Consider the following 55,461-nt stretch of genomic DNA (forward strand, 5'->3'; position numbering starts at 1 on the left):
AAGCACCTGACGAACCCGTTCAAGCCGTCGTGGGGCGAGCCGTACGTCGAGCAGGTCGTGCGGATGATGAGCGCGATCGAGGCGGCGAGGGACGCGGCGCGCGGGCACGAGGCGGTGGCGGTCAGCCACCAGCTGCCGATCTGGATCGTACGGAGCTTCGCGGAGCGGCGCCGGCTGTGGCACGACCCGCGGCGGCGGCAGTGCACGCTCGCTTCGCTGACGTCGTTCACGTACCAGGACGACAAGCTGGTGTCGGTGGGCTACAGCGAGCCGGCGCGGGACCTGGTCCCCGCGCATCTCCTCGCGGGGGCGAAGCCGGTGAAGGGCAAGTCGAAGGCCTTCGGGGCGTAGCCCCGCACCCTTCCGGGGGCGTGAGCCGGTCCGCGGCCGCGGGTGCCGCTGCGCGGGCCGTCTCCCCTACCCGCCCTTCGCCCGTTCCCCGGGCTGCGCCCGGACCCCTTCTGGGGGCTCCGCCCCCAGACCCCCGCGCCTCAAACGCCGGCGGGGCTATCTATAGCCCCGCCGGCGTTTGAGGCGACGGGCGCGCAGCGCCCGTACCGGGGTCAGGGGCGCAGCCCCTGGGAACGGTGGAAGGGCGGGTAGGGGACCTCGCCCCGCAGGGCAGCCGTGCCCGCACGGCCAGGGCAGCGGCAAGCCGTCACGGTTTGACCGGTTTCGTAAAGGTTCCGCATCGCGGGCCGTGTCGACCCCCAGGGTCTGTCGATACGTCCGTTTATATGACGTTTCATGAGCGATGCGCGCGCCCTCACCCGAAGGGAACTCCTCGGCCTCGGACTCGCAGCCACCGCAGCCGCCGCAGGCGGCATCGCGGGCTGCGGCCCCGACGCCCCCGCCGGCAAGGCGACCGGCGGTGGGCCGATAGCCGCCGTCAAGGCCATCGGGGACGGATCCACCGCCGACACCGGCCCCCAGCCGCACCAGCCGCCCCGCCCCGTGCCCCTCCAGCCCGGCGAGACGCCGCCGCAGTTCGTCGTCTTCAGCTGGGACGGCGCCGGCGAGATCGGCAACGGCCTCTTCCCGCGGTTCCTCCGGCTCGCCAAGGACCACGGCGCGGCCATGACCTTCTTCCTCTCCGGCCTCTACCTCCTCCCCGAGTCGAAGAAGGACCTCTACTGGCCCCCGAACAACCCCGTCGGCGCCTCCGACATCGGCTACCTCAAGGACGAGAACGTCCGCAGCACCCTGCGCCACGTCCGCCAGGCCTGGCTCGACGGCCACGAGATCGGCACCCACTTCAACGGCCACTTCTGCTCCGGCGCCGGTTCCGTCGCCCACTGGACCCCCGACGACTGGCGCAGCGAGATCGAGCAGGCGACGGCGTTCGTCACCGGCTGGCGGACCAACACCGGCTTCACCGACCTCGAACCGCTCCCCTTCGACTACCGCAAGGAGCTCACCGGCGCCCGCACGCCCTGCCTGCTCGGGCAGGACGCGCTGCTGCCCACCGCCCGTGCGCTCGGCTGGCGCTACGACTCCAGCTCGCCCGGCGGGCTCCAGCGCTGGCCGGTGAAGAAGGAAGGGGTCTGGGACCTGCCGCTGCAGTCGCTGCCCTTCCCCGGGCACTCCTTCGAGGTGCTGTCGATGGACTACAACATCCTCGCCAACCAGTCGCGGAACACCACCAGGGGCGTGGCGGCCAACTATCCGGTCTGGCGCGCCCAGGCCACCGCCACCTACCTCGGCGGCTTCCGGCGGGCCTACGAGACCAACCGCGCGCCCCTCTTCATCGGCAACCACTTCGAGGAGTGGAACGGCGGCATCTACATGGACGCCGTCGAGGAGGCGCTCAAAACCATGGCGGACAAAAGGGATGTACGCCTCGTATCCTTCCGGCAGTTCACCGACTGGCTGGACGTCCAGGACCCGAAAGTGCTGGCCGGACTGCGGACGCTGGGTCCCGGCCAGGCCCCGTCCGGCGGTTGGAGAAACCTTTCCGCCACTCCCTGACAGCCCCTGACCAGCGCTTTGACAGGTGGTCGGCAGGCCGTCGGGGGGTGCGGAAGATCCGCAAATCGGTCATGCGAAACTTTTCACATGAGCCTTAGCCGCGCGCGTTCACCTCGAACCAGCCGCCGCTCGACCAGCGGCCGCGCCGTCCTGCTGACCGCGATCACCCTCGCGAGCGCCCTGACCCTGTCCGCGTGCGGAGATTCGGGCAGCGGCGGCAAGCCGGCCGGTGCCGCCGGCGGCAACTACGTGACCGGCCCCAGCGGCATCTCCACCGTCGCCAAGGCCGACCGCGTCGACGCCCCCAAGCTCGACGGGGAGACCGTCGAGGGCAAGACGCTCGACACCACCACCCTCAAGGGCAAGGTCGTGGTCCTCAACGTCTGGGGCTCCTGGTGCCCGCCCTGCCGCGCCGAGGCCCCGTACTTCGCGAAGGTCTCCAAGGACATGGCCGACGGCGGCAAGGACGTCGCGTTCGTCGGCATCAACACCCGCGACAACAGCAAGCAGAACGCCGCCGCCTTCGAGCAGAACTTCGGGATCACCTACCCGAGCCTCTACGACCCCGACGGCAAGCTGATGCTCCGCTTCCCCAAGGGCACGCTCAACGCGCAGTCCATCCCCTCGACGATCGTCCTCGACAAGCAGGGCAAGATCGCCGCCCGCACCCTCGTCGCGGTCAACGAGGAGCAGCTGCGCTCGATGATCGACCCGCTCCTCGCGGAGCAGTGACCTGGTGACCCCGTACCTCCTGCTGGCCGCCGAGGCGACCGGCGTGAACACCACGGTCCTGAACGGGGGGCTGCTGGCCGCCCTGCCGATCGCCCTGTTCGGCGGTCTGGTCTCCTTCTTCTCCCCCTGCGTGCTGCCGCTCGTTCCCGGCTACCTCTCCTACGTCACCGGGGTGGGCGGGGCCGACCTGGCGGAGGCCCGGCGCGGCCGGATGGCGGCCGGGGCCTCGCTCTTCGTGCTGGGCTTCACCGCCGTCTTCGTGTCCACCGGCGCGCTCTTCGGGTACTTCGGCCAGACCCTGCAGGCCCACCAGCAGGTGATCTCCCAGGTCCTCGGAGCGCTGGTCATCGTTCTCGGCCTGTTCTTCATGGGCCTGATCCCCGGCCTGACGATGCGGGAGTTCCGCTTCCACAAGAAGCCCGCAGCCGGGCTCCTGGGCGCTCCCGTGCTCGGCGTCCTCTTCGGCATCGGCTGGACCCCCTGCATGGGGCCGACCTTCGCCGCCGTGAACACCCTCGCCTTCGAGCAGGCGAGCGCCGGGCGGGGCGCCCTGCTCACCACGGTCTTCTGCCTGGGCCTCGGCGTACCGTTCATCCTCGCCGCGATCGCCTTCCGCAAGGCGCTCGGCGCTTTCGGCTGGGTGAAGAAGCACTATGCATGGGTGATGCGCATCGGCGGAGGCATGCTGGTCCTCACCGGAATCCTGCTTGTCACAGGAATGTGGGACAGCATCGTCACCGAGATGCAGAGCTGGACCGAGACGTTCACGGTGGGGATCTGAGGACTACACGGACATGAGTACGACCGACAAGGCGCCCGTCGAGGCGCCCAACGAGGCCGGGGTCGAGGCCGAGGCCGAGACCGACGCCGCCGCCGGAGCGCAGCTCTCCACGGCCCCCGTCGAGGAGAGCGCGGCCGCGCCCGTCGGCATCGGGGTGGTCGGCTGGGCCCGCTGGTTCTGGCGCCAGCTCACCTCCATGCGCGTGGCGCTGATCCTGCTCTTCCTGCTCTCCCTCGGCTCCATCCCGGGCTCCCTCGTCCCCCAGACGCAGGTGGACCCGATGAAGGTCGCCGAGTGGAAGGACAAGCACGAGTTCTGGGTGCCCGTCGCCGAGAAGCTCCAGCTCTTCGACGTCTACAGCTCGGTGTGGTTCTCCGCGATCTACATCCTGCTGTTCGTGTCGCTGATCGGCTGCATCGTCCCGCGCACCTGGCAGTTCGTCGGCCAGCTCACCGGCCGCCCGCCGGGCGCGCCGCGCCACCTGAAGCGGCTGCCGGCGTACGCGACGTGGCGTACGGAGGCCTCCCCGGAGGAGGTCCTCGCCGAGGGCGGGACGCTGCTGCGGAAGCGGGGTTTCCGTACGGAGTCCGGCGGCGACGCCGTCGCCGCCGAGAAGGGCTACCTCCGCGAGGCCGGAAACCTGGCCTTCCACATCGCCCTGATCGTGATGCTGGTGGCCTTCGCGTGGGGCCAGCTCTTCAAGTCCGAGGGCGGCAAGCTCGTCCTGCGCGGCAAGGGCTTCGCGAACACGCTCACCCAGTACGACGACTTCAAGTCCGGCAGCCTCTTCTCCTCCGACAACCTGCCGCCGTTCTCGTTCACCCTGGACAAGTTCGACGCCAGCTACGAGAAGACCGGCCCCCAGAAGGGCACCCCGCGCGACTTCAAGGCGTACGTCACCTACAGCGAGGGCGCGCACGGGGAGCCGAAGAAGGCCGAGATCGAGGTCAACGAGCCGCTGGAGATCGACGGCTCGAAGATCTTCCTGCTGGGCCACGGCTACGCGCCGGTCATCTCCGTGACCGACCCCACCGGCAAGGTGATCTACAAGGACGCCGTGCCGATGCTGCCCTTCGACTCCAACCTGAGCTCCTCGGGCGCGGTCAAGGTCCCGGACGGCTACCGCAACAAGAACGGCGACAAGGAACAGCTCGGCTTCAACGCCATGTTCGTGCCGACGTTCGCGGGCGAGGGCAAGGGCACGATGCTCTCGCAGTTCCCGGCCCTGGACTTCCCCGTCCTCGCCCTCAGCGCCTACCACGGCAGCCTGGGCGTCGACGCGGGCCTGCCGCAGAACGTGTACCAGCTGAACACCTCCAAGATGCAGGAGTTCAAGAACCCCGAGGGGCAGCTCTTCAAGCAGCGCCTGCTGCCGGGCGAGACGATGACCCTGCCGGACGGCGCGGGCACCGTGAAGTTCGAGGGCATCGAGCGCTGGGCCACCTTCTCGGTCACCCAGCAGCCCGCCAACGGGCTGGCCCTGGGCGGCGCGGTCATCGCCATCGGCGGTCTCGCCGCGTCCCTGTTCATCCAGCGCCGCCGGATCTGGGTCCGTGCGGTCCGGGGCAAGGACGGCGTGACGGTCGTGGAGCTGGCGGGTCTGGGCCGCAGCGAGTCGGCGAAGCTGCCGGAGGAGCTGTCCGTGCTCTGCGCCGCCCTGTACGAGCGGGCGCCGAGCCCGGCCGAAGCAGTAACCACAGAGGAAGAAGGGGAGCGCGCATGACGACGCTGCTCGCGGCGGCGACGAACGAGAGCCTCGCCGATCTCAGCAACAAGCTGGTGTACGCGTCGATGGCGGTCTACACGCTCGCCTTCCTCGCGCACATCACCGAGTGGGTCTTCGGCAGCCGCAGCAAGGTGGGCCGTACGGCCGCCGCGCTGACGGCGTCGAAGGCGACGGCCGGCGCGGCCCCCGCCGTCCAGGTCCGCCAGAAGGGCGGGGGTACGGCCGTCCTCGACAAGCCGGAGGTCGTCACCCGCTCCGCGTCGGGCACCCGGGACGTCCCGGACGGCCCGGGCGCGGCCGGCGGCACCGACCAGGGCGACCTGTACGGGCGGATCGCGGTCTCGCTGACCGTGCTCGGCTTCCTCATCGAGGCGGGCGGCGTGGTCTCCCGCGCGATGTCGGTGGAGCGGGCCCCCTGGGGCAACATGTACGAGTTCTCGGTGACCTTCTCCACGGTCGCGGTCGGCGCGTACCTGGCGCTGCTGGCGCTGAAGAAGAACGTCCGCTGGCTCGGCCTGATCCTGGTCACGACGGTCCTGCTGGACCTCGGCATCGCCACCACCTGGCTCTACACCGAGAGCGACCAGCTGGTCCCGGCCCTGCACTCGTACTGGCTGTGGATCCACGTCTCCACCGCCATCTTCTGCGGCGCGGTCTTCTACATCGGCGCGGCCGGCGCGGTGCTCTACCTGTTCCGCGACAGCTACGAGAGCCACCTGGAGGCGGGCCGGACCGTCGGGAAGTTCCGCAGCTCGGTGCTGGAGCGGCTGCCCTCGGCGGCCTCGCTCGACAAGTTCTCGTACCGGATCAACGCGGCGGTCTTCCCGCTGTGGACCTTCACCATCGTCGCGGGCGCCATCTGGGCGGGCGACGCGTGGGGCCGCTACTGGGGCTGGGACCCCAAGGAGGTCTGGTCCTTCGTGACCTGGGTGGCGTACGCCTGCTACCTGCACGCGCGGGCCACGGCCGGCTGGAAGGGCCGCAAGGCCGCCTACCTGGCGCTCTTCGCCTTCGCCTGCTGGATCTGGAACTACTACGGCGTGAACATCCTGCTCAGCGGCAAGCACTCGTACGCGGGCGTCTGACCCGGGGGAGTGGGACGCTGGTGGTATGTCTCCCGTGAGCCATGCCACCAGCGAGCCGCGCGGCCCCGGCCGCTGGACGATCCGCTTCGAGATGCACCTGCCGTACGCGTACGAGGCCCTGTGGCCCGCCCTGACCACGTCGGAAGGGCTGCTCGGCTGGCTGGCGGCGGCGGACGTGCTGGAACGCCGGCTGGGCGGGGCCGTCACCCTGCGCTGGCCCAACACCGGCACCACCGTGTCCGGGCAGGTCACCGCCTGGGACATCGAGCGGGTCGCCGAGTACACGGTCTCCGAGCACGGGCGGATCCGCTTCCACCTGGAGGCGGTCGGCACCGACTCGACGGTGGTCCGCTTCCTGAACGAGCGCGGCGGCTCCGAGGAGGAGCGCCTGGACTGCCTGGCCGGCTGGCACGACCACTTCGAGCGGCTGGAGGCCTTCATGGCCGGGCATCCGACGGACTGGGCGGCCTGGACCGACGCCCGCTGGGCGGAGCTGCGCGCCTCCTACTCGTCCTTCTCCAGGACGTAGGCGCCGCGCGCGGGGCCGGTCCCGAGGAGGAAACCGAAGTACAGCTCCAGCGCCCCGCGCTCGTCGCGGCGCAGCTCGAAGGTCCACGCGTACCGCTGCGGCGGCCCCGCGGCGGGGGCCGTGCCGGAGCGGACGGCGGTGGCGGTCGGGGCGGGCAGCCGCAGCCGCAGGTGCTGGCCGAGGGTGCGGCCGGCGGGCTGTTCGGCGGTGAGCCGCCAGGATCCGGGGCCCGAGAGCCGCCAGCCGGCGGCGTAGTCGCGTTCCTGGCCGTCGAGGAGGGTGACGTCGGCGCTGCCGTCGGCCCGGAAGACCACTTCGGTGCCGTCCACGCAGCGCCAGGTGCCGACGATCTCGGAGATGTCGGCGTCGTACACGGCGGGGACGGGGCGCGCGGTCTGGCGCTGCGGGTCCCAGCCGCCCGTCATGGCGAGCAGGGCGCAGGTGAGCACCCCGTACGCGAGCAGGTTGCGCAGGACCGTGTCGATGATCCGGATCCCGGGCCGGGTGCGCGGCGGTGGCATGGCCTGATTCTGCCAGCGGGGTTGAACGCGTTCAATGATCTTTCCGGCCGCTTTTGATCACGTCGGCGGGGTCACCAGACCGGGCGCAGCGGCGGCAGCCCCTCGCCCCCGTGCAGGGCGCGGATGACGCGCGCCAGCTCCCCGCGCAGGGCGCCGAGGTCGGCCCGCCCGGCCAGCTCGGCCTCCAGCCCGTGCAGTACGCGTCCGGCGGTGGCCAGGTGCTGTTCGGCGGCCGGGGTCAGGACGACGAGCTTGCGGCGCCCGCCCTCCGGGTGCGGCTCGCGCCGGACGTAGCCGCGCTTCTCCAGGTCGTCGACGATCTGCCCGGCGGCCTGCTTGGTCACCCCTAGCCGCTCGGCCAGCTCGCTGGCGGTGGCGCCGGGGCCCTTGAGGGCCTGGAAGGCCATGCCGTGCAGGGGGCGCAGGTCCGCGTAGCCCTCGTCGGCGAGGCGCCGGGTGAACTCGCCGAGCATCAGCTGGAAGCCGATCCCGAGGAGGAACGTCAGCTCGACGCCGGAAGTCTCTTCGTTGGAAGTCACGCGGACATGGTGGCATGCGGGGCATGCGAGTAAAGACTCTTGACTCGCATGAGTAAAGAGCCTTTACTTACCTCTGTCGCCGCGTGTTCCGCGGCGGCCCCGCGCACTCCACGGAACGGAAGAGGACCCCGCCTTGCACGTCATCAGCGCTTCCCCCGAGAACGTCACCGCCACCCCCAACGCCACCATGACCGGCCTCGCCGCCCCCAGCCGCGGCAGCTCCGAGCTCTCCACCTGGCACGTCGGCATGCCCGCCGGGGCCACCGGCCCCGACCACGCCGTCAGCCGCGAACAGGTCTGGCTGCTCACCGCCGGCTCACTGGAGGTCACCTGCGGCGGCCGCACCGAGAAGGTGTCCGCCGGACGGACCCTCGTCCTGCCGCCCGGCGTCCCGCGCCGGATCCACGCCCCCGAGGACTTCGAGGCGTACGTCGTCATGCGCGCCGACGGGGTCGTCTCGGTACCCGGTACCGAGGGCACCAGGGTCCTGCCCTGGGCCCGGTGACGCCTGCCCCTACTCCTTGTCCTTGTCCTTCTTCCCGTCCTCGTCCCTGTTCTTCTCCTGCTCCTCGCGCAGGGACTTCAGGAACTCCGGGTTGTCGTCGGGCGCCACCCACTGCTGCCGGCGCGCCCGGCCACCGCCACCGCCGCCGCCGACCGCGGAGCGCTTGCGGCCCGCGAAGAGCCACACCACCGGGCCGACGATCGAGAACAGCAGGATGATCAGCACCCAGACCGTCTTCGGCAGGTGCTTGACCTCCTCCTCCGGGGTGTTCAGGCAGTCGATGAAGGCGTAGATGGTCAGCGCCAGGATCAGCAGGAACGGCAGATAGCGCAGCACGGTGTGGGACCGACTCCCGGGAAGTGACGGCGGACCCGCGCGGGGCCCCGGTGACGGTTCCAGGGTATGGGGTGACGGATACTGGGCTCCATGGCTTACGACGATCTCCGCTCGCTGCTCCGGGCTCTGGAGCGGGAGGGCGACCTCAAGCGCATCAAGGCCGAAGTCGACCCGTACCTGGAGGTCGGGGAGATCGTCGACAGAGTGAACAAGGCCGGCGGCCCGGCCCTGCTCTTCGAGAACGTCAAAGGCTCGGCGATGCCGCTGGCCATGAACGTCTTCGGCACCGACCGCCGCCTCCTGAAGGCCCTCGGCCTCAAGTCGTACGGCGAGATCAGCGAGAAGATCGGCGGCCTCCTCAAGCCCGAGCTGCCCCAGGGCTTCATCGGCGTCCGCGAGGCCTTCGGCAAGCTCGGCTCGATGGTCCACGTACCGCCGAAGAAGGTGAAGGGCGAGTCCGCGCCCGTCCAGGAGGTCGTCCTCACCGGCGACGACGTCGACCTCGACCAGCTCCCGGCCCTCTTCACCTGGCCCAAGGACGGCGGCTCCTTCTTCAACCTGGGCCTCACCCACACCAAGCACCCCGAGACCGGGGTCCGCAACCTCGGCCTCTACCGGCTCCAGCGCCACGACAAGCGCACCATCGGCATGCACTGGCAGATCCACAAGGACAGCCGCAACCACTACGCCGTCGCCGCCGCGCGCGGCGAGCGGCTGCCGGTCGCGATCGCCTTCGGCTGCCCGCCCGCCGTCACCTACGCCTCCACCGCGCCGCTGCCGGGCGACATCGACGAGTACCTGTTCGCCGGGTTCGTCGCGGGCAAGCGGATCGAGATGGTCGACTGCAAGACGGTCCCGCTCCAGGTCCCGGCCAACGCCGAGGTCGTCGTCGAGGGCTGGCTGGAGCCCGGGGAGATGCTCCCCGAGGGCCCCTTCGGCGACCACACCGGCTTCTACACCCCGCAGGAGCCCTTCCCCGCGCTGAAGATCGACTGCGTGACGATGCGGAAGCGCCCGCTGCTCCAGTCGATCGTGGTCGGGCGGCCGCCGACGGAGGACGGCCCGCTGGGCCGCGCGACGGAGCGGTTCTTCCTCCCGCTCCTCAAGATCATCGTGCCGGACATCGTGGACTACCACCTGCCCGAGTCGGGCGGCTTCCACAACTGCGCGATCGTCTCGATCGACAAGAAGTACCCCAAGCACGCCCAGAAGGTCATGCACGCCATCTGGGGCGCCCACATGATGTCGCTGACCAAGCTGATCATCGTGGTCGACAAGGACTGCGACGTCCACGACCTCCACGAGGTCTCCTGGCGGGCGCTCGGCAACACCGACTACTCCCGCGACCTGACCGTGGTCGAGGGGCCGGTGGACCACCTGGACCACGCCTCCTACCAGCAGTTCTGGGGAGGCAAGGCGGGCATCGACGCGACCAAGAAGCTGCCGGAGGAGGGCTACACCCGCGACGGCGGCTGGCCCGACATGGTCGAGTCCGACCCGGCGACGGCGGCCCTGGTGGACCGCCGCTGGAAGGAGTACGGGCTGTGAGCCCCTTCGGCATGGGCGGCCCCGCCCTCTTCATCGGCGACGAGACCACGTACGTGGCCCTCGTGCGCCCGGAACTCGACCCGGCCGACCCGGAGGTCCGCGAGGCCGCCCAGGAGGCGGGCGTCAGCCCCGAGGAGTTCGTCGGACCCGGCGGCGTCTGGGCGCTGATGTGGGACGACGAGGACGGCGGCGGCGGCTTCGAGCTGCCCGGTCTGCGCGACGCGGACGCCGACGACTTCGCCGAGCGCCTGCTCGCCGAGCTGTCCTTCGCCGAGACCGAGCCGTTCACCGTCGAGGCCGGCCCCGTGCTGAGCCTGGAGGGCCGCCCGGCCTGCGACGACTGCGGCTTCCTGGCCCGGATCACCCCGCCGGAGGGCGAGGAGGTCCCCCCGCTCACCCTGGACATCACCCCGGAGGCCGTGGACAGCCTCCGCGCCGACCTCGAAGAGTTCCGCAGGAGCCTGGCATGACCACCGCCGACGGCGTCATCGGCTCCGGACCGACCCCGCAGGCACCCGGCAGGGTGAAGGCCTTCCTGCGGCTCGTGATGATCGAGCACTCGGTCTTCGCGCTGCCCTTCGCGTACATCGCCGCGCTGACGGCCATGTTCCGGCTCGACGGGCGGATGCACTGGACCGAGCTGCTGCTCGTCACCGTCTGCATGGTGGGCCTGCGCACCTTCGCGATGGCCGCCAACCGGATCATCGACCGCGAGATCGACGCCCGCAACCCGCGCACCGCCGGGCGCGAGCTCGTCACGGGCGCGGTCTCGGTGCGGTCCGCCTGGACCGGCGCGGGGATCGCACTGGCCGTCTTCCTCGGTGCGGCCGCCCTGCTGAACCCGCTGTGCCTGGCGCTGGCTCCGGTCGCCGTCATCCCGATGGTGGTCTACCCGTACGGCAAGCGCTTCACGAACTTCCCGCAGGCCATCCTGGGCCTCGCGCAGGCCATGGGGCCGGTCGGCGCCTGGCTCGCGATCACCGGCGAGTGGTCGTGGGAGGCGGTGGTCCTCGGACTCGCCATCGGCGTCTGGATCGGCGGCTTCGACCTCATCTACGCCTGCCAGGACGTGGACTCCGACCGCGCGGACGGCGTCAAGTCGGTCCCGGCCCGCTTCGGCGTCCCGGCCGCCCTGTGGGGCGCCCGCGGCTGCCACGCGGTCACCACGGCCCTGCTGGCCTGGTACGCGGTCCTCACCGACGGCGGCGCCTTCCTCTGGCTGGGCCTGCTGATCGTCGCGGCGGCGTTCCTCTACGAGCACACCATCGTCAAGCCGAACGACCTGTCCCGCCTGAACCGGGCGTTCTTCACGGTCAACGGGTTCATCGGCATCGCCCTGTTCGTGTGCGCGCTCGCCGACCTGGTGGTGCGGGGGCTCGCGCTCTAGACGGAGGCGCGGGCCGGACGGCGGTAGTACAGGGCCGTCGCGATGCCGGCCGCGAGGCCGCAGAGGTGGCCCTGCCAGCTGATGGCGGGGTCCAGGGGGAGCAGGCCGACGAACATGCCGCCGCCGTAGTAGGCGGCGACGGCGATGCCCACCACGATGCCCAGCAGCTTGCGCTCGACGAAGCCACGCACCAGCAGGTAGCCGAAGAGGCCGTAGACCAGGCCCGAGGCGCCAGCCGTGACGCTGTGCGCCGGGGAGATCAGCCAGACGCCGAGGCCGTCGGCGACGATGACCAGCGCGCAGACCGCCAGGAAGCGGCGGATGCCCGAGAGGGCGACGGCGAAGCCGAGGACCAGCAGCGGGAGGCTGTTGGACCACACGTGGCCGAAGCCGTAGTGGAGGAAGGGCGCGAGGGGTATCCCGGTGAGGCCGTCCGCCTCGCGCGCGGCGATCCCGTACCGGTCCAGCGCGTGCCCGGTGGCGTAGTCGACCGCCTCGACCGCCCACAGCAGTGCCACCCAGCCCAGCATCAGCTGCGCGGCGGCCTTGGCGCGGTCCGTTCGGCTCCAGGCCGGCTCGGCCGTCGTCGTCGTGCTCATGGTGTTCCCCCTCGTGCCGTCCCACCCCCTGGGACGTGCGGACACCTTACAGAGTGCCTCCGCGCCGTGGCCGGATAGTCTCGGAGGTATGACTGACGGCAAGCGCACCCCGTGGGTGGTCGGGGTTTCCGGGGCGTCCGGGACGCCGTACGCGGCGGCGGTGGTTCGGGGGCTGCTGGCGGCGGGGGAGAGTGTCGACCTGGTGGTCAGCCGGGCCTCGCGGCTCACCCTGCTGGACGAGACGGGCATTTCCTTCCGGGACGCGCACTGGCGCGCGGACCTGGAGGAGTGGCTGGGCCGCGGCGCGGACGGCAAGCCGGGGACCTTCGCGGGGTTCGACCTCGACGGGGTGCGGTACTGGGGTGCCGGGGACCTGGCGGCCGGCCCGAGTTCGGGCTCGTACGCGGTGAAGGGGATGCTGATCGTCCCGGCCTCCACCGCCTGTGTGGCGGGTGTGGCCCTCGGGCTGTCGAAGGACCTGCTCCAGCGCGTCGCGAGCGTGACGCTCAAGGAACGGCGCCGACTGGTGGTCGCGGTGCGGGAGACCCCGCTGAACGGACAGACGCTGAAGCATCTGGTGGCGCTGGACGAGGCGGGCGCAGTGGTGCTGCCCGCCTCTCCGGCGTTCTACGCGGGCGCGACGCACATCCAGGATCTGGTGGACTTCGTCGCGGGGCGGGTGCTCGACGCGGCAGGTGTGCCGCACGGGCTGTACCGCCGTTGGGAGGGGGAGCTTGGCAGCGCCCGCCCCCGTGAGTGATGGCGCTAGCGCTTCTTGGGGCTGCCCGGACGACGGGTCTTGTCGACGCGGTGGGCGGCGGCGGGCTGGTCGGTGCGGGATCGGTTGGCCAGCTCCTGGAGCTGTCGCATGTGCGCGTAGGCCGCCTCGATCGTGTACACGGTTTAACCACTCCTGAAGATCGTCTTTGATCTGTTGAAAGATTCACAGGGTGTTGACCCTGCGTGCCTTTGATTCTATACCTAAACTTGCAGGATCGCCGAATAATGGAAGGCTCCACGTAATGGACACGGTGGACAGGCAGCTCATCCAGGCGCTTCGGGAGAACGGCCGCGCCTCGTACGCGGAGCTGGGCCGTCTCGTGGGCCTCTCCGGCCCCAGCGTCACCGACCGCATCAACCGGCTGGAGACGGCCGGCGTGATCACCGGCTACCGCGCGACGGTGGCCGCCGCCGAGCTCGGCCTCGGCGTCACCGCCCTGATCGGCATCTCCCTCTCCGACGCCGCGGACCACGAGGACGTGGCCCGCCGGCTGCGCGACTTCCAGGAGATCGAGGACTGCTGGTTCATCGCAGGCGACGACTCCTACATGCTCAAGGTGCGCGCCGGCGACGTCGACGGCCTGGAGCGGATCATCCGCAAGCTCTCCGGAACCAAGGGCGTCTCGCGCACCCGCACCACGATCGTGCTCTCCACCAAGTGGGAGAACCGGGTCGGCGAGCTGCCCGAGGACGCCTGAGAGTACGGTTGGTGGCGGTTGTACACAGGTCTGGACAGGGACAGGTAGAGGAGACACCGGCATGGACGCGGGGCTCAAGCGTGAGCTGGAGGAGAAGGCCCGCTCCGGCGAGCGGCTGACGCGTGAGGACGGCATCGCCCTCTACGAGTCGGACGACCTGGCCTGGTTGGGCGGTCTCGCCCACGAGGTGCGCACGCGCAAGAACGGCGACGTCGTGCACTTCAATGTCAACCGCCACCTCAACATGACGAACGTGTGCACCGCCTCCTGCGCGTACTGCTCGTTCCAGCGCAAGCCGGGCGAGAAGGACGCGTACACGATGCGCATCGAGGAGGCCGTCCGCCTGGCCAAGGCCATGGAGAACGAGAACCTCACCGAACTGCACATCGTCAACGGCCTGCACCCCACCCTCCCGTGGCGGTACTACCCGCGCTCGCTGTCCGCCCTCAAGGAGGCGCTGCCGAACGTCTCGCTGAAGGCGTTCACGGCCACCGAGATCCACCACTTCGAGACGATCTCCGGCCTCACGGCCTCCGAGATCCTCGACGAGCTGATCGAGGCCGGCCTCGAATCGCTCACCGGCGGCGGCGCGGAGATCTTCGACTGGGAGGTCCGCCAGCACATCGTCGACCACGACACCCACTGGGAGGACTGGTCGCGCATCCACCGCCTGGCGCACGAGAAGGGCCTCAAGACCCCGGCGACGATGCTCTACGGGCACATCGAGGAGCCGCGCCACCGGGTGGACCACGTACTGCGGCTGCGCGAGCTCCAGGACGAGACCGGCGGCTTCCAGGTCTTCATCCCGCTGCGCTACCAGCACGACTTCGTGGACATGAAGGACGGCAAGGTCCGCAACAGGCTCCAGGCGCGCACGACGATGGCCACGGGCGCCGAGGCGCTGAAGACCTTCGCGGTCTCCCGCCTGCTCTTCGACAACGTGCCGCACGTCAAGGTCTTCTGGGTGATGCACGGCGTGCAGACCGCCCAGCTCGCGCTCCAGCACGGCGCGGACGACATGGACGGCTCGGTGGTCGAGTACAAGATCACGCACGACGCGGACAACTACGGCACCCCGAACAAGCTGGGCCGTGACGACCTCCTGGAGCTCATCCGCGAGGCCGGCTTCCGCCCGGTCGAGCGCAACACGCGCTACGAGGTCATCCGCGAGTACCCGGGCCCGGACGCCTCGCTGCGCGAGACCCCGCAGGCGATGCGCGTCTGACGCGCACCCGTCGCCGTACCCCTCGCCGCACCCGGAGGAGCCCCGGACCGTCCCCGACGGTCCGGGGCTTTTCCGTGCCCCCGCCCGGAAACCCGTTGCCCGCCGAATCGGTAATAGATACTCTCCCTCTATGACCCTTACCTTCACCTTCGATCCGGTCGTCGACCCCGCCCTGCGCGACGGCATCGCACAGCTGTGGACCGAGGTCACCAACGCCGGCGGCGCGGTCGGCTTCGTCCCGCCCGTCACCGTCGAGGACATCCGCCCCGCCCTGGTCAAGCACCTCGTCGCGCTGGCCGAGGGCCGCCACCGGCTGCTCGTCGGGCACGACGCGCAGGGCGCCGTCCGGGCCGTCGCCTTCCTCGCCTTCGAGGCGCACCCGTTGCGGAAGCACTGGGTCTGGGCGTACACGGTCATGGTCGGCCCCGCCCTCCAGGGCCGCGGCGCCGGACGGGAGCTGATGGCCGCCCTCGCCGACGCGGCGCGCTCGCTGGAGGGCATCGAGGCCATCCGCCTGGAGTGCCGCGGCGGCGTCGGCCTGGAGCACTTCTACGCGGCCTGCGGCTACAAGGAGGTCGGCCGCGTGCCCGGCGCCATCCGCGTGGCCCCCGGCGACGACCGCGACGACATCACCATGCTGCTGCCCCTGCACTGACCCCCGCCGGGCCGTGGCGGAGCCCCGGCGTGCTTCACTGGACGGGCACGTGCCGACGCAAGAAGAGAGGGAGGGGTCACCGTGGCCCTCAAGCCGAGCGCGACGATCCGCTACACCGCGATGCGCCTGGGCATCTTCGTCGGGTGCCTGGTGCTCGTCGCCGTCCTGGTCAACCTGGGCTGGGTGCCCGCCGGGCTGGGCGACGCGAACTTCGCCTGGATCGCGCTCCTCGCGCTGGTGCTCTCCGCCCCGCTCTCCTTCGTCCTGCTGCGCAAGCAGCGCGACGAGATGTCCGAGCAGATCTCCGGCCGCGTCGCGGGTGCGAAGGAGCGGCTCGCCGCGAACCGCAGCCAGGAGGACGCGGCCGACGACGCCGCCCGCGCCTGAGTCCTTCCTCACAGCGGCCCCGCGGCCGCCGCGCGCACCGATACGCCCCAGCGCCGGGAACACCCCCCGCCACGCTGGGGCTTCGTCGTTCCCGGGGCCCCGCGGGGTCTGCGCGTCCACCCCCGCGCGATCCGTGCTCAAAGCATCTCTTTGAGATTCTCAAAGCCGAAGTGTTAGCGTGTTCAACATGTTGACCGCAGCAGCGCACCCGATGAGCCCGAGCGTCCCGCTCGTGGCGCGCCTGCACGTCGACTTCTGCCGCCGCGTGTCCGCGGCCTGTTGCTGTCGCCGCTGAAGCTGAAGCCCAGCCGCCCCAGCAGCGGTCCCCGGCCGGCCCGGCCCCTTTCCGGCTGCCGCCGTACCGCACCCCTTGCAGAAACCTTCCGCCGTACGTCCGCGCGTCCCCCGGAGAATGCCGTGTCCGCGTCCCCCCAGGCCCAGGCTCCCGCCAAGGCCTCCTTCAAGTTCCCGTTCTGGGCCCAGATCGTCACCGGTCTCGTGCTCGGCGTCCTCTTCGGCTGGATAGCCCGCAGCCAGGACGTCAGCTGGCTGAAGACCACCCTGGAGCAGGTCGGCGACATCTTCATCCAGCTCCTCAAGCTGGCCGTCGCCCCGCTCGTCTTCTTCGCCATCCTGGTGTCCATCACCAACCTCCGGAAGGTGAACAACGCCGCCCGGCTCGCCTCCCGCACCCTGCTCTGGTTCATGATCACCTCGCTGATCGCGGTGGGCATCGGCCTCGCGATCGGCCTGCTGACCGACCCGGGCGCCGGCACCGGCCTCACCCCGGCCGACGGCAAGGAGCCCAAGCGGCACGGCTCCTGGATCGACTTCCTGACCGGCATCGTGCCGAAGGACATCGTCACCCCGTTCACCGAGCTGAACGTCCTCCAGATCGTCTTCCTCGCCGCCGTCGCCGGCATCGCCGCCCTCCAGCTCGGCGCCAAGGCCCAGCCCGTCCTGAACCTCGCCGAGTCCGTCCTGGAGCTCCTCCAGAAGGCCCTGTGGTGGGTCATCCGCCTCGCCCCGGTCGGCACCGTCGGCCTCATCGGCACCGCCATCGCCAGCTACGGCTGGGACCTCATCGGCAAGTACGCCACCTTCACCGCCGACGTCTACATCGGCTCGGCGCTCGTCATGTTCGGCGTCTACCCGCTGCTGCTGTGGACCGTCGCCAAGGTCAACCCGGTCCAGTTCTTCAAGGGCGCCTGGCCCGCGATCCAGCTGGCCTTCGTCTCCCGCTCCTCGGTCGGCACCATGCCGGTCACCCAGAAGGTCACCGAGCGCCTCGGCGTCCCGAAGGAGTACGCCTCCTTCGCCGTCCCGTTCGGCGCCACCACCAAGATGGACGGCTGCGCCGCGATCTACCCGGCGCTCGCCGCGATCTTCATCGCGAACATCTTCGACGTGCAGCTCGGCATCAAGGAGTACCTGCTCATCGCGTTCGTCTCGGTGGTCGGCTCCGCCGCCACGGCCGGCCTGACCGGCGCGACCGTGATGCTCACCCTGACCCTCTCCACCCTGGGCCTGCCGCTCGCGGGCGTCGGCCTGCTGATGGCGATCGACCCGATCCTCGACATGATGAGGACGGCCACAAATGTCGCCGGCCAGGCGGTCGTACCGGTCATCGTCTCCGCCCGTGAGGGGATCCTCGACAAGGAGGCCTACGCCGCCGCCTCGTCCTCCCCGCTGGACGAGAAGCCCGCCGACACCACCGCCACGCCGGTCCCCGTCGCCGCCTGACCACCGCCTCACGGCACGCGCCGCAGCCCCCGCCCGGGATCCGGGCGGGGGCTGCGGCGTATGCCGTGGCAGTCAACAGGCCTGGCCGACGGCCCCCTTGACGCACGCCGTGCCCGGGGAGAAGCCTCGTCCGCAAGTACCCGCAACCGGCTGACAGGGGAGATCGCCATGGATCTACAGTTCGTCGGGATGGATCCCAACACCGGCGAGGCCGACACCTTCGCCGCCTTTCTGCGCGGGGAGTGGAGCGAGGAAGCCCAACGGGCGGAGCGGTCCAACTGGCTGAACATGGTCTCGGCCGCCACCGCCCGGGGCGTCGTCATGCGCCGCGCCCGCATCGTCTGCGAGCCGGTGAGCGACTACATCCGCTACGAGCACGCCGGCACCCGGATGAACGTCGACGCGGGGGAACAGGTCCGCTGGCTTCCCCGCCGCCGCGCCTTCGACATCGCCCTGCCCGGTACGGACTTCTGGCTGTTCGACGGCCGCCTGGCCCAGCTGCACAACTGGACCGGTACCGGCGACTGGCACCCTGACGAGCCGAAGGTGCGGACCGAGGACCCCGCTGTGGTGAAGCTGTGCGCGTCGGCCTTCGAGACGGTGTGGGAGCGCGGGATCCCCCACGACCAGTACACCGTCTGACCCCACACCCGTGCCCGCGTCCCCCTCTTCCAGCGCACAAGCGGCCCGTGAAGCCCTCGCCGTGCGCCTGTCCCACCTGCGCAGGGACGCGGGTCTCACCGGGCGGGAACTGTCCGCCCGGTGCGACTGGCACCCTGCGAAGACCACCCGCATTCAGAAGGGCGAGGTGGCACCGTCCGATTCGGACATCCGGGCCTGGTGCGCCGCCTGCGGCGCCGAGGACCAGGTGGCCGATCTGATCGCCACCTCCCGCGCCGTCGACTCCATGTACCAGGAGTGGCGCCGCCTCCACCGCAACGGCCTGCGCCGCTCCCAGGAGAACGCCTACGCGGCCAACGCCCAGGCGTCCCTCCAGCGCGTCTACGTCTCCAACGTCGTGCCCGGGTTCCTCCAGACCGCCGCCTACGCCACCGCGCTGCTGAGCAGCATCACGCGCTTCCAGGGCACCCCCGACGACGTGACCGAAGCCGTCGCCGCCCGCGTCGCCCGCTCCCGCTTCCTCTACGAGGGCAATCACCGGTACGCGGTCCTGATCGAGGAATCGGTGTTGCGCTTCCGGATCGGCGACGCAGGCGCGATGGCCGGCCAACTCCGCCACCTGCTCACCGTGATGCCCCTTGCCTCGGTCTCCCTCGGGATCATCCCCTTCACCGCCGAGCGCACCGTGTGGCCGCTGGAGGCGTTCTACCTGTACGACGACCGCCGGGTGGCCGTGGAGACCCTCACCGCCAGGATCGGCGTCACCCAGCCCCGCGAACTCGCCGACTACGCGAAGGCGTTCGAAGGGCTGTCGAAGATGGCGGTCTACGGCGACAACGCCCGCGCCCTGATCACGGCCGCGCTCGACGCCCTGGCGTGAATTTCCGCAATTAGCCGCAACTCCGTTGGGGCCGTCCAGGCCGCCTCTCTACGTTGGACGGGGCTGACGCCAGACTTCCGCCCGCAGCCACGCACCACTCGACCACCCACGAGAGGAGCACCAGCATGACCACCGCAACGATCGAGCTCGGCAGGTTCCTGACCATCACCGGCCGGCGCTTCCGCGACGGCGAGTCCGCGCCCGAGATGTTCAGCCCGGCCGTGGACGCCGCCTGGCACGAGATCCTCGGTACCCCCGAGTACGAGGCACTGTGCCTGGAGACCGCCGGCCGGCCGATCCGGCACGTGGAGAACAACGGCGCCGGCCCGATCGCCTGGGTCGCCACCTACGAGGCCGTCTACGGGCCCCTGCCCGAGGTCTGGTTCACCGACGCCGACGGCACCGTGGACGAGACGGCCGTGGCCCGCTACCGGGAGACCGGCAAGGTCGTGGCCGAATGGGACTGCGGCCCCGCCGGCGGTGACGACGACTTCACCTCCGACGACATCACCCCCGAGGGCCCGGAGACCGGCCGCCCGTGACCACATCCCGTACCAGGGCGACGCCCCGGCCCTCGGCCGGGGCGCTTCGCCTCATCGAGGCCTCCACCCCCCGGCCCACGTCCGTGGACATCACCGCGTACGTGCAACAGATGACGGACCACTGCCCCTACCTGGCACCCTCGCTCCGGCGGGACTGCACCACCTGGACCGTTTACCGGGCCGACGGGGACGCCGATGCGGTGGAGGCCCAGCTGTTCCACGCCGGGGGCCGGGCCGCCGAGCGCCTGCGGTCCCTTGTGCGCGGCCCGTACGGCGGCCTGCGGTGCGACAACGTGGTGATCCTCGGCCAGGTCCCGGGCGTGCGGCACCGGGAGCTGATGGCGTGGCCGCACTGGGCGTTGAAGAACCTCTACGGACCCGTCGGGATCATGTTCGGCAAGTTCTACGCGGGCGAGGAAGAGACCGCGGGGGACGGCGGCCGGATCCCCGCCGCCCCGTTCTCGTTCATCCCCGTACGCGCCGCCGTACGCCGCCGTGATCCCCACTTCCTCGCCGCGACCCCGGACCTGGCCGCCGCGCTGGCCGTGGCCGACGACGACGGCCGCGACGTCTTCGAGGACATCCCCCACGACTGGAAGGAGATCCGGACATGGACCGAACGCTTCCTCCCCCCGGCGAAGCCGTCGAACTCCTCGTCGAGCGGCTCGGCGGTCCCCTCGCCACGCGACTCCTGAGCGACCGGCGCGGCTCCAGGGCCTGGAAGGTGACCGGCCCGGGCGGCGAGGCCGCCGTAAAGGCCGACAACCCGCACGATGCCGCCGCCCGCGACAAGACGGCCGAGGTGGCCCAGGAAGACGATCATCTGGTCCGCCTCACCGCAGCCGGGGCGCTGGAGCCCGGCTACCGGATCGCTGCCGGTGCGTGGGGCGGCGGCCGGTGGCTCGCGGTCCGCTGGGCCGACGGCAAGCCGCTGTGGCACGCGCTCGCCGCAGCGCGCTCCCCGGAAGGCGACCAGCCGGCCGTACGCCGCCACCTCCTCGATGCGGCCCGCACCTGGGCGGAGCAGCTCGGCCGGATGCACGCCGCCGGCTGGGCGCACGCCGACGTCCAGCCCACGAACACGCTCGTCACCGCCGACGGCCACGCTGCCGTCATCGACTACGCGCTGGCCTGCGGCCCCCAGGACAGGCCCCGCCTGCCCTACCGGGGTGCCCTCACCCACACCACGGCCCCCGAGGTCGCCGCCGCGCTTCTCACCACCCCCGACACCGCGCACGTCCAGGTCGAACCCCCCGCCGACGTGTGGGGGCTGGGCGCCTCCCTGTTCTGGTGCTGGACCGGACACCGCCCCGTCGCCTACGGCGACGACACGGACCGGCTGGAGAAGCTGGAGGCCATCGCCAAGGGCATCACCACCGACCTGGCCGACGTCCGGCCCTGGCTGTTCCCCGCCTTCGAGAGCACGATCACGGCGTGCCTGGCCCCCGATCCGGCCGACCGCCCCACCGCCCGGGACCTGGCCGCGCACCTCACGACCGCAGGCACGGTTTCGTGACCACCCTGCGGGCTCTCACCCCCGCCGACGCCTCCGGGATCCGCCGGATCTACAGCGGGGCCGCCGTCACGTACCTGATGCGGCCCGAGATGACCGCATCGGAAGCCGAGGCGTATGTGGCGCGGGTGATCGAGTGGAGCCGTGCGGCACCGGTGGCCCAGTACGTCCTCGGCGTGGACGTCGCCGGCGACCTGGTCGGTGTCGTCAAGCTCGGACGCAGGCCCGCCGGGCACGGGAGGGTGAGCTACGTTCTGCGCGAGGACGTGTGGGGGCGCGGGTACGCGACCGCCGCCGTGGAGCGGCTCGCCGCGTACGCCTTTACCGCCGCCGCCCTGGAATCCCTCGGTGCGAAGCACCACCCCGACAACCCCGCCTCGGGCAGGGTTCTCACGAAGGCCGGGTTCACGTGCCTCGGGGCCGACGGCGGGTTCGTCCACTACTGGCTCGACCGCGACGGCCGCCGGGAATCCTCAGGGCAGCACCGGGAAGGCCCCGGCGTCAGTCCAGGCAGAACTCGTTGTCCTCGGGGTCGGTCATCACGATGATGCCCTCGTCGATGCCGTCCGGGTCGAGGCGGTACAGGCGCTTGGCGCCCAGGGCCTCCAGTCTGGTGGCCTCCAGCTCCAGGGCGTCCATCCGTTCCGCGCCCTTCAGGCCGGGCGCCGAGCGGACGTCCAGGTGCAGGCGGTTCTTGGCGACCTTGCCCTCCGGCACCCGCTGGAAGAAGATCCGCGGGCCCTTGCCGTCCGGGTCGCTGATCGCCGAGCGGCTGTTGTGCTGCTCGGGCGGTACGCCCCAGGCCGTCAGCGCGGCCGGCCAGTCGGCGAAGCCCTCCGGCGGCGGCTGCACGCGGTAGCCCAGGACCTCGGCCCAGAAGGCCGCCAGCGCGGCGGGGTCGGCGCAGTCGTACGTCACCTGGATTTCCTTGGCCATGCCCAACGTATAGCGCAGCCCCGGACTTGCCACAAGATCATTGTCGTGGTGCAGACTCTCCAACCTGAGCCGTTCCACGGGGGATTGGGAGTACGTAATGCGTGTGGTGCTGTCCGCCTACGATTCGCGCGGAGGCGTCGAGCCGCTCGTCGGGCTCGCGGTGCGGTTGCGGGAGCTGGGGGCCGAGGTGCTGGTGTGCGCGCCGCCGGACGAGGAGTTCGCCGGGCGCCTCGCCGGGGTCGGCGTGGAGATGGTCCCGACCGGCGCTTCGGTGCGCGACCTGGTGACCGGGAAGGTGCCGCCGTCGCCGGGCGGGATCCCGAAGCGGGCGGCCGAGCTGGTCGCCGCGTTCTACGAGAGCGTCACGCGGGCGGCGGAGGCCGGCGGCTGCGACGTGCTGCTCGCGACCGGCCTGGTGCCGGCCGTGGCCGGGGTGAAAGCGGCCGCCGAGAAGCTGGGCGTCCCGTACGTGTACGCCAGCTACCAGCCCGTCAGCCTGCCCTCCCCGCACCACCCGCCGATCCCGCGCCCGGGCAGGCCGCTGCCGCCGGAGGTCACCGACAACGAGGTGCTGTGGGAGCGGGACGCCCGCGACGCGCAGGACGTCTTCGGGGACGCCGTCAACGCCTTCCGGGAGTCGGTCGGGCTGCCGGCCGTGGACGACGTCCGCGACGACGTCTTCACCGACCGGCCGTGGCTGGCCACCGACCCGGTCCTCGCCCCGTGGGTGCGGCCGGCCGCGCTGGAGGTCGTGCAGACCGGTGCGTGGGTGCTGCCGGACGAGCGCCCGCTCCCCGCCGACCTGGTGGAGTTCCTCGACGCGGGCGAGCCGCCGGTGTACGTCGGCTTCGGCAGCATCCCGATGGCCGACCCGGCCGGGCTCGCCCGGACCGTCGTGGAGGCGGTCCGCGCGCGGGGCCGTCGCGTACTGCTCTCCCGGGGCTGGGCCGACCTGGCCCTGACCGACGCGGCGGACGACTGCTTCGTCGTCGGCGAGGCCAACCACCAGGCGCTGTTCCCCCGGGTCGCCGCCGTCGTCCACCACGGCGGCGCGGGCACCACGACCACCGCGACCCGTTCCGGCGCGCCCCAGGTGATCGTCCCGCAGCACGCGGACCAGCCGTACTTCGCCTCCCGCGTGGCCGGGCTCGGCATCGGCGCGGCCCACGACGGCCCGACCCCGACCGTGGAGTCCCTGTCGGCAGCCCTGGAGACCGCCCTGACCCCGGAAACCGCCGCCCGAGCGGCGTCGGTGGCCGCCGCGTTCGACGCGGACGGGGCGGCGGTGGCGGCGAAGCTGCTGGTCGAGGCTGCCCGCTGATCAAGGCTTCGGCCCGGGTGAGGACAGGGGGGCGGCACGGCGTGTTGCAGACGGGCACCTCGGTTCGAGACCCCAGTGCGGGACAGGCCGCGCCTTCCGCCATCGGCGACGGCACCCCCACGTGCAACTTCGGGTGGACCTGCCTGTGGGTGGACGCGGGCTTCTACGGGCGCAAGTACCAGTGGTCCGACGACGGTTCGAAGAACCTGGGTGACTGGGGCATCCGAGACGTGGCCTCTTCCGTCTGCAACAACGACGAGATGGGCGGGATGACCCTCTACGACTGGCGTACGGGTATGCCCGATCCGGAGTTCATCGTCGCCCTCGGGGGGCTGCTTCTCGAACCTCCACAAGTACGGCTACCCCTACGGCGGGAACTGGGGCGACAAGGCAGACGAGCTCGTCATGTGATCGCCCGACGTCCCGTTCGCCGGGCCCCTGCCACCTAAGGTGCAGGGGCACGGCTTCGTTCCGCCCTCACCGGAAGGCACGCCCATGTCCTTACAGCGTCCCCGTCGTGCCGCCGCCTTCGGTGTGTTCTGTGCTCTGCTCCTCGGCGGTTGTTCCATGACGACGGAGCCGGTGGACACCGCCGGAATCCCGGCCGAGCTGCCCGCTCCCGCCCCTCACGGGCCCTTTGCGCCGGAGGACGCGGTCCGCGCCGGTGCGTTCAAGGAATGGGCGGCCACACATTCCGAGGGCGGGCAGAAGGACGTCGCCACTCACGTCAAGGCCGTGCAGGTCGTCGAGTCCGGTGATGCCCAGCTGGTCTATCTCCACACCGACCTGCCCCCCGCCGAAGGCGACAAGCCGCACGCGCGGACAGCCGATCTGCTCGCCGTCTACGAGGCATGGCCGCAGCGGCCGGCCACCGCATTCCGCATCGGCGCCTTCGACGCCAAGGGGCACCGCCTGGGCACGGCGGGGGTTCCGGCCCCCACCCCGCCGGGACCGTGAGCCCGCGGGCGTCCTCGGACGCCAGGGCTGCGGGCGGAGGATTCGCGCTCAGACGGTCTGGAACCGAACGAAAGCGACCGACGCGAGCAGGAACGGCACCGCGTACCACCACCGCCCGAGGTTGCGGTGGAAGACGGGGACGGCGGTCAGGAGGAGCCCGAGGAACCACAGTCCGACCGAGAGCGCGGCGTTGACGCGCGCGTCGTCGCGCATCGGGTCGTACGGGGAGCCGGAGTCCGGCTGGAGCACCAGCGCGCCGTAGAGGAAGAACGTGGCCGGGAGGTAGAGCAGGGCCAGGGGTACGGCGAGCACCCAGCGCAGGCACCCCTGGTCCTCGGGCCGGTCTATGGACGTCACCCGGCCATCTTCGCCGCCGTCCGCCGTCAGGTCCGCTTCCACACGCGGATGCTGTCGTCCTCGCTCGCACTGACGAGGACCTTGCCGTCGGGGCTGAACGCGACCGAGGTCACGGCCGCGGTGTGTCCGTTGAGCGTCGCGCGGTGCTCGCGGGACGGGACGTCCCACAGCCGGACGGTACGGCCGCCTCCGCTGGCGATGGTCTGTCCGTCGGCGCTGAACGCCACCGACCGGACGGGGTTGTTGTGACCCGGGAGGGTGGCGGTGCTCTTGCGGGTGGCCGGGTCCCACAGCCGGACGCTGCTGTCGGCGCTGCCGCTGGCGAGGGTCTTCCCGTCGGGACTGAACGCCACCGCGGCGACGGCCTTGGTGTGGCCGGTGAGCGTGGCCGTGGAGGTGCGGTTCGCGAGGTCCCAGAGACGGATGCTGCCGTCGGCGCAGCCGCTGGCGAGGGTGCCGTCGGGAGCGAACGCCAGCGACAGCACCGGCTTGGTGTGCCCGGTGAGGGAGGCGATGGAGGTGGTGGAGCGGGTCACCACGTCCCAGAGGAGGATGGTGCCGTCATCGGCCCCGCTGGCCAGGGTCTTGCTGTCCGGGCTGAACGCCACCGCGCGCACCAGCCCCGTGTGTCCCGCGAGGACGCCGAGGAGCTCCAGGCTGTAGACGTCGTGCAGGCGCAGGACCTTGTCGCTCCCGCCGACGAGGACCTTGCCGTCGGGGCTGTAGGACACGCAGGTCACGGCCGCCTCGGGCCCCGGGGAGAGGGTGATGGTCCCCCCGCCGGCGAAGTTGTACAGCTGGATGCTGCGGTCGTTTCCGCCGCTGACGACGTACCTGCTGTCCGGGCTGATACCCACCGAATCCACCGAGCCGGCGTGCTTCTTGATCTCCGCCACCGTGCGCACTCCAGCGGTGCCGGGCTCGGTGGTCCCGTCGGCGGAAGGCCCGCCGCCGTTCTTCTTGTCGCCGGGGTTCTTGCCGCCGTCGTTCTTGTCGCCGGTCAGCCGCCACACGGCGTACGTCCCGCCGCCCGCCCCCGCCAGCAGCCCGAGCCCGCCGAGCCCGAGCAGCACGTTCCGGCGGCTCGGGGCGGGGGTGTCGGCGACCGCGGGGGCCGTCCCCAGGTCCATGGTGGGCCCGTCGCGCACGGCGGGCTCGTACAGCAGCGCGCGCAGCCGGTCGGCGACGGCGAGGGCGTCGGGCCGGTCGTCCGGCTCCTTGGCCAGCAGCGCGTCCACCAGCTCCACCAGCGCGGGCGGCAGGTCGGCCCGTACGGTGCCCAGGGCCGGGGGCGCCTCCTCCAGGTGCATCCGCATCAGCACCCAGGCCTGCTCGGTCCCCGCGAACGGCGGCGCGCCGGTCAGCAGCGCGTACAGCACGCACCCGAGGGCGTACAGGTCGCAGCTCCCGTCGACGTGCTCGCCCCGCCACTGTTCGGGGGCCATGTACGACGGCGTCCCGAACACCCGGCCCGTGACGGTGAGCCCGCCCGTGGCGTCGGCGGTGCGGGCGATGCCGAAGTCGCAGATCTTGAGGCGGCCGTCGGAGAGGAGGAAGAGGTTCCCGGGCTTCAGGTCCCGGTGCACCACCTTCTGCGCGTGCGCTGCGGAGAGGGCCTCGGCCGTCTGGAGGGCGAGGTCGAGCACCTGGGGGAGCGGGAGGCCCACGCCGGGCGTACGGGCCAGGAGCCGGGAGAGGTCCTGCCCCTCCAGCAGCTCCATCACCATGAACAGCCGGTCGCCGTGGCGGCCGATGTCGTGGACGACGGTGATCCCGGGATGCTGGAGCCGCGCCCCGATGGACGCCTCGCGGCGGAACCGGCCGAGCAGCTCCTCGGACGCGTCGAACTCCAGCAGCACCTTCACGGCCACGGCCCGGTCCAGCTCGGCGTCCTGCGCCCGCCAGACCTCGCCGATCCCGCCCTGCCCGAGCCGCTCGACGAGCCGGTACCGCCCGGCCAGCTGTGCCCCCGGCTGCATTTCCGCCCCCCTGGCCGAAACGTCAACTACTGCGATTGCAAGGGGTCATTGTGCCGCAAGGAAGCCGGTCCAGGCGGAGGGACCGAAGGTGAGGTGGGGGATGGCGGTGTCCTTGGAGTCGCGGACGTGGATCGTGGTGGGGGTGCTCGACACCTCGACGCAGGAGTCGCCCTCGCTGCCGCTGCTGTAGCTGCTCTTCTGCCAGGCCACCTCGACGCAGTCGTTGCCGTCGCTGCTGTCGCTGTAGCTGCTCTTGAACCAGTCCAGCTCTGGATTGTGGATCATGTTTCTCCTAGCAGTTCCTCGATGAGGGCCAGCGACTTCCGCGGCGTGAGCGCCTGAGCTCGGATGATGCCATAGCGCAGTTCGAGGATCCGGAGCTGCTTCGGGTCGGATACCGGCCGGCCGTTGAACGCCCCCTCCGACCGACCCACCGCCGATCCGTCCGGGAACTTCAGCACTTGAATTCGCCCCGCCATGCCCGCGTGTTCTTCGACGTCCGTCGGCATGACCTGGAACTCGACGTTCGGCAACTGAGCCACCTCCAGTAGGCGTTCGAGCTGTCGGCGCAGGACCATTGTCCCTCCGATCGGGCGGCTTAGCGTGACCAGTTCCTGGACGAAACTGAGCGCTGGTGCGGGAGAGCGTTCGAAGATCGACTGGCGGGCCATCCGGGCGGCCAGCATCCGTTCCATCTCGTCCGGCGTGTAGATGGGGCGCCAGGTGTTGAACAGGGCTCGCGTGTACTCGGGCGTCTGCAACAGCCCATGGATGTTGTGGTTGTTGTAGGTGTGGATCTCGATCGCCTGGTCTTCCATCTTCGCCAGGTCCCGAACCTTCTTCGGGTAGCGGGCCTGTTCCATGTCCGCCTTCATGGCGGCGATCTGCCCGCCCGCGCCCAGTGCCCTGTCCGCCCTGTCCAGGTACTCCGGGCGCGGGATCCGCTTGCCGCCCTCGACCTTGCGGACCAGGTCCTCGCCGTACCCGATCTCCACTCCGAAGTCGGCGGCCCGCTTCCCCGCCTTCTCTCGCCAGGTCCGCAGCTGGCGTCCCAGTGCCGCCAGTACCGCCGCCCCCTGTTCGTCCTCGGGATCGATCTCCCAGCCCGCGTCTTCCGTACCGTCACTGTCCACGGCCATGCGTGCCCCACCTCCGACGCACCGAAGTTCCTCAACGCCCCATGCCCGAAAGGCTTTCAGGACAGCCCGGACAGCGCCGGACAAGCACCGGACAAACCCCGGACGCACCGGCGTTAACGCTTCTCACGCTAGTCACGCCGCCCCACGCTGGGTGACGTGACTACTCAAATCTGGTGCTCTGCACATCAGTTCGGCGTCCAGCTGCCCGCCACCCCCCGTGGCGCCCGCCAGGCCCGGCAGCTCGCCGTCGAGAAGCTGCGTGCGTGGGGGCTGCCCACGGACGGGCCCGCGCTGATCGTGGCCGAGCTGGCGGCCAACGCCGTGACCCACGGGCGGGTGGCCGGGCGGGACTTCCTGGTGGTGCTCAGCCTCGGCGGCGGCGCGCTGCGGATCGAGGTGGTGGACACCTGCCGGGACCGGGTCCCGATTCTCCGCGAGCCGGACGCCCGCGCGGAAGGGGGCCGGGGGCTGGCGGTGGTGGAGGCGCTGGCCGACCGGTGGGGGGTGGAGCAGGGGCCGCCGCCGCGCAAGGCGGTGTGGGCGGAGGTGGACCTGCCTACAGGCGGGACGCCAGCAGGATCGTGACCGGGACCGGGATCACCGCGATCCAGCCCGCCCAGCGTCCGGCGGAGATCAGGGCGGGGCGTCGGCGGAGCAGCCAGCCGGCGAGGGCGAGCAGCGGGGTCGCGGTCCAGGAGGCGAGCCAGAACACCTTCAGCACGGCCACCGCCTCGGGGTGGACCTGCTCGGCCATCCCGCCCAGGGCGCCGAAGACGAAAGCCACCGGGACCAGGGCCAATGCCAGGGCCGTGGTCCATGCCAGTGCGGTGTTCTTGGTCGCGTGCTGCATGGCCCCAGCCAAGCCGCCGCAGGGCCGTGCCACCTGCGCCGCCGTACTCAGGATCCGCCGGTCCGCGTACTCATCCGGGACGTGGGCCGCCGGGATCCGGCGACCCCCGACATCCTTTAAGTACCGGGGTAAAACCCACCAACCCACCCCCCGGCCCCCCGGCTCACTCGCTCGGGTGAACTGTTCCAACTTGGCTGGATTTCCGGGTGGTTGCCGGGCATATGCTCGCCGCACAACAGCAGGCATGAGACGGCCCCCGCCGGGAGTGGCATCCCGAGCGAGGGCCTGACCAACGAGGAAGTACAGACCTTCCCAATGGCGTTCAAGAACCCTAGCGCGGGCATGCGCGCGTCGTCCCGTGTTCGCGGCGGGTCCACCCCATCAGGTGTCATCCACGTCAACGTGCGGCACGCCGACCACTACGTGGTGATCGGCAACCACCTCGCCCAGCACCAGGCCCTGTCGCTGGTGGCCATCGGGCTCGCGGTGCACATCCAGTCGCTGGCCGCCGGGACCGGGATCGGCATCAAACAGCTCGCCGCCCGCTTCCCCGAGGGGGAGATCCGGATCGCCGCCGCGCTGCGGGAGCTGGAGGCGGCCGGGTACCTGGAGCGGACCCGCGTACGAACCCCCGAGGGCAGACTCGTCACTCGGACGGTGTCCTACAACCGCCCGCCCGGCCCCGTCCCGCCGCAGGACGCCCCGCCGCCGCCCCCTCCGCCGGCCGACCGTGCCCCCGTACCGGAGCCGGAGCCGGAGCCCGCCCCCGGACCCGCCGCCAGGCAGGACGCCGCCGACCTGCTCGCCCGCCTCCGCGGGGACGACCCCCGGCTGCTGCTCGCCGAGCGGGACGTACGGCGGCTCGCGCCCGGGGTGGCCGCCTGGCTGGACCGGGGGGCCGAGCCGGAGGCCGTACGGCACGCCCTGGCTGCGGATCTGCCGCCCGACATGCGCAGCCCGGCGGCGGTGATCGGGTACCGGCTGCGTGCCGGAATCCCGCCGCGGATGCCGGCCACGCCACCACCGGCCGCCGGGACTGCCGTCCGGCGGCCGGACCCGTGGCAGAACTGCGACGGCTGCGAACGCGCCTTCCGGGCCCCCGAACCGGGCCGCTGCCGCGACTGCCCGCCCGAAGGCTCGCTCGCCGCCTAGGGAAAACCAGTGGAGCCGCGCTGCCCGGCGCCGTTACGGTCCTCCCGAACACGTCGTCGAGGCAAGGGCGTTCCGTTGTACACCGTGTGAGACCCCCCGAGTGCTGATTCGTCGCGCGTCGCGCCTGTGCGCCGCGCTCCTTTCTGCTGCGGTCTTCTCACTGGAACCGGTGTACTTCTGTGCTCAATACCTGGGTGGTCGCTCCCACCTGCCTTCCTGCCGTCCTCCGCCGATGCCACTCCTGCGCGTCCGAGCGCTTCCGGGCGAACGGCAAGTTCCGCGTCAACGCCAACCACAAGCTCCTCGACGCCTGGCTCCTCGTGCTCTGTACCCGTTGCGGGGACACGGCGAAGCTCACGGTCCTGGAGCGGGCCCACGTGCGGTCCGTACGACCCGAACTGCTGGACCGCATGCACGACAACGACCCGGGCCTGGCAGCCGAGCTGCTCCAGGATCCGGTCCTGCGGCGCCGCAACCACATAGCTCTCGACTGGGACGGCGCCTGGCGCCTCGACACCGGGGGACCGGACCACATGGACCGCGAGGTGATCGACGTCTCGGTGCGCTTCGCCGCGCGCATCCCGGTCCGGCCGGTGCGGTTGATCTCCGAGGGGTGCGGTCTGTCACGGGCCGAGGTCGAGAGGCTGATCGCGGCCGGGAAGCTCGTCTCGGCGGTCCGGCTGGGCGGCAGGCTCTCCGGGGACTTCAGCTTCCTGCTGAAGCGCTGACCCCTCCCCGGATGGCCGGGGAAACGGCAAAGGCGAGGAGCTCATGAGCTCCTCGCCATGATCAAGTTATAGCCCGACGGGGGTCTTGCCGCAAGACCCCCGTCGTGGTCCAGAATCCCCACTCGTAGCCATGACCTGGGGAAACGGGGAGCAGTTGAAGAAGAGCGACGCCATCGACACCACCGGCACCATCGACGTGGTCATCGCGGGCGGCGGGCCCACCGGCCTGATGCTGGCCGCCGAGCTGCGGCTCGCCGGGGTGCGGACGGTCGTGCTCGAACGGCTCATCGAGCCGGCCGGGCAGTCCCGCGGGCGCGGGATGCAGGTGCGCAGCGTCGAGATGCTGGACCAGCGCGGCCTGCTGGACCGGTTCCTCGCGGTCAGCGAGCCGTACCGGACGGCCGACTTCGGCGGGCTGCTCAAGCTGCGCCCGGAGCTGATGGACACCGCGCACCCGTACGGGCTCGCCACCCCGCAGACCGTCACCGAACGGCTGCTGACCGAGCGGGCCGTGGAGCTGGGCGCCGAGGTCCGGCGCGGCTGCGAGGTCGTCGGGCTGGAGCAGGACGCCGACGGGGTGGACGTCGAACTGTCCGACGGGACGCGGCTGCGGGCGCGTTACCTCGTCGGCTGCGACGGGGGCCGCAGCACGGTGCGCAAGCTGCTCGGCGTCGGTTTCCCGGGGGAGGCGGCCAAGGTCGAGACGCTGCTCGGTGACATGGAGCTGGCCGAGGACGCGGAGAAGGTCGCCGCCGTCACGGCGGAGGTGCGCAAGGTCCACGTCCGGTTCGGCATCGTCCCCATGGGCGAGGGCGTGTACCGGGTGATCGTGCCCGCCGACGGGGTGGCGGAGGACCGTGCGGCCGAGACGACCCTCGACGAGGTCAAGGAGCGGCTGCGGGCCCACGCGGGCACCGACTTCGGGGCGCACTCGCCGCGCTGGCTGTCCCGGGTCGGCGACGCCACCCGGCAGGCCGAGCGGTACCGGGTCGGGCGGGTGCTGCTGGCCGGCGACGCGGCGCACATCCACCCGCCGACGGGCGGCCAGGGCCTCAGCCTCGGCGTCCAGGACGCGTTCAACCTCGGCTGGAAGCTCGCCGCCGAGGTGGGCGGGCGGGCCCCGGCCGGGCTGCTCGACACGTACGAGGCCGAACGGCACCCGGTGGGCGCGGCCGTCATCGCCAACACCCGGGCGCAGACGGCGCTGCTGGAGAACACCGCCGGGGCGGTGGCGCTGCGGGAACTGTTCTCGAAGCTGCTGGACTTCGAGGAGGTCAACCGGTACGTGACCGAGCTGACCTCGGCGGTCGGCGTCCGCTACGACCTCGGCGAGGGCCACGAGCTGGTGGGCGGCAGGATGCGGGACGTCGCGCTGGGGACGGGGCGGCGGCTGTTCGAGCTGATGCACGCGGGCCGGGGCCTGCTCCTCGACCGGACCGGGGGCGGGCTGTCGGTGGCGGGCTGGGAGGACCGCGTCGACCACGTCACCGACCCGGGTGCGGAGCCGGGCGCTCCGTCGGTGCTGCTGCGCCCGGACGGCCACGTGGCCTGGGCGGGCGAGGACCCGGCCGAACTCCCCGCCCACCTGGCCAGGTGGTTCGGCGGCCCCGTCGGCTGAGCCGGGCCCGGGCCGGGGGTGGAGTAGCCCCGGGTGCGGGGGTCCGGTGCGGGGCCGAGCCTGGGGGCATGGGTACGGGTGCGCGCAGGGTGGTGGTGCAGGCGCCGGACGCGCGCGGGCTGCGCGCGGTCACCGTCGACGGCGAGCCGGCCGGGAGCGCCTGGTCCCCGGCCGACCTGCGCAGGCGGCTGCGCCGCGCGGGGCTGCCGCCCGGCACGGACCTGGCGGACCGGTCCCGGGTGGCCTGGCGCGGGGCGGACGGCGCCACCTGGCCGGACCGTGCGTGGCGCCGGCGCGCCGTCATGGCCGTGCTGGCCGCCGGGCTGCTGGTCTCGGCGCTGCTGCTCGCCCGGGTGGGGATGGTGGACGCGCTGGGCGCGCTGACCTTCTCGGCGCGGCTGGCCGGGATGCTGTTCGTGCTCGCCGGGGCGGTGCAGGTCGTCGCGGCGGCCGCGGTCTTCGACTTCTGGGGGAAGCGGACGGTCCCGTACTCGGGCGCGGCGGTGCTGGCGGGCGTACTCGTCACGGTGGGGACCGAGGCGCTGCTGCTGGCGGTGTGGTTCCAGGAGCGGGAGTGGACGCCGTACCTGCCGGTGTTCCTCGCGCTGTCGGCGTGGGCGCTGTGGGCTTCGTGGACGGTGTGGCGGGAGCGGGCCTGGAAGGGGATCCCGCACCCGAAGAGCTTCACCGCCGGTGTGGTGGCGACGGCGGTGCTGGCGTCCGCGAACTTCGCGTACTCGGCGGTGTACCAGCCGAGCGCGGCGCTCTTCCACTTCAAGGTGGAGGCGAAGTTCGGGACGCCGAGGAAGGATCCGGGGCGGCCGGTCGTCTACCTCCCGGTGAAGCTCCGCGTCACGAACGACGGGGCCGTTCCGGCGTACATCGTCAACAGCCTCTACCGGGTGTGGGCGCGGGAGTCGGTCTTCGACGCGGCGGGGACCGGACTGGGCCGGGACAAGTGGCGGGCGGACATGGAGACCGGCCTCGACACGGAGACGTTCGTACGGCCCGCGGGGTACGCGTTCATCCACACCGGTCCGGTCGTCCCGGGGGAGGGCGCCTGGATCGCGCCGGGGACGGACTTCACCACGGACCGGGTGGTGCAGATCCCCACGGACAAGAAGTACGACGTCGTCCTGGCCGACATGGCGGTCATCTTCATGAGGGGTGACCGGGGAGAGATCGACCCCGGGTACTACCTCCCGGTCTTCTCGTGGAAGGAGAAGCCGGGCAGGTACTTCGACTGCCCCGCGCCGTGTCCGGACTACGTCATGCACCACGGTCGGGTGCGCCACAACAACAACATCGTGAACGTGACGCGCAGGCCGCGGTACCTCACCTCGACCCGGTGGATCAACGGGACGGACAGCGGGTTCAGCGTCCAGATCGCCCCGCTGGACTCCGCGGGGAGGCTGTCCAAGGACGTGGAGAACGGGGACAGGTACGGGGTCACCCAGTACAACTCCGGGCGTACGGCGGTGCCGTACGCCGAGCTGCTGGCGGCGCGTCCGTAGTCGGGCCGGCGGCTCTGGGTTTGTCACGATCCTGACACAAGGGCGAGTTGAATGTGTTCAAAACCGGGGGGTGCGGGCCTACGCTGACGGCTCCGCAACAGGGGGAGGGACCCGATGTCCGAGAACGCAGACGGCGCCGAGCAGGCGAAAGCGGGCGACCCCGCCCGGGCCCTGCCGGGCGGCGGGACTCCGGTTCCGCCGGGCGACCCGGCGTCGGGGCCTACGCCTGCCGACCAGGCCGCAGCGCCGGCCGCTCCGGCCCCGGCTCCGGCTCCGGCGTCGGCCGCAGCTTCCGCCGATCCGGCCGCGGCGCCCGCCGATCAGGCCCCGGCATCGGCCGCAGCTCCGGCCGGTCCGGCCCCGGCCCCGGCACCAGCCGCCCCGGCCCCGGCCCCGGCTCCGCAGGCAGGTGCTCAGGCTCAGGCTCCGGCCCCGCAGCCCGCGCAGGACCCCTGGGCCGTCCGGACGCCGGGGGCGGGGGCGCAGCCCGGCCGGAGCGCGGCGCCCGCCGCCCCGCCTGCGCCGCCCATCGCGCCCGGGTTGCGCGGGCACGATCCGGCCGCCTGGCACCTCTGGCAGATGCACCAGTTCCGGCTGAGTCAGGAGAAGGCCCGGGAGGAGGCCGCCGCGCGGGCCGCGAACTCCATGTGGAGCCGGATCCGGCCCGCCGAGGCCGCGCCGGTCCGCACCGCCACCCTCGTCGCCGTACTCGCCGCCGGCCTCACCACCGCCACCGTCCTCGGGGACGGCATGGGCCCCGGGCTGCTGCTCGCGGTACTGCCCGCCATGGTGGCCGCGTACGCCGCCGCCCGCGCCGCCGGGCGCAAGGCCCGCCCGTGGAGCCTGCTGTGGGCGGCCGGCTGCGTGGCCCTGCTCGCCGTCCCGGCACTGCGGGACTCCGCCTGGCCCTCAACGCTGGCGATCCTCGCCGCCGTCCTGCTCGCGGCCCTCGCCCTGCACGGAACCAGCCGCTGGCCCGGCGTGCTCCTCGCCCCGCTCGGCTTCTTCGACAGCGCGGTCACCGGCGTCGGCTGGGCGTGGAAGGGCGTACGTTCGCGCGGCGGCGGGGCGAGCCGCGACCGCTGGGTGTCCGTGATCAAGGCGCTGCTGGTGGCGGCCGTCCTGCTGATCGTCTTCGGCGCGCTGTTCGCCTCCGCCGACGCCGCCTTCGCGGACCTGCTCGGCGAGCTGCTGCCCGACGTCTCCGTCGGAGAGGGCCCGTTCAGGTTCCTGCTCTTCCTGCTCGGCGCCGTCCTGGCGCTCGCCGCCGCCCGCACGGCCGCCGCCCCGCACCGCTGGGACCGCGTCAGGTCCCGCCAGTGGAAGGCCCGTTCGCGGCTGGAGTGGAGCCTGCCGCTGATCGTGCTGAACCTGCTCTTCGCCGGGTTCAACGCGGTCCAGCTCGCGGTGCTGTTCGGCGGCTACGACAAGGTGCTGGAGAGCACGGGCCTCACGTACGCCGAGTACGCCCGCCAGGGCTTCTGGCAGCTGCTGTGGGCCACCCTCTTCGTCCTCGCCGTCATCGCGTTCGCGCTGCGCTGGGCGCCGCGCGGCGGGGCCGGTGACCGGCGTCTGGTCCGCTCGGTCCTGGGGACGCTGTGCCTGCTGACCCTGGTGGTCGTCGCCTCGGCAGTGCGCCGCATGGACCTGTACGTGGACGCGTACGGGCTGACGCGGCTGCGGCTGTCGGTCGTCACCATGGAACTGTGGCTGGGCCTGGTCATCGTGCTGCTGATGGCGGCCGGGATCGCGGGCGGGCGCTGGCTGGCCCGCGCGGTGGTCGGCAGCGCGGCGGCGGCGGTACTGGCCTTCGGTCTGGCCTCGCCGGACGGGATCATCGCCGAGTACAACGTGAACCGCTACCAGCAGGACGACAAGCTGGACCTCGCCTACCTCCGCGACCTCTCCGCGGACGCCGCCCCCTACCTGGACCGCCTCCCCGAACCCCGCCGCTCCTGCGCCCTGATGCCGATCGAGGCCGAGCTCCGGCGCGCGGCGGACGCCCCCTGGTACGCGACGAGCCTGGGCGAACACCGGGCCCGCCAGATCCTGCGCGACCGCCCGGTGACGGCGTCGGTCGAGGAGTGCAGCCGCCTGGGCGCGTTCGGAAGCCGCGTGGAGTAGGGAACCCGGAACTCGGAACTCCGGGGCGAAGCGGCCGTGGGCATGCCATCATGACGGCCCGCCAGCCGGGCCTTCGGCCCGCTTCGCCCCTGGAGTACCCCCACCGTGCGGATATCCCGGTACCTCGCCCCCGTCGCAGTCCTCGGCGTCCTCGCCCTCACGGGCTGCGGAGCCGGCCCGCAGCCCGCCCCGAAGGCGAACGCGGCGGCGACGACAACGCCTTCCCCGACGGCCACACCACCCGCCCCGTCCACCCCGCCCGCACCCCGGTCCATGCCGGACCTGACGGGCCGCACCGCGCAGGCGTCCCGGGACGCCCTCGCCGCCCTGTCCGTGTCGGCCACGCGCATCACCATCACGGCCCTGCACACGGACGTCGTCCTGCCGGACGCGCACGCCACCTGGTACGTGTGCACCACCACCCCCAGGGCGGGCGACCCGCTCCCGGCGAACGCCGACGTCACCCTCAACCTGGCGGCGAAGCAGGCGGACTGCTCCGTGAGCCACCACGGCTACCTGGACCAGAAGAACGACCCGGCGTACACCGCGCCACCGGCCCCCACCACCGGGGCCCCGGCCCCGGCGCCGGCTCCGACGAAGGCCAAGCCCCCGACGGGCGGCTCCGGCGCCATGACCACCTGCCCGGACGGCAAGAGCGGCTACGCCTGCACCTCCAACGGCCACCCGGTGGTGGACGGCCAGTTCTGCCCGAACGCCGACCGCGGCCGCACGGCCCGCGCCACGAACGGCACCACTGTCACCTGCTCCTACGACCCGAGCATCAAGCCGTACCGCTGGCAGTAGGCGACCCGCTTCCGCCGGGTCAGGCGCGGGAGTAGGAGCCGATGCCGACCAGGCAGTAGACGTACTCGTTGATGACGCTGCCGTTGAGGGTGTACTGGTACGAGAAGCCGTACTCGGTGCGGGGGTTGGCGTCGCAGCGGCTCATGTCGTGGGTGCCGGGGAAGCGCTGGATGACCCGGTAGTGGGCGTCGTCGGCCGAGCAGGAGACCTCCTTGACCCCGCGGACCGTCTGCGCGGTGGTGGAGTCGGGGAGCTGGCCGTTGAGGCACGTGCCCGTGTCGAAGGGGCTCGGGGCGGCCTCCGTGGTGGGCGGCGGAGCCGGTGCGGGGACGTACGTCGGCGGGGTGTACGTGGGCGGGCTGTACGTGGGCGGGGTGTACGGCGTGTACGTCGGCGAGGCCGTGGGGGAGGGCGACGCCGTGGGGGTCGAGTCGTCGTCGGAGTTGGCGACGACCAGGCTGATGACCACTGCCGCCACGGCTAACCCCACCAGGCAGCCCAGCGCCCCGCTCTTGCCCCCCGGGGCCGTCGGTGCCGCCGCCGGGGGCGGGGTCGGCGGGCCGGAGACGCGTATGCGGATCAGGACTTCGGTCTCGCCGACGCGGGCCCGGACGAGGTCGCCGTTGCGGGCCGGGGGTATGCGCAGGCGCTGGGTACCGGTCGCCAGGGTGACGGGGATGACGACGCCCGTGGCGGCCTGGGCGGGGGTGAGCGTCAGATCGATTTCCTGGGACGGCGACACCGGCTGCTCCTAGGGGTGGGGACGGACCCGTGCGGAATTCTGCCCGGTGCGGGCCCGCTGACGCAGGGGTTCCGGCATGCGGGGCCGGCGTGTGTGCGCCGTCGACGGGGTGTGGAGCCGGCGGGGAGATGGTGTACGGGGGGTGGTCCCCGGCGTGGGGGCATGCGTAGATTACCGGCGGTAACAGCGGGATGAGCGAGGAGAACGCCGTGGACGCAGCCCAGCCGCAGCCCGTCGAGCCCGTCAAGACGATCGTCGCCGGGGTGGTGCGCGAGGTGTCCGTTCCGCCGCTCGCCGGGCCGGCGATCAGCGGGTCCCTCGGGGACATACCGTTCCAGAACGCCCGCGAGGCCCCCCGCGAGGCCGTACTCGCCCGCAAGGACCGCGACGGAGTCTGGCGCGACGTCACCGCCGCCGAGTTCGCGCGCGAGGTCCTCGCCGTCGCCAAGGGGCTGATCGCCGAGGGCCTCGCCGAGGGCGACCGGCTCGCCATCATGGCCCGGACCACCTACGAGTGGACCCTGCTCGACTTCGCCGGATGGGCCGCCGGCCTGGTGACCGTACCCGTCTACCCGACCGCCTCCGCCCTCCAGGCCCGCTGGATCATCCACGACTCCGGGGCCGTGGCCTGCGCCGTCGAGGACACCGTCCAGGCCCGCCTGATCAGCGCCGAGCGCGCCAGCCTCCCCGGCCTCGCGCACCTGTGGGAGTTCGACACGGGCGCCCTGGCCCGGCTCGTCAAGGCCGGGGAACACCTGCCCGACGCGATCGTGCACGCCCGCAGGGCCGCCCGTACGCCCGAATCCGTCGCCACGCTCGTCTACACCTCCGGCACCACCGGCACCCCCAAGGGCTGCGTGCTCACCCACGGCAACTTCCACGCCGAGGTCGACAACGCCGTCGAGCTGCTGCACCCCGTCTTCCGGTCCGTGAGCACGGAGCCCGCCTCCACCCTGCTGTTCCTGCCGCTGTCGCACGTGTTCGGGCGGATGGTCGCCGTCGGCTGCCTGCGCGCCCGCGTCAAGCTCGGGCACGCGCCGAGCATCGCCACCGAGGAACTCCTCGCCGACCTCGCCGGCTTCCGGCCGACCTTCCTGCTCGCCATCCCCTACGTACTGGAGAAGGTCTACAACACCGCCCGCGCCACCGCCGAGAAGATGGGCCGGGCCTCCTCCTTCGACCGGGCGGCACGGATCGCCCAGCGGTACGGGGAGACCGCGGAGGGCGGGAAGCCCGGCATGGGACTGCGGGCCGCCCGCGCCCTGTACGACCCGCTCGTCTACCGCCGCATCCGGGCCGCCCTCGGCGGCCGGGTCCGCTACGTCCTCAGCGGCGGCTCCCCCCTCGGACGCCGCCTCGCCGCCTTCTACACCGGCGCCGGGATCGACGTCTTCGAGGGCTACGGGCTGACCGAGACGACCGCGGCCTCGACCATCACCCCGCCCCAGCGCCCCCGCCTCGGCACCGTCGGCTGGCCGCTGCCGGGGACGGCGGTGCGCATCGCCGACGACGGGGAGGTGCTGCTGCGCGGCCGGCACGTCTTCGCCGGGTACTGGAACGTCGCCGCCCACCCGCCGGGCGAGTGGCTGGCCACCGGGGACATCGGCGAGCTCGACGCCGACGGCTACCTGACCATCACCGGCCGCAAGAAGGACCTGATCATCACCTCCGGAGGCAAGAACGTCGCCCCCGCACCCCTGGAGGACTGGCTGCGCGCCCACCCCCTGGTCGGCCAGTGCCTGGTGATCGGCGACAACCGCCCCTACATCGCGGCCCTGATCACCCTGGAGCCGGACGGGCTCGCCCACTGGCGGCAGATGCACAAGAAGCAGGGCGTGCCGATCCGGGAGCTGGTCACCGACCCGGAGCTGCTCGCCGAGCTCCAGCGGGCGGTGGACGAGGCGAACAAGCTGGTGTCGCGGGCCGAGTCCATCCGCCGCTTCACCGTCCTGCCCGAGGACTTCACTCAGGAACGCGGCCACCTGACCCCCTCGCTGAAGATCAAGCGCGCCGCCGTCGCCCGGGACCACGCGGACCGGATCGACGAGCTGTACCGGGCGCCGCGCACCACCTGACCCGGGCGGCCGGCCCGAGGGGCGGGGGCGGCGGGGCCCGCCTATCGTGGGCTGGGCCGACAAGGTCCGGGGGGCGACCCGAGGAGGGCGCATGCCCCGTCCCCGTCCCCGTCTGCGTACGGCCACCGGAACGGCCTCCGCCGCCTGCGCGGTGGTGCTGGCCGCCTCCCTCACCGCCGCTCCCGCGGCCCCGGCGGCGGCCACCCCCGAAGCCTCCGCGCCGGCCGGCCCGCGCATACGCTGGGGGGACTGCCCCCTCGAACGCGTACCCGCGGGCATGCGGTGCGCGGAGGTGACCGTCCCCCTCGACCACGCCCACCCCGACAAGGGCACCACCCGGATAGCCGTGGCCCGCATCCCCGCCACCGCCCCCGGCCGCCGCCCCCTAGGCTCCCTCCTGCTGAACTTCGGCGGCCCCGGCGGCCCCGGGATCGCCTCCCTCGCCGCCGACCCCAAGCCCTTCGCGAAGCTCGGCGAACGCTACGACCTCGTCGCCTTCGACCCGCGCGGCGTCGGCCTCAGCACCCCCGTCTCCTGCGGCGGCTCCCAGGAGACCGGCGACGAGGTGCCCGGCGACGCCGCCTCGCAGCTGGCCGCCCTCCGAGCCGTCGCCGAGCGCTGCGCACTGCACTCCGGGCCCGTGCTCCCGTACATCGGCACCGTCAACGTCTCCCGGGACATGGACCGCATCCGCGAGGCCCTCGGCGACCCGAAGCTCAACTACCTCGGCTTCTCCTACGGCACCCGGCTCGGCGCCGTCTACGCCGCCCAGTTCCCCCGCCGGACCGGCCGGATGGTCCTCGACGGGGTCGACACCCTCACCGAACCCCTCACCGAACAGGCCCTCGTCTCCGCACGCGGCCAGCAGCGGGCCCTGGAGAACTTCCTCGGCTGGTGCGCCCACCAGTACGACTGCGTCTACGGCACCAACACCCGCACCGCCCGCGAGAAGGTCGAGGCCCTCGTCGAACGGCTCGACGAACACCCGCTGGTCGGGGACGACGGCTCCCACTTCACCGGCCAGGACGCGGTGGGGGCCATCGGTGCCGCCCTGTACTCCCGGAGCCTGTGGCCCGACCTCGCCGGGGCCCTCGCACGCGTGGAACGCGACCGCGACCCCGTCCCGCTGATGGAACTGGGCGGCCCGGCCGAGTCACCGCCCGCCGACGGCCCGAACAAGATCCCCGACGACAACGCCGAGGCCGCCCTCACCGCCGTGAACTGCGCCGACGACCCCGACCGGAGCAACGACAAGGCCAGTCCGCAGGCCATCGAGCAGGAGATCCGCGAGCTCCAGGACGAGTTCCGCCGGACCTCCCCCGTCTTCGGGCCGGGCCAGCTGATGACCGTACTGTCCTGCTACGGCCGCCCCGCGGGCACCGACTTCATCCGCCGCATCGACCACCCGGGCGCGCCCCGGATGCTCCTCGTCGGCACGCGCGGCGATCCGGCGACCCCGTACGAGTGGACCGAGGAGACGGCCCGCCGGCTCGGCTCGGCGGTGGTCATCGACCACAAGGGCGACGGCCACACCGGCTACGCCGCCTCCGCCTGCGTACGCGGCTACGTCGACGGTTTCCTGCTCGCCGGGAAACTGCCCGGCGGGACGCGCTCCTGCCCCGCCGGCGAGTGAACCGGCGGGGCACCGGCGAAGGGCCGGTTCAGCAGTCGGGGCGGGTGGCGCGGCCCGCGAAGCGGTCCGCCAGCCAGTTCCCGACCGCCAGGGAGTGCGTGATGACCCCGCTGACGTGCTCGCCGAGCACGATGGTGTCGAACTGGACGTCCGCGCCCCGCGCGCACCACTGCGAACGCAGCTGCCGCCCCACCCCGTACGGGATCAGCTCGTCGCCGAGCGCGTGGTACTGGAGCACGGGCGCGGCCGGGGCGGTCCCGCCCAGCCGGCTCTGGTTCAGCCGGGCCTGCCAGTCGGGCTGCGCGAGCGGGTCGCGGGTCGTCAGGTCGGAGATCCGCTTGAAGGACCCGGCGACGGCGTCGACGGCCACGCAGTTCTCCTTCATCCCGGCCACCAGGGCCCGGCCCGCCGGGTTGAGGTACGAGTCGAGCTTCAGCTCGGGGAAGGCCGCGTCCTGCCCGGCAGCCGCCATGAAGATCAGGCCGGAGCCGTACGAGCCGTTGTTGAAGGCGGCCACCTCCAGCAGGTCGGCGGGGACGCCGCCGGTCGCCGTCCCCTTCACCTTCAGCTCGGGGGCGTACGAGCCCTGCAGCTCGGCGGCCCAGCTGCTGGCCTGCCCGCCCTGCGAGTAGCCCATGATGCCGACCGGGGTGTCGGCGTCCAGCCCCGTCCCGGGCAGCCGGATCGCGGCGCGGGCGGCGTCGAGCATCGCGTGCCCGGCCGAGGGGCCCACCGTGTAGGTGTGGACGCCGGGGGTGCCGAGGCCCTCGTAGTCGGTGACGACGACGGCCCAGCCGCGCTGGGTGTACTGCTGGATGAGGTTGGCCTCCATGGCGGTGCCGTTCGGAAGGTTGTTGCTCGGCGCGCAGGAGTCGCCCAGGCCCACCGTCCCGACCGCGTACGTGATCAGCGGGCGCGGGCCGGTGCGGCCGTCCTGCGGGACGATGACGGTGCCCGAGACCACGTTCGGGGCGCCGTCGGCGGTGGTCGAGCGGTAGTGCACCTTCCAGGCCCTGGTGCCGGTCGGCTGGCCGGGCAGCGGGTGGAAGGCGGAGGGGGCGCTGGAGACGACGTCGCCGGGCCGGCCTCCGTCGGCCTCCTCGGCGGTGGCGGCGGGCCCGGAGGCCGAGAACGCCAGGACGGTCAGGGCGGCGGTGGTGGCGAGTGCGGTGCTGCGCAGACGCATGGGGGATCTCCCGACGGCCGTGGGGGTGGGGGCAGGTGAGGCGAAGGTAGTGACCGACCGGTCGGCATGTCGCTGACCGGAAAGCTCACCTTTCCTGACCCCGCCACCCACCCCGGCCCGCCGCGCCGCGCGGCCGGCGCCCCCGCTACCCGCCCGAGGCGATGCGGTACGCGCCCGGGGTGGTGCCCGTCCAGCGGCGGAACGCGCGGTGGAAGGCGGTGTCCTCCGAGAAGCCCAGGCGGGCGGCGAGTTCCGCGATCGGTTCACCGCCCTCGGCCAGGCCCGCGATCGCCGCGTCCCGCCGCACGTCGTCCTTGAGCTGCTGGAAGGAGGTCCCCTCCTGCCGCAGCCGGCGCCGCAGCGTCGCCGGGGACACCGCCAGGCGCGCCGCCACCTCCCCGAGCTCGGGCAGCCGCGGCGAGCCGCGCAGCCGGCGCGTCAGGGTCCGGCGCACCTGCTCGGCGACCGTGGTCCCGTACTCGGGGCGCGACAGCAGGTCGAAGGGGGCCCGGCGGAGCATCGCGTCGAGCGCGGGCTCGTCCCGCACGAGCGGCGCGGTCAGCCAGCGCGCGTCGAAGACGGCCTCCGTCCGCCCGGCCCCGAACCGCACCGGGCAGTCGAAGAGGGTGTCGTACTCGTCCCGGTGCGGCGGCGGGGGATAGGCGAAGGCGGCGTGCTCCAGGGGGATCCGCCGTCCGACGAGCCAGCTGCACAGCCGGTGCCAGATCGCGAGGACGCACTCGGTCAGGAAGCGCTCCTCGTCACCGTCGAAGTCGTTGCGGACGGTGAACCGGGCCCGCCCGCCCCCGGTCTCCAGGGCCAGCTCCGGCCCGCCCGGGAACAGCCCGTAGAAGACCGCCGCCCGCTCCACGGCCGCGCCCAGGTCCCGGCAGCCCAGGCAGGCGTGGCACATCATCGCGAAGGTGCCCGGCCGGCTCGGCACCGCGGACAGCCCGAGGAACTCGTCCTGCGTGGTCCGGTACAGGGCCCGGAAGAGCCGCGCGAACTGCGCGGGCGTGATCCGCGCCCGGTCGTCGCCGAGCAGCAGCGGCGGGATCTGCGCCTCCTGGAGCAGCGGCACCAGGTCCAGGCCGCCGCGCCGCGCCCCCGCGAGCACGGCCCGCACGTGGTGCACGGTGACCGTCCGCCTCCCCATGGCTTCGAAGGTAGCCCCAATGAGCGCTGCGGTCAGCGGGGGTGACGCTTCCGGTCATGCCGGGAAGGGGCCGGGCGTGCCCACCATCGGGGGTCACCTATCCCGGGAGGGCAAGCGATGGACGGTCGTCCGAGCACGCTGGCGGTGTTCACCCAGTGGACCGAGGAGAAGTACGGGGAGGCCACGGCGCTCCGCTTCCGCGCGCCGGACGGCGGTGGCTGGACGACCCGTACGTACGCCGGACTCGCCGCCGCCGTACGCGAGGCGGGGCGCACCCTGCTCGGTCTGGGCGTCGGGGCCGGGGAGCGGGTGGCGGTGCTGGCGGAGACCCGGCCCGAGTGGACGTACGCCCACTTCGGGATCCTGGCGGCGGGCGCCGTCCTCGTGCCGGTGTACCCGACGGCGGGCGAGGAGGAGCTCGCCTGGGTGCTCTCCGACTCCGAGGCGGTGGTGGCCGTCTGCGAGGACGCCGCCCAGGCGGCCCGGGTGGAGGCGCTGCGGCCGAAGCTGCCCGCGCTCCGGGCCGTCGTACGCATGGACGTGCCCGGCGCCCCGCCGGAGCCCTCGGACGCCTCGGACGCCGAACTCGCCGCGCGGGCCGCCGCCGTGACCCCCGCCGCGGACGCCGCGATCATCTACACCTCCGGCACCACGGGCCTGCCCAAGGGCTGCCGGCTCACGCACGGCAACCTCGGGGCCGTCCAGGACGCCACCCTCCCCCTGGTCCAGGGCGGGCCCGGCGACTCCACGTACCTGTACCTGCCGCTGGCGCACGTGCTGGCGCAGCTGATCCAGTTCACCACCCTGCTGGAGGGCGGGGAGCTGTGCTACTTCGGGGGCCGGGTCGAGGACGTGGTGGCCGAACTGGCCGAGGCACGGCCGACGCACCTGCCCTCGGTGCCCCGGCTGTTCGAGAAGGTCCACGCGGTGGTGCTGGGCCTGGCGGAGGGCCGGGAGGGCGGCCGGGAACGCTTCGAGGAGGCCGTCCGCCTCGGCGTCCTCGCCGCGGACGGGGCCCTGCCGCGGGAGCTGCGCCCGGCGTGGGAGGCGGCGGAGGAGTCCCTGTACGCCCTGGTCCGGGCCGCCTTCGGGGGCCGGCTCAGGTGGGCCCTGACCGGCGGCGCCCCGATCGCCCCGGCCACCCTCGACTTCCTGCGCGCCTGCGGGATCCGGGTGTTCGAGGGCTACGGGATGACGGAGTCGGCCGGGGTGATCAGCCTCAACCACCCGGGCGCCGTCCGGTACGGCACGGTGGGCCGGCCGGTGGCGGGCTGCGAGGTGCGGATCGCCCCGGACGGGGAGGTGCTCGCCCGGGGCCCGATGGTGTTCCCGGGCTACCACGCGAACGAGGACGCCACGGCCGGCGTCCTGGACGCGGACGGCTGGCTGCACACCGGGGACCTGGGCGAACTGGACGCCGACGGCTACCTGTCCGTCACCGGCCGCAAGAAGGAGCTGATCATCACCTCGGCCGGCAAGAACATCACCCCGACCGAGGTGGAGTTCGCCGTCCAGGCCGCCTCCCCGCTCGTCTCGCACGCGGTCCTGATCGGCGACCGGCGCCCCCACCCCGTCGCCCTGATCACCCTGGACGCGGGGGAGCTCACCGCCTGGGCCGCCCGCGAGTCCCTCGACCTCGGCCCGGCCCCCGCCGCGCACCCGGCTGTACGGGAGCTGGTGGCGCGGGCCGTCGCCGCGGCCAACGCCACCGTCTCCCGCCCGGCCCGCGTCCGGGCCTTCCGCGTCCTGGACGAGGAACTGTCGGTCGGCGCCGGCACCCTCACCCCGACGCTGAAACTGCGCCGCGCGGAGGTGGCCCGGCGCTACGCGGCCGAGATAGAGGAGCTGTACACCGCTTAGGCCAGGGCGCGGCGGAGCCGGTCCAGGCCCTCGGCGATCTCCTGCGGGGTGTGCGTGGTGAAGGACAGCCGCAGCGTGCGCGGGTCCGGGGCGCCCGTGAAGAAGGGGGCCCCGGGCACGTACGCCACGTCGTGCGCGACGGCGGACTTCAGCAGGGCCCCCGCGTCGTACCCCTCGGGTAGGCGGGCCCACACGAACATGCCGCCCTCGGGGCGGTTCCACTCCGAGCCGGCGGGGAGCGCCGCCCCGAGTCCGGCGAGGAGGGCGTCGCGGCGCGCGCGGTAGGCGTCCCGGACCCGGGTGACGTGGGCGTCGAGGTCCTGGGCGCCGAGGTAGTGGGCGGCGGCCAGCTGGTCCACCGTCGAGGTGTGCAGGTCCGCCGCCTGCTTGGCGACGACCGCCGCCCGGCACAGGGCGGCGGGGGCGCGCAGCCAGCCCAGGCGCAGCCCGGGGGCCATCACCTTCGAGAAGCTGCCGAGCAGGGCGGTGCGGTCCTCGGCGCCCGGGTGGGCGGCGATCCAGGGCTCGTGGGCGCCCTCGTAGCGGAGGTCCCCGTACGGGTCGTCCTCGACGATCCACAGTCCGAGCCGCGCCGCGGTCCGGGCCACCTCGGCCCGGCGGTCCCCGGGCAGGGTGCGGCCGGTCGGGTTCTGGAAGGTGGGGATCGTGTAGAGCAGTTTCGGCCGCTCCCGGGCGGTGATCTCGGCGAGGGCGTCGGGGAGCAGGCCCTGCTCGTCGCAGGGCACGGGTATGACCCGGGCTCCGGCCAGGGCGAAGCACTGGAGGGCCGCCAGGTAGGTGGGGTTCTCCACGAGCACCGTGTCGCCGGGCTCCAGGAGGGTGGCGGCGAGGAGGGTGAGCCCCTGCTGCGAGCCGGTGGTGACCAGGACGTCCCGCGCCGAGGTGGCCAGGCCCCGGGCGGCGGCCCGGGCGGCGACGGCCGAGCGCAGTTCGGGGGCGCCCTCGGTGGTGGAGTACTGGAGGGCGCGGGCGGCTCCGGCGCCGGTCAGGACGGCGTCGTACGCGGCGCGCAGGCCCTCGGTGTCGAAGAGCTCGGGCGCGGGCAGGCCCCCGGCGAAGGAGATCACCCCGGGGCGTTCGGTGAGCGCGAGGATCTCCCGCACGGGCGAGCCGCCCACGGAGCGGGCGCGCGCGGCGAAGGCGGGCGGGGCGGCTGCGGCGGAGGCGGCGGTGCTCGGTGGGAGGGTCACGGGGCGGCTCCTTCGGTGGCGGGTGGCCGCAGCCTAACGGTGAAAGCTGTAGAGGGCACCTACCTTTCCGAGGGCTGAACACCGCACGCCCCCTCCACAACTGACGTGGCATCAGATAGACCGTTGCCATGACGAGAGACGAGCGGGAACGAGAAGGACGCGAAGACACCAGGCCCGGCGACTACGCGGAGCTCGCCGCCGTCGGTCCGTACGGGGTCCGCCCCGGCCACGCGCTGATCACGATGGTGGAACCACACCCGGGCCACGAGTACGCGTACAACCGCTGGTACGAGGACGACCACTACTACGCCGGCGCCATGGCCATGCCCTGGATGTACGCCGGCCGCCGCTGGGTGGCCACCCGCGACCTCCAGGAGCTGCGCTACCCCGAGAAGTCGGCCGTGGCCCAGCCCGTCACCGCCGGCTGCTACATATCGACGTACTGGGTCACCGAGGGCCGCTACGACGAGCACATGAAGTGGACCGTCGGCATCAACAAGCGGCTGAACCGCGACGGCCGCGTCTACCAGGACCGCACCCACGTCTTCACGGCCTTCCAGGACCACGAGGCCACGGTCTACCGCGACGGGGCCGCGGGCCCTCGGGACTTCCACGCCCTCGACCACCCGTACGCCGGGCTGGTCCTCCAGGTCGTCGACGCCGACGGACCGGGGCGGCGGGCGGAGCTGCTGGAGTGGCTGCGCTCGCGGGCGCTGCCGCGCCGGCTGCACGGCTCACCGGCGGCGATGGTCACGGTCTTCCGGCCGACCCCGCTGCCCGGGGACCGGATGACCTACGTCAAGCAGGTCGAGGGGGTCGACACCCGGCTGACGCTGCTGTGGTTCCTGGAGGCCGACCCGCGCAGCTGCTGGGACCGCTTCGAGGGGCTCGACGCGGAGGTCGCGGAGTCGGGGCTGGGGCGGGTGGAGCTGGTCGCGCCGTTCGTCCCGACGGTGCCGGGCACCGACCGGTACGTGGACAGGCTGCGCTGACCGCCTCCGGCCGACCGGGCGCGGACGTGGCCGAGCCCCCTCGGCCAGGACGGCGGGCCGGTCGAGAGGGCTCCGTACGGGGTGCTGCTGTGTGGGGGGTTCGGACGGTTCAGGCGAGGCGTCCCAGTCCGCCCTCGACCACACCGGTGACGAAGGAGGTCCAGGAACCCGGCGCGAAGGTGAGGGACGGACCGTCCTGCACCTTCGAGTCGCGGACGGCGATGGCCTGCGTGACGGGGGACTTGACCTCGACGCAGGCCCCGTTTCCGCCGGAGTAGGAGGACTTGGTCCAGTTTTCCGTGCCGCCCTGACGAATAGCCATGTTCTTCTCCGGTTCAGCGAGTAGTTCCGGTTGCTGCCGGCCGGGGAAATCCCGGGCCGACGTGATCGACGCTACCGGCACCTCCCGATGGCCGAAGGAGGCATTCACTCGACCGGGTGGCATATTCCATTCAGGCCTTCTGTGGCCGGGGACCGACGGTGTACCGTGCCGGACCCCGCGCCACTTCCGGTCAGTTCGCCTTGCCCGCGTGCTGCTCGATGATCTCGGCGATGAACTGCCGGGTCTGCTCCACGTTGAGGGCCTGCGCGCGCAGGTGCTCGTACATCACGCTGTATTTCTGGACGTCGTTGGCCTTCTCCAGGTACAGGTCGCTCGTGACGCCCTCGATGTAGACGACCGTCGAGTCCGACGCGTCCGGGAATTCCAGAATCGCGTACTGCCCGTTCATTCCCGGATGGGCGCCCATCGTGAAGGGCATCACCTGCACGGTGATGTACGGCTGCTGCGACTGCTCTATCAAGAACTCCAGCTGCCGGACCATCAACTGCGGGTCGCCCACGTGCCGGCGCAGCGCGGCCTCGTCGATCACCGCCCACAGGCGCAGCGGCCCCACGTCCGGGTTGTTGTTCTCCGTCTCGGACAACCGTTTCTGGCGGTGCATGCGCACCTGGACGCGCTTCTCCACGTCCGCGGGCGCCGTCTCGGGCAGCGCGCCGCGGATCAGGGCCTGGGCGTACTCGGGGGTCTGGAGCAGCCCGGGGACCATCTGCGGCTCGTAGGTGCGCAGGCTGGCCGCGTCGGTCTCCAGGCCGATGTAGACGCTGTAGGGGATCTCGCCGAAGGCGTGCCACCAGCCCTGCTGGCGCGAGTCCTTGGCCATCTGCATGAGGGAGTCCACCAGCCGCGGGTCCTCGACCTCGTACACCTCGCACAGGTCGCGGACGTCGCGCTGGCTGATGGACCGGCGGCCGTTCTCCAGCCGGCTGATCTTGGACTGGGAGACGAGGAGGCGCTCGGCGACCTGCTCGGCCGTCATGCCCTTGTCCTCGCGGAGCTTGCGCAGCTCCATGCCCAGTCGGCGGCGTCGGACGGTGGGATTGACATTGGACGCCACGTGAACGGCACCTCCGCCTTCTTCTGTCGCTGTCTCGCTGAGTGTCTGGTGTTCAGCAGACTGCCACCGAAGGGTGCGACGGCGCTGGGGAACGCGGGAAAGCGGCGCGCGGGGTGGCGAAGCCGTCTCTTCGGCCTCGCCACCCCGCGCGCGGGCGGCTCCGGGGCCGGGTCTTGGGGGACCTCCGGCCGCGGTGTCGGTGGATCTGTGGATCGTTCGATCCGGCCCGCCGGTGGTTCAAGGGGTGTGGCGGGTCGTACGGGTGGTGCGGGTGGTGCCGGTGGTGCCGGTGGTGCGGATCGTGCCGGTGGTACGCGTACCCGTGCCGTTCCCGCTCAGTGCGCGGCCGCGCGGGCCATCGCACCCGTCCGGCGCGGCTGCAGCGGAACACCGCCGGTCGCCGTGGCCCGGACGGCCGGCTGGGGCTGCGGCTGCGCGGCACGGTCGCGGCGCGGCTGTGCGGCCACGCCGTTCTGGACGTCCATCACGGCGTGCGCGACGAGACCGCCCATCGGGTCGTGCCGGATCAGGTCCCGCAGCCGGGACCTGGACGACCGACCCTCGTTGCCGGGGTACAGGTGCTTGCCGAGACCGACCGCGTGGGCCAGCGCGGCGAGCGCCGCGGTCCGCGGGTCCGGCGGTACGCCGGTGCGGATCGCGTTGTCGAGCCGGGCACGGATCTCCCGGCTGATCGCCGTGTCGGTCGCCTGGTAGCGAGTCGTCGGCAGCACCCCGCACATCTGTCCCGCGACGGCATGCACCATGCCGCAGCGCTCCAGGTGCGCGAGGTAGATCTGGCGGAGCCCCAGCCGGGGTCCGCCGATCCAGTGGACCGCCCGTACCGGGCTGCCGCGCCTGCGCAGCAGTTCCAGTGCGGAGTCCAGAGTCGGATCTCCTGTCGGCCGTGGCATCACCACGGCGATACGATCCCCGTCAGGGGCTATCCGTCCTGCCAGAGCCAGCTCCACTAGCTGTGCCCCGGCCAGGCCGAGGTCGAGCGACTGCGGCTGCGCCGTGGTACCCGTGGCCGGGTCCAAAGCGAGCAGCAGAAGCTCCTCCGGAATTGTTCTGCGGCTCCTGCCCATCCATGCCTCCCCGCGTGGATGAGTGACAGGGTGACGCCTCTCACATTCATCTGTCGAGAGTGCCTGGACGCTTTGGGCGGGAACCAGTAGCTATGTCGTTCTCGTCTAGCGGTTGGGCGATGCCCCCTAGACGGGACACTGTTAGACGGTTCGGACAGTGGCCGGACAGCGATCGAGGAGGAACGGTGGCGGGCGAGTCCCCCGACAAGTCGGTAGATGAAGGAGCGTCCGGGGAGCAGGACCCGAGGCTGTCGGTCTTCCAGCCGCGAGACCCGCTGAAGGAGGCCGTGGCGGCGTGGGTCGCGACCGCCGAGCCGGACGAGCAGGCGCAGGACGAGGACGCGGAGCCGGAGTCCGACGCCGCCCCGTCACGCCCGTCCCCCGGTCGGGTGGACCCGAAGACCCCGGTGGCCTCCGTGGTCCGCCAGTCCCCGTCCCGGGAGGACGAACCGCCGGCCGAGTCGCCTGCCGAGCCGCCTGCGGCGAAGCCGGCCGGGGACACGGAGAAGCCCGCTGCGAAGCCGTCCGCCGACGTGCGTACCACCGCGTTCGGCGTGGTGAAGTCCGACCCCGCCCAGGAGGCGGAGAAGCCCGAGCCCTCCGAGAAGCCGTCCGCCGATGTGCGTACCACCGCCTTCGGCGTGGTGAAGTCCGACCCCGCCCCCGACGCGGACGGGCCGCGTTCCGCTTCGGGGAAGCCCGCCGGGGACGCGGAGGAGGCCGGGCCCTCCGAGAAGCCTGCTGCGAAGCCGTCCGCCGACGTGCGTACGACCGCGTTCGGCGTGGTGAAGTCCGACCCCGCCCCCGACGCGGACGAGCCGCGTTCCGCTTCGGCGAAGTCCGCCGGGGATGCGGAGGAGGCCGGGCCCTCCGAGAAGCCTGCTGCGAAGTTGTCCGCCGACGTGCGCACGACCGCGTTCGGCGTGGTGAAGTCCGACCCCGCCCCCGAGGCGGACGAGCCCGCCCGGGATCCGCGTACGGCTGCCGCCGACAGTGAGCGGACGGCCGTCTTCCGTACCGTGAAGCCAGGTTCCGCTTCCGCGCCGGAGGAGCCGGACGCCGAGGGCGACGAGAAGCCCGCCGCCGACAGCGAGCGCACCGCCGTGTTCCGTGCGGTGAAGCCCGGTTCCGGTCCGGCGGACGCCAAGAAGCCGGCCGCGCCCGCGGAGGACTCCGACAGCGAGCGCACCGCCGTCTTCCGCGCCGTGAAGCCGGGTTCCGCTTCGCCCGACGCGGAGAAGGGAAAGCCGGCCGCCAAGCCCGCCGCCGCCGACGCGCCGACCACCGCGTTCGGCGTGGTGAAGCAGGACGCCGCCGCCAAGGGCGCCGAGAAGCCCGAGCCCGAAGCCCCGAAGGGCGACACCGCCAAGCCCGGCACGGACCGGCCCGGCACCGCCAAGCCCGGCACCGGCACGCCCAAGCCCGACACCGCCAAGCCCGGCGCGGCAGGCACCGGCGCGCCGCGGCCCGGTACGGATCGGCCCGGCGCCGCAGGCACCGGCACCGGCGCGCCCGGGAAGCCCTCCTCGGACCCCCGCGCCGCAGGCACCGGCACCGGCACCGGCACCGGCGAGAGCGACCGCCGCGTCAGCACCTTCGTACCGCTGCGCGGCGAAGGCGAGTCCGGCCCCGCCGCCAAGCCCCCGGTGCGGCCCGCCCCGCCGGCCCCGGCCCGGCCGAGTCTGGACCCCAGCGAGCGGACCACCCAGCAGCCGCTGCCGCCCCGGCCGCCGCTCGACATGCTGGCGGACCTCACCAACAACCCGCCCCCGCCGCCCACCCCGATGCGGAACGCGGTCCGGCGGATCAAGATCTACGCGCCGCTCGTGCTGCTCCTGATCGTCGTGATCTCCGTCGTGCAGCTGGTGCGCCCGCTGCCCGCGCCGAAGCTCAAGCTGACCGCGAAGGCCACGTACACCTTCCCCGGCGGGGCGCCGAACCTGCCCTGGCCGACCGAGGGCCAGGCCTCCATGGCCGCCGCCGGCCTCGGCACGATCGGCAGCTCCGGCGAGCAGAAGCCGGTGCCGATCGCGAGCGTCACGAAGTCGATGACGGCGTACATCATCATGCGCGACCACCCCTTCAAGAAGGGTGAGAAGGGCGCGATGATCGACGTCGACAAGACCGCCGAGACCGAGGGCCAGAAGGACAAGTCGGACAACGAGTCCACCCTCAACACGGTCAAGGAGGGCGACAAGATCTCCGAGTACGACGCGATCGCCGCCCTCATGATCCCGTCGGCCAACAACATCGCCCGGCTCCTCGCGCGCTGGGACTCCGGTTCCCAGGAGGCGTTCGTCAAGAAGATGAACGACACCGCCAAGGAACTCGGCATGACCAACACCACCTACACCGACCCCTCGGGCCTGGACGCCACCACGGTCTCCACCGCCGAGGACCAGGTGAAGCTCGGGCTGAAGATCGTCGAGATCCCGGCGCTGGTGGACATCACCCGCCTGCCCGCCTGGACCGACCAGACCGGCAAGGTCTGGCAGAACTGGAACCGCCTGGTCCCGTTCAACGACTCCCTCGGCATCAAGACCGGTACGACGACCAAGGCCGGCGGAAACCTCCTCTTCGCCGCGCAGAAGAAGGTCGGCGACACCAACCAGCTGCTCGTCGGCGCGGTCCTCGGCCAGCACAAGCCGCCGATCATCGACACCGTCATCGCCAACAGCCGCTCGCTGCTGATCGCCACGCAGAAGGAGGTCCAGGGCGCGCCCGTCGTGAAGAAGGGCCAGGTCGTGGGCTACGTGGACGACGGGCTCGGCGGCCACACCCCGGTCGTCGCCACCGCCGACGTCCAGGCCGTCGGCTGGTCCTCGCTGACCGTGGACATCAAGCTCGGCGACGGCGGCACCGCGATCCCGGAGTCGGCGAAGGCCGGGACCCAGGTCGGCGTGCTGACCGTCGGCGACGGCGCCAGCCAGGTCAAGGTGCCGGTGGCGCTCCAGAGCGAGCTGGACACCCCGGGCTTCGGCAGCAAGCTGACCCGGATCGGCTGACACAGGACAGGGCGCGGCGCCCCGGGCAACCCCGGGGCGCCGTTCCGCGTCCTGGCAGCCGTACGAGAGGGTGGCGTCCGTGACCACAGCCGAGCAGCAGCACCAGCACGCGGGGGCGGCCGGGCGGCCGGAGCCGCCGTGGGGCCCCGGCCTGCCCGGAGGCCCGGCCGGCCGCACGTCCCGTACGTCCGGCTGGGCGCACCGGCACCCGGTGCTCGTGGCGACGGCCGCGGCGGCGGTCCTGCACGTCGTCTGGTTCTTCTGCTTCGCCAACAGCGGCGGGGACCTCGCCGCGCAGGACGCGTGGGCGGAGTTCGTCGGCCGGCACCCCGACACGGCGTACAACCTCGCCTGGTACGGGGGCATGCACCCGGTCTCGTACAGCGTGGTGTCCCCGTACGTGATGCACGTGCTCGGTGTCCGGACCACCATGATGATCGCCGGTACCGCCTCGGCCGGGCTCCTCGCACTGATCCTCACCCGCTGCCGCGGAGCCGTCCGGCGCCCCCTGTGGCCGGCCCTGGCGGGGGTCTACGGGCTGTTCTGCAACGCCCTCTCGGGCCGGGTCACCTTCGGGCTCGGCACCCTCTTCGCGCTCGGCGCGGTCGCCGCCGTCTTCTGCTGGCCCCGCAAATGGGCCCGGCGGCGCTGGGCCAAGGCCGCCGTCGCCGCGCCGCTGGCCGGGCTGGCGACCGCCGCGAGCCCGGTGGCGGGGCTCTTCCTCGGGGTGGTCGCGGCCGCGCTGTTCCTGAGCCGGAGGCGGCCGGGCGCGTACGCCCTCGGGCTGGCCCCGGTGGCGGTCGTGGGGCTGTCGGCGTGGCTGTTCCCCTTCTCGGGGACGCAGCCGATGAAGATCGGTTCGGCCGGCCTGCCGTTCCTCTTCGGCCTGGCCGTCGCCCTCCTCGTGCCGAAGGCGTGGCGGACGGTCCGGGCCGCCGCCGCCGTGTACACCCTCGGGGTGTTCCTGACCTGGGCGGTCGACTCCCAGGTCGGCTCGAACGTCACCCGGCTGGTCATGCTGTTCGGCGGGGCGGTGCTGCTCGCCGCCGTCCCGTACGCGGCCCCCCGCACCCGGCGCCGGTACGCCCTGCTGCTGGCCTTCGCCGGGCTCACCGCCTGGATCACCACCAACAGCGTCACCGACATCGTCCGCACCACCCCGGTGGCCGCCTGGAACCGCGAGCTGGCCCCGCTGGTCGACCAGCTCCGGAAGGCCGGCGCCGACCGGGGCCGGGTCGAGGTGGTCCCCGCCAGCAGTCACCGGGAGTCCTCGGCCTTCCCCTCGTACGTGAACCTCGCGCGCGGCTGGAACCGGCAGGCCGACCTGGAGCGCAACCCGCTCTTCTACGACGGCACCCTTACCGCGGAGGGCTACCGGGCCTGGCTGGACCGCTGGGCCGTGCACTACGTGGTGCTGCCCGCCGACAAGCCCGACTCGGGCGGGGAGGCCGAGGCGGAGCTGCTGCGCGGGGGCCTGCCGTACCTGAGCCAGGTGTGGGGCGACGAGAACTGGCGGCTGCTGCGCGTCGACGCCCCCACGAGCCTGGTCTCGGGCCCCGCGCAGGTGGTCCGGGCGGGCGCGGACCAGCTGGTGGTGGAGGTCTCGGCGCCCGGCCGCGTACTGGTGCGGATCCCGCACTCCCCGTGGCTGGGGCTGGTGGACGGCGCGGGGAAGCCCGTACCGCCGCCCCGGGACGCGAACACCGCCGGGTGCCTGTTCAAGGCCGCCCCCGACGCCTACGGGGACGCCTGGACGGAGCTGCTGGCCCCGGCGCCGGGCGAGTACCGGGTCTCGGCGAAGTACCAGCTCCCGCGCGGCACGCCCTGCCCGGAACCCCTGCTCCGCCGCACCCTGGGCACCCCGCCGCGCCCCTGATCCAGGTGCACCGGCCCCGATATGTGCATAGGATCCCAATAATCCGATTGGAACCGATTGGGTGCTTCCCGAGGGAGTTGACGACGGGATGAGCAAAGAGCAGAAGCACGACGTCCAGGCGGCCATCGCGAAGGCGGCGGAACGCCTCCAGCCGCCGCACGCCCAGGGCCACGGCTTCGAGGGCCCGCTCCGCAGCAAGGTGAAGGGCGGCGCCCACACCAAGGCGGCCCTCAAGCGCGCCGGCACCCCGCAGGGCGACCGCATCGGCGAACGCAGCAGAGGCCTCAGCTGAGACCCACCCCCACGACGCCGAAGACCCCCAGCCACACCGGACTGGGGGTCTCCGCACACTGTGCCCCCGGCAGGATTCGAACCTGCGACACCCGCTTTAGGAGAGCGGTGCTCTATCCCCTGAGCTACGAAGGCGGGACTGCCTGGACCTGGAACGGTCTTCGGCTGACCGC

Annotated in this window: 58 protein-coding genes and 1 tRNA gene (1 of these 59 running past the window's edge); 40 read left to right on the top strand and 19 right to left on the bottom strand. The window is 72.5% G+C overall.

Annotated features, from left to right (window positions below):
• The 7 genes from OG553_RS19420 to OG553_RS19450 form a co-directional block, all read left to right on the top strand.
• Positions 1-351: the 3' portion of a histidine phosphatase family protein gene (locus tag OG553_RS19420; protein ID WP_405980197.1), read on the top strand. It extends 324 nt beyond the left edge of the window; only the last 351 of its 675 coding nucleotides appear in the window; its start codon lies off the left edge, out of view; it ends in the stop codon at positions 349-351.
• A gap of 396 nt (positions 352-747) precedes the next feature.
• Positions 748-1,968: a hypothetical protein gene (locus OG553_RS19425; protein ID WP_405980198.1), complete on the top strand. Its 1,221-nt coding sequence runs from the start codon at positions 748-750 to the stop codon at positions 1,966-1,968.
• An 87-nt stretch (positions 1,969-2,055) separates the two neighbouring features.
• On the top strand, positions 2,056-2,700 hold the full coding sequence (locus tag OG553_RS19430) for a TlpA family protein disulfide reductase (protein WP_405980199.1): 645 nt from the start codon (positions 2,056-2,058) through the stop codon (positions 2,698-2,700).
• A 19-nt stretch (positions 2,701-2,719) separates the two neighbouring features.
• Positions 2,720-3,481, top strand: a complete 762-nt coding sequence (locus OG553_RS19435; protein WP_405983079.1) for a cytochrome c biogenesis CcdA family protein — start codon at positions 2,720-2,722, stop codon at positions 3,479-3,481.
• A 13-nt stretch (positions 3,482-3,494) separates the two neighbouring features.
• Entirely contained in the window at positions 3,495-5,204 is a 1,710-nt protein-coding gene (locus OG553_RS19440; protein ID WP_405980200.1) for a cytochrome c biogenesis protein ResB, read from the top strand.
• Positions 5,201-6,292: a c-type cytochrome biogenesis protein CcsB gene (gene ccsB / locus OG553_RS19445; protein ID WP_405980201.1), complete on the top strand. Its 1,092-nt coding sequence runs from the start codon at positions 5,201-5,203 to the stop codon at positions 6,290-6,292. Before OG553_RS19440 ends, ccsB begins: the two co-directional genes overlap by 4 nt.
• Positions 6,293-6,317: 25 nt before the next feature.
• Positions 6,318-6,821: an SRPBCC domain-containing protein gene (locus OG553_RS19450; protein ID WP_405980202.1), complete on the top strand. Its 504-nt coding sequence runs from the start codon at positions 6,318-6,320 to the stop codon at positions 6,819-6,821.
• On the opposite strand, the gene OG553_RS19455 is transcribed toward OG553_RS19450, so the two are convergent.
• Both OG553_RS19455 and OG553_RS19460 read right to left on the bottom strand, forming a co-directional pair.
• Complete coding sequence (locus OG553_RS19455; protein WP_405980203.1) at positions 6,797-7,342, bottom strand: hypothetical protein; 546 nt, start codon at positions 7,340-7,342, stop codon at positions 6,797-6,799. The two genes, OG553_RS19450 and OG553_RS19455, sit on opposite strands and share 25 nt — an antisense overlap.
• 71 nt (positions 7,343-7,413) lie before the next feature.
• Positions 7,414-7,881: a MarR family winged helix-turn-helix transcriptional regulator gene (locus OG553_RS19460; RefSeq protein WP_405980204.1), complete on the bottom strand. Its 468-nt coding sequence runs from the start codon at positions 7,879-7,881 to the stop codon at positions 7,414-7,416.
• A gap of 133 nt (positions 7,882-8,014) precedes the next feature.
• Here OG553_RS19460 and OG553_RS19465 point away from each other — a divergent pair, with 133 nt between their 5' ends.
• On the top strand, positions 8,015-8,386 hold the full coding sequence (locus OG553_RS19465; protein ID WP_405980205.1) for a cupin domain-containing protein: 372 nt from the start codon (positions 8,015-8,017) through the stop codon (positions 8,384-8,386).
• A gap of 9 nt (positions 8,387-8,395) precedes the next feature.
• On the opposite strand, the gene OG553_RS19470 is transcribed toward OG553_RS19465, so the two are convergent.
• A complete protein-coding gene (locus OG553_RS19470) occupies positions 8,396-8,722 on the bottom strand; it encodes a PLD nuclease N-terminal domain-containing protein (RefSeq protein WP_405980206.1) in 327 nt (108 codons plus the stop codon).
• A gap of 90 nt (positions 8,723-8,812) precedes the next feature.
• Here OG553_RS19470 and OG553_RS19475 point away from each other — a divergent pair, with 90 nt between their 5' ends.
• Genes OG553_RS19475 through mqnP form a run of 3 tightly spaced genes read left to right on the top strand, consistent with a single transcriptional unit; the run spans position 8,813 to position 11,657 of the window.
• A complete protein-coding gene (locus OG553_RS19475; protein ID WP_351882576.1) occupies positions 8,813-10,270 on the top strand; it encodes a menaquinone biosynthesis decarboxylase in 1,458 nt (485 codons plus the stop codon).
• The gene (locus OG553_RS19480) at positions 10,267-10,740 is read left to right on the top strand and encodes a hypothetical protein (protein WP_405980207.1); all 474 of its coding nucleotides are present in this window, start codon (positions 10,267-10,269) and stop codon (positions 10,738-10,740) included. The genes OG553_RS19475 and OG553_RS19480 overlap by 4 nt, the downstream gene beginning before the upstream one ends.
• Positions 10,737-11,657, top strand: coding sequence for a menaquinone biosynthesis prenyltransferase MqnP (mqnP, locus tag OG553_RS19485; protein WP_405980208.1), 921 nt, complete (start codon positions 10,737-10,739; stop codon positions 11,655-11,657). The genes OG553_RS19480 and mqnP overlap by 4 nt, the downstream gene beginning before the upstream one ends.
• Here mqnP and OG553_RS19490 read toward each other — a convergent pair.
• On the bottom strand, positions 11,654-12,256 hold the full coding sequence (locus OG553_RS19490) for a rhomboid family intramembrane serine protease (protein WP_405980209.1): 603 nt from the start codon (positions 12,254-12,256) through the stop codon (positions 11,654-11,656). The two genes, mqnP and OG553_RS19490, sit on opposite strands and share 4 nt — an antisense overlap.
• An 88-nt stretch (positions 12,257-12,344) precedes the next feature.
• Here OG553_RS19490 and OG553_RS19495 point away from each other — a divergent pair, with 88 nt between their 5' ends.
• Complete coding sequence (locus OG553_RS19495) at positions 12,345-13,016, top strand: UbiX family flavin prenyltransferase (protein WP_405980210.1); 672 nt, start codon at positions 12,345-12,347, stop codon at positions 13,014-13,016.
• Positions 13,017-13,021: 5 nt separating this feature from the next.
• Here the strand turns inward: OG553_RS19495 and OG553_RS19500 are convergent, their stop codons facing one another.
• Positions 13,022-13,156, bottom strand: coding sequence for a hypothetical protein (locus tag OG553_RS19500; protein WP_260618477.1), 135 nt, complete (start codon positions 13,154-13,156; stop codon positions 13,022-13,024).
• 122 nt (positions 13,157-13,278) lie between these two features.
• Here OG553_RS19500 and OG553_RS19505 point away from each other — a divergent pair, with 122 nt between their 5' ends.
• The 11 genes from OG553_RS19505 to OG553_RS19555 all read left to right on the top strand — a co-directional run bounded on the left by OG553_RS19505 (position 13,279) and on the right by OG553_RS19555 (position 21,848).
• A complete protein-coding gene (locus OG553_RS19505) occupies positions 13,279-13,734 on the top strand; it encodes an Lrp/AsnC family transcriptional regulator (RefSeq protein ID WP_007264709.1) in 456 nt (151 codons plus the stop codon).
• 61 nt (positions 13,735-13,795) lie between these two features.
• Complete coding sequence (gene mqnE, locus OG553_RS19510; protein ID WP_405980211.1) at positions 13,796-14,959, top strand: aminofutalosine synthase MqnE; 1,164 nt, start codon at positions 13,796-13,798, stop codon at positions 14,957-14,959.
• Between the two features lie 130 nt (positions 14,960-15,089).
• Positions 15,090-15,614 carry a GNAT family N-acetyltransferase gene (locus OG553_RS19515; protein ID WP_405980212.1) on the top strand — a complete coding sequence of 175 codons (525 nt, stop codon included), beginning with the start codon at positions 15,090-15,092 and terminating at the stop codon, positions 15,612-15,614.
• A 120-nt stretch (positions 15,615-15,734) separates the two neighbouring features.
• The gene (locus tag OG553_RS19520) at positions 15,735-16,001 is read left to right on the top strand and encodes a DUF4229 domain-containing protein (RefSeq protein ID WP_405983080.1); all 267 of its coding nucleotides are present in this window, start codon (positions 15,735-15,737) and stop codon (positions 15,999-16,001) included.
• A 417-nt stretch (positions 16,002-16,418) separates the two neighbouring features.
• Positions 16,419-17,744, top strand: coding sequence for a dicarboxylate/amino acid:cation symporter (locus OG553_RS19525; protein ID WP_405980213.1), 1,326 nt, complete (start codon positions 16,419-16,421; stop codon positions 17,742-17,744).
• Positions 17,745-17,933: 189 nt separating this feature from the next.
• Positions 17,934-18,386, top strand: a complete 453-nt coding sequence (locus tag OG553_RS19530) for a DUF6879 family protein (protein WP_405980214.1) — start codon at positions 17,934-17,936, stop codon at positions 18,384-18,386.
• A 10-nt stretch (positions 18,387-18,396) separates the two neighbouring features.
• On the top strand, positions 18,397-19,245 hold the full coding sequence (locus OG553_RS19535) for a helix-turn-helix domain-containing protein (RefSeq protein ID WP_405980215.1): 849 nt from the start codon (positions 18,397-18,399) through the stop codon (positions 19,243-19,245).
• A 125-nt stretch (positions 19,246-19,370) separates the two neighbouring features.
• Positions 19,371-19,787: a hypothetical protein gene (locus tag OG553_RS19540; protein WP_405980216.1), complete on the top strand. Its 417-nt coding sequence runs from the start codon at positions 19,371-19,373 to the stop codon at positions 19,785-19,787.
• Entirely contained in the window at positions 19,784-20,482 is a 699-nt protein-coding gene (locus tag OG553_RS19545) for a hypothetical protein (RefSeq protein ID WP_405980217.1), read from the top strand. Before OG553_RS19540 ends, OG553_RS19545 begins: the two co-directional genes overlap by 4 nt.
• Positions 20,398-21,303: a protein kinase domain-containing protein gene (locus tag OG553_RS19550; protein WP_405980218.1), complete on the top strand. Its 906-nt coding sequence runs from the start codon at positions 20,398-20,400 to the stop codon at positions 21,301-21,303. The genes OG553_RS19545 and OG553_RS19550 overlap by 85 nt, the downstream gene beginning before the upstream one ends.
• On the top strand, positions 21,300-21,848 hold the full coding sequence (locus OG553_RS19555; protein WP_405980219.1) for a GNAT family N-acetyltransferase: 549 nt from the start codon (positions 21,300-21,302) through the stop codon (positions 21,846-21,848). The genes OG553_RS19550 and OG553_RS19555 overlap by 4 nt, the downstream gene beginning before the upstream one ends.
• Here the strand turns inward: OG553_RS19555 and OG553_RS19560 are convergent.
• Complete coding sequence (locus OG553_RS19560; protein ID WP_405980220.1) at positions 21,802-22,236, bottom strand: VOC family protein; 435 nt, start codon at positions 22,234-22,236, stop codon at positions 21,802-21,804. The two genes, OG553_RS19555 and OG553_RS19560, sit on opposite strands and share 47 nt — an antisense overlap.
• A 97-nt stretch (positions 22,237-22,333) precedes the next feature.
• On the opposite strand from OG553_RS19560, the gene OG553_RS19565 reads away from it, so the two are divergent.
• From OG553_RS19565 to OG553_RS19575, 3 genes are all read left to right on the top strand, one after another.
• Positions 22,334-23,557 (top strand): glycosyltransferase, encoded by a 1,224-nt coding sequence (locus OG553_RS19565; RefSeq protein WP_405980221.1) that lies wholly within the window; start codon positions 22,334-22,336, stop codon positions 23,555-23,557.
• A gap of 41 nt (positions 23,558-23,598) precedes the next feature.
• Positions 23,599-24,006, top strand: coding sequence for a peptidase inhibitor family I36 protein (locus OG553_RS19570; RefSeq protein ID WP_405980222.1), 408 nt, complete (start codon positions 23,599-23,601; stop codon positions 24,004-24,006).
• A 118-nt stretch (positions 24,007-24,124) separates the two neighbouring features.
• A complete protein-coding gene (locus tag OG553_RS19575; protein WP_405980223.1) occupies positions 24,125-24,514 on the top strand; it encodes a hypothetical protein in 390 nt (129 codons plus the stop codon).
• 48 nt (positions 24,515-24,562) lie between these two features.
• Here OG553_RS19575 and OG553_RS19580 read toward each other — a convergent pair whose 3' ends face one another.
• Genes OG553_RS19580 through OG553_RS19595 form a run of 4 tightly spaced genes read right to left on the bottom strand, consistent with a single transcriptional unit; the run spans position 24,563 to position 27,989 of the window.
• Positions 24,563-24,871: a hypothetical protein gene (locus OG553_RS19580; RefSeq protein ID WP_405980224.1), complete on the bottom strand. Its 309-nt coding sequence runs from the start codon at positions 24,869-24,871 to the stop codon at positions 24,563-24,565.
• 26 nt (positions 24,872-24,897) lie between these two features.
• The gene (locus tag OG553_RS19585; protein ID WP_405980225.1) at positions 24,898-26,850 is read right to left on the bottom strand and encodes a WD40 repeat domain-containing serine/threonine protein kinase; all 1,953 of its coding nucleotides are present in this window, start codon (positions 26,848-26,850) and stop codon (positions 24,898-24,900) included.
• 45 nt (positions 26,851-26,895) lie between these two features.
• The gene (locus OG553_RS19590) at positions 26,896-27,135 is read right to left on the bottom strand and encodes a DUF397 domain-containing protein (RefSeq protein ID WP_405980226.1); all 240 of its coding nucleotides are present in this window, start codon (positions 27,133-27,135) and stop codon (positions 26,896-26,898) included.
• Complete coding sequence (locus tag OG553_RS19595; RefSeq protein ID WP_405980227.1) at positions 27,132-27,989, bottom strand: helix-turn-helix domain-containing protein; 858 nt, start codon at positions 27,987-27,989, stop codon at positions 27,132-27,134. The genes OG553_RS19590 and OG553_RS19595 overlap by 4 nt, the downstream gene beginning before the upstream one ends.
• A gap of 156 nt (positions 27,990-28,145) precedes the next feature.
• Between OG553_RS19595 and OG553_RS19600 the strand changes: the two genes are divergently transcribed.
• On the top strand, positions 28,146-28,574 hold the full coding sequence (locus OG553_RS19600; RefSeq protein ID WP_405980228.1) for an ATP-binding protein: 429 nt from the start codon (positions 28,146-28,148) through the stop codon (positions 28,572-28,574).
• Here OG553_RS19600 and OG553_RS19605 read toward each other — a convergent pair.
• Complete coding sequence (locus OG553_RS19605) at positions 28,546-28,839, bottom strand: hypothetical protein (RefSeq protein WP_405980229.1); 294 nt, start codon at positions 28,837-28,839, stop codon at positions 28,546-28,548. The genes OG553_RS19600 and OG553_RS19605 overlap by 29 nt on opposite strands.
• A gap of 342 nt (positions 28,840-29,181) precedes the next feature.
• On the opposite strand from OG553_RS19605, the gene OG553_RS19610 reads away from it, so the two are divergent.
• The 6 genes from OG553_RS19610 to OG553_RS19635 all read left to right on the top strand — a co-directional run bounded on the left by OG553_RS19610 (position 29,182) and on the right by OG553_RS19635 (position 36,779).
• Positions 29,182-29,991: a helix-turn-helix domain-containing protein gene (locus tag OG553_RS19610; RefSeq protein WP_405980230.1), complete on the top strand. Its 810-nt coding sequence runs from the start codon at positions 29,182-29,184 to the stop codon at positions 29,989-29,991.
• A 179-nt stretch (positions 29,992-30,170) separates the two neighbouring features.
• Entirely contained in the window at positions 30,171-30,719 is a 549-nt protein-coding gene (locus OG553_RS19615; RefSeq protein ID WP_405980231.1) for a DUF1062 domain-containing protein, read from the top strand.
• Positions 30,720-30,849: 130 nt separating this feature from the next.
• A complete protein-coding gene (locus OG553_RS19620; RefSeq protein WP_405980232.1) occupies positions 30,850-32,337 on the top strand; it encodes an FAD-dependent monooxygenase in 1,488 nt (495 codons plus the stop codon).
• 68 nt (positions 32,338-32,405) lie between these two features.
• A complete protein-coding gene (locus OG553_RS19625; protein WP_405980233.1) occupies positions 32,406-33,851 on the top strand; it encodes a hypothetical protein in 1,446 nt (481 codons plus the stop codon).
• 114 nt (positions 33,852-33,965) lie between these two features.
• On the top strand, positions 33,966-35,975 hold the full coding sequence (locus OG553_RS19630) for a DUF4173 domain-containing protein (RefSeq protein WP_405980234.1): 2,010 nt from the start codon (positions 33,966-33,968) through the stop codon (positions 35,973-35,975).
• 105 nt (positions 35,976-36,080) lie between these two features.
• The gene (locus OG553_RS19635; protein ID WP_405980235.1) at positions 36,081-36,779 is read left to right on the top strand and encodes a PASTA domain-containing protein; all 699 of its coding nucleotides are present in this window, start codon (positions 36,081-36,083) and stop codon (positions 36,777-36,779) included.
• Positions 36,780-36,798: 19 nt separating this feature from the next.
• Here OG553_RS19635 and OG553_RS19640 read toward each other — a convergent pair whose 3' ends face one another.
• Entirely contained in the window at positions 36,799-37,521 is a 723-nt protein-coding gene (locus tag OG553_RS19640; RefSeq protein ID WP_405980236.1) for a hypothetical protein, read from the bottom strand.
• Positions 37,522-37,712: 191 nt separating this feature from the next.
• Here OG553_RS19640 and OG553_RS19645 point away from each other — a divergent pair, with 191 nt between their 5' ends.
• Together OG553_RS19645 and OG553_RS19650 are read left to right on the top strand one after the other, a co-directional pair.
• Positions 37,713-39,596, top strand: a complete 1,884-nt coding sequence (locus OG553_RS19645) for an AMP-dependent synthetase/ligase (protein WP_405980237.1) — start codon at positions 37,713-37,715, stop codon at positions 39,594-39,596.
• 91 nt (positions 39,597-39,687) lie between these two features.
• Positions 39,688-41,229, top strand: a complete 1,542-nt coding sequence (locus OG553_RS19650; RefSeq protein WP_405980238.1) for an alpha/beta hydrolase — start codon at positions 39,688-39,690, stop codon at positions 41,227-41,229.
• 28 nt (positions 41,230-41,257) lie between these two features.
• Here the strand turns inward: OG553_RS19650 and OG553_RS19655 are convergent, their stop codons facing one another.
• Both OG553_RS19655 and OG553_RS19660 read right to left on the bottom strand, forming a co-directional pair.
• Positions 41,258-42,415, bottom strand: coding sequence for a lipase family protein (locus OG553_RS19655; protein ID WP_405980239.1), 1,158 nt, complete (start codon positions 42,413-42,415; stop codon positions 41,258-41,260).
• Positions 42,416-42,560: 145 nt separating this feature from the next.
• On the bottom strand, positions 42,561-43,571 hold the full coding sequence (locus OG553_RS19660; RefSeq protein WP_405980240.1) for an AraC family transcriptional regulator: 1,011 nt from the start codon (positions 43,569-43,571) through the stop codon (positions 42,561-42,563).
• Between the two features lie 117 nt (positions 43,572-43,688).
• Here OG553_RS19660 and OG553_RS19665 point away from each other — a divergent pair, with 117 nt between their 5' ends.
• Positions 43,689-45,431, top strand: coding sequence for an AMP-dependent synthetase/ligase (locus OG553_RS19665; protein WP_405980241.1), 1,743 nt, complete (start codon positions 43,689-43,691; stop codon positions 45,429-45,431).
• On the opposite strand, the gene OG553_RS19670 is transcribed toward OG553_RS19665, so the two are convergent.
• Positions 45,428-46,642 carry a PLP-dependent aminotransferase family protein gene (locus OG553_RS19670; RefSeq protein ID WP_405980242.1) on the bottom strand — a complete coding sequence of 405 codons (1,215 nt, stop codon included), beginning with the start codon at positions 46,640-46,642 and terminating at the stop codon, positions 45,428-45,430. The two genes, OG553_RS19665 and OG553_RS19670, sit on opposite strands and share 4 nt — an antisense overlap.
• Before the next feature lie 128 nt (positions 46,643-46,770).
• On the opposite strand from OG553_RS19670, the gene OG553_RS19675 reads away from it, so the two are divergent.
• The gene (locus tag OG553_RS19675; RefSeq protein ID WP_405980243.1) at positions 46,771-47,634 is read left to right on the top strand and encodes a hypothetical protein; all 864 of its coding nucleotides are present in this window, start codon (positions 46,771-46,773) and stop codon (positions 47,632-47,634) included.
• 109 nt (positions 47,635-47,743) lie between these two features.
• On the opposite strand, the gene OG553_RS19680 is transcribed toward OG553_RS19675, so the two are convergent.
• From OG553_RS19680 to OG553_RS19690, 3 genes are all read right to left on the bottom strand, one after another.
• The gene (locus OG553_RS19680) at positions 47,744-47,956 is read right to left on the bottom strand and encodes a DUF397 domain-containing protein (RefSeq protein WP_125601481.1); all 213 of its coding nucleotides are present in this window, start codon (positions 47,954-47,956) and stop codon (positions 47,744-47,746) included.
• 190 nt (positions 47,957-48,146) lie between these two features.
• Positions 48,147-49,031 (bottom strand): helix-turn-helix domain-containing protein, encoded by an 885-nt coding sequence (locus OG553_RS19685; protein WP_405980244.1) that lies wholly within the window; start codon positions 49,029-49,031, stop codon positions 48,147-48,149.
• A 335-nt stretch (positions 49,032-49,366) separates the two neighbouring features.
• On the bottom strand, positions 49,367-50,116 hold the full coding sequence (locus tag OG553_RS19690) for a GPP34 family phosphoprotein (protein WP_125817614.1): 750 nt from the start codon (positions 50,114-50,116) through the stop codon (positions 49,367-49,369).
• Positions 50,117-50,301: 185 nt separating this feature from the next.
• On the opposite strand from OG553_RS19690, the gene OG553_RS19695 reads away from it, so the two are divergent.
• The 3 genes from OG553_RS19695 (at position 50,302) to OG553_RS19705 (ending at position 55,289) form a co-directional block, all read left to right on the top strand.
• Positions 50,302-53,121: a hypothetical protein gene (locus OG553_RS19695; protein WP_405980245.1), complete on the top strand. Its 2,820-nt coding sequence runs from the start codon at positions 50,302-50,304 to the stop codon at positions 53,119-53,121.
• 79 nt (positions 53,122-53,200) lie between these two features.
• Positions 53,201-54,997 carry an MFS transporter gene (locus tag OG553_RS19700; protein WP_405980246.1) on the top strand — a complete coding sequence of 599 codons (1,797 nt, stop codon included), beginning with the start codon at positions 53,201-53,203 and terminating at the stop codon, positions 54,995-54,997.
• A gap of 88 nt (positions 54,998-55,085) precedes the next feature.
• Positions 55,086-55,289, top strand: coding sequence for a hypothetical protein (locus tag OG553_RS19705; protein WP_405980247.1), 204 nt, complete (start codon positions 55,086-55,088; stop codon positions 55,287-55,289).
• A gap of 61 nt (positions 55,290-55,350) precedes the next feature.
• Here OG553_RS19705 and OG553_RS19710 read toward each other — a convergent pair.
• A tRNA-Arg gene (locus OG553_RS19710) sits at positions 55,351-55,423 on the bottom strand.
• Positions 55,424-55,461 lie beyond the last annotated feature (38 nt).

It is taken from the genome of Streptomyces sp. NBC_00158 (assembly GCF_045160885.1).
Taxonomy (GTDB): domain Bacteria; phylum Actinomycetota; class Actinomycetes; order Streptomycetales; family Streptomycetaceae; genus Streptomyces.

Coding starts and splice junctions, on each gene's coding strand:
- OG553_RS19425 (WP_405980198.1), top strand. CDS start 748: ATGAGCGATGCGCGCGCCCTCACCCGAAGGGAACTCCTCGGCCTCGGA.
- OG553_RS19430 (WP_405980199.1), top strand. CDS start 2,056: ATGAGCCTTAGCCGCGCGCGTTCACCTCGAACCAGCCGCCGCTCGACC.
- OG553_RS19440 (WP_405980200.1), top strand. CDS start 3,495: ATGAGTACGACCGACAAGGCGCCCGTCGAGGCGCCCAACGAGGCCGGG.
- ccsB (WP_405980201.1), top strand. CDS start 5,201: ATGACGACGCTGCTCGCGGCGGCGACGAACGAGAGCCTCGCCGATCTC.
- OG553_RS19450 (WP_405980202.1), top strand. CDS start 6,318: ATGTCTCCCGTGAGCCATGCCACCAGCGAGCCGCGCGGCCCCGGCCGC.
- OG553_RS19455 (WP_405980203.1), bottom strand. CDS start 7,342: ATGCCACCGCCGCGCACCCGGCCCGGGATCCGGATCATCGACACGGTC.
- OG553_RS19475 (WP_351882576.1), top strand. CDS start 8,813: ATGGCTTACGACGATCTCCGCTCGCTGCTCCGGGCTCTGGAGCGGGAG.
- mqnP (WP_405980208.1), top strand. CDS start 10,737: ATGACCACCGCCGACGGCGTCATCGGCTCCGGACCGACCCCGCAGGCA.
- OG553_RS19490 (WP_405980209.1), bottom strand. CDS start 12,256: ATGAGCACGACGACGACGGCCGAGCCGGCCTGGAGCCGAACGGACCGC.
- OG553_RS19495 (WP_405980210.1), top strand. CDS start 12,345: ATGACTGACGGCAAGCGCACCCCGTGGGTGGTCGGGGTTTCCGGGGCG.
- OG553_RS19505 (WP_007264709.1), top strand. CDS start 13,279: ATGGACACGGTGGACAGGCAGCTCATCCAGGCGCTTCGGGAGAACGGC.
- mqnE (WP_405980211.1), top strand. CDS start 13,796: ATGGACGCGGGGCTCAAGCGTGAGCTGGAGGAGAAGGCCCGCTCCGGC.
- OG553_RS19515 (WP_405980212.1), top strand. CDS start 15,090: ATGACCCTTACCTTCACCTTCGATCCGGTCGTCGACCCCGCCCTGCGC.
- OG553_RS19520 (WP_405983080.1), top strand. CDS start 15,735: ATGCGCCTGGGCATCTTCGTCGGGTGCCTGGTGCTCGTCGCCGTCCTG.
- OG553_RS19530 (WP_405980214.1), top strand. CDS start 17,934: ATGGATCCCAACACCGGCGAGGCCGACACCTTCGCCGCCTTTCTGCGC.
- OG553_RS19540 (WP_405980216.1), top strand. CDS start 19,371: ATGACCACCGCAACGATCGAGCTCGGCAGGTTCCTGACCATCACCGGC.
- OG553_RS19550 (WP_405980218.1), top strand. CDS start 20,398: ATGGACCGAACGCTTCCTCCCCCCGGCGAAGCCGTCGAACTCCTCGTC.
- OG553_RS19560 (WP_405980220.1), bottom strand. CDS start 22,236: ATGGCCAAGGAAATCCAGGTGACGTACGACTGCGCCGACCCCGCCGCG.
- OG553_RS19565 (WP_405980221.1), top strand. CDS start 22,334: ATGCGTGTGGTGCTGTCCGCCTACGATTCGCGCGGAGGCGTCGAGCCG.
- OG553_RS19575 (WP_405980223.1), top strand. CDS start 24,125: ATGACGACGGAGCCGGTGGACACCGCCGGAATCCCGGCCGAGCTGCCC.
- OG553_RS19585 (WP_405980225.1), bottom strand. CDS start 26,850: ATGCAGCCGGGGGCACAGCTGGCCGGGCGGTACCGGCTCGTCGAGCGG.
- OG553_RS19590 (WP_405980226.1), bottom strand. CDS start 27,135: ATGATCCACAATCCAGAGCTGGACTGGTTCAAGAGCAGCTACAGCGAC.
- OG553_RS19595 (WP_405980227.1), bottom strand. CDS start 27,989: ATGGCCGTGGACAGTGACGGTACGGAAGACGCGGGCTGGGAGATCGAT.
- OG553_RS19605 (WP_405980229.1), bottom strand. CDS start 28,839: ATGCAGCACGCGACCAAGAACACCGCACTGGCATGGACCACGGCCCTG.
- OG553_RS19610 (WP_405980230.1), top strand. CDS start 29,182: ATGCGCGCGTCGTCCCGTGTTCGCGGCGGGTCCACCCCATCAGGTGTC.
- OG553_RS19620 (WP_405980232.1), top strand. CDS start 30,850: ATGACCTGGGGAAACGGGGAGCAGTTGAAGAAGAGCGACGCCATCGAC.
- OG553_RS19625 (WP_405980233.1), top strand. CDS start 32,406: ATGGGTACGGGTGCGCGCAGGGTGGTGGTGCAGGCGCCGGACGCGCGC.
- OG553_RS19630 (WP_405980234.1), top strand. CDS start 33,966: ATGTCCGAGAACGCAGACGGCGCCGAGCAGGCGAAAGCGGGCGACCCC.
- OG553_RS19645 (WP_405980237.1), top strand. CDS start 37,713: ATGAGCGAGGAGAACGCCGTGGACGCAGCCCAGCCGCAGCCCGTCGAG.
- OG553_RS19650 (WP_405980238.1), top strand. CDS start 39,688: ATGCCCCGTCCCCGTCCCCGTCTGCGTACGGCCACCGGAACGGCCTCC.
- OG553_RS19655 (WP_405980239.1), bottom strand. CDS start 42,415: ATGCGTCTGCGCAGCACCGCACTCGCCACCACCGCCGCCCTGACCGTC.
- OG553_RS19660 (WP_405980240.1), bottom strand. CDS start 43,571: ATGGGGAGGCGGACGGTCACCGTGCACCACGTGCGGGCCGTGCTCGCG.
- OG553_RS19665 (WP_405980241.1), top strand. CDS start 43,689: ATGGACGGTCGTCCGAGCACGCTGGCGGTGTTCACCCAGTGGACCGAG.
- OG553_RS19675 (WP_405980243.1), top strand. CDS start 46,771: ATGACGAGAGACGAGCGGGAACGAGAAGGACGCGAAGACACCAGGCCC.
- OG553_RS19680 (WP_125601481.1), bottom strand. CDS start 47,956: ATGGCTATTCGTCAGGGCGGCACGGAAAACTGGACCAAGTCCTCCTAC.
- OG553_RS19690 (WP_125817614.1), bottom strand. CDS start 50,116: ATGGGCAGGAGCCGCAGAACAATTCCGGAGGAGCTTCTGCTGCTCGCT.
- OG553_RS19705 (WP_405980247.1), top strand. CDS start 55,086: ATGAGCAAAGAGCAGAAGCACGACGTCCAGGCGGCCATCGCGAAGGCG.